Source organism: Bacillus sp. ZY-1-1, assembly GCF_003047165.1.
GTDB classification, from domain to species: Bacteria; Bacillota; Bacilli; order Bacillales; family Bacillaceae; genus Bacillus; species Bacillus velezensis.
The window spans coordinates 571,677-627,857 of record NZ_CP027061.1 but is presented as its reverse complement, the minus strand read 5'-3'; the positions used below and the strand labels follow the sequence as shown (position 1 = coordinate 627,857).

The 56,181-nt window shown below is 46.5% G+C and carries 62 protein-coding genes, 1 tRNA gene and 2 pseudogenes (2 of these 65 running past the window's edge); 19 read left to right on the top strand and 46 right to left on the bottom strand.

What is annotated here, in order from left to right:
* From C5I45_RS03255 to C5I45_RS03240, 4 genes are all read right to left on the bottom strand, one after another.
* On the bottom strand, window positions 1-326 hold the start of the coding sequence (locus tag C5I45_RS03255; protein WP_015387672.1) for a glycosyltransferase family 4 protein. 814 nt of this gene lie to the left of the window's left edge; only the first 326 of its 1,140 coding nucleotides appear in the window; the start codon lies at window positions 324-326; its stop codon lies beyond the left edge, outside the window.
* 15 nt (window positions 327-341) lie between these two features.
* A complete protein-coding gene (locus tag C5I45_RS03250; protein ID WP_169539199.1) occupies window positions 342-2,159 on the bottom strand; it encodes a polysaccharide biosynthesis protein in 1,818 nt (605 codons plus the stop codon).
* Between the two features lie 220 nt (window positions 2,160-2,379).
* The gene (locus C5I45_RS03245; RefSeq protein WP_003151543.1) at window positions 2,380-3,060 is read right to left on the bottom strand and encodes a protein tyrosine kinase EpsB; all 681 of its coding nucleotides are present in this window, start codon (window positions 3,058-3,060) and stop codon (window positions 2,380-2,382) included.
* Between the two features lie 5 nt (window positions 3,061-3,065).
* Entirely contained in the window at window positions 3,066-3,773 is a 708-nt protein-coding gene (locus tag C5I45_RS03240) for a YveK family protein (RefSeq protein ID WP_014305878.1), read from the bottom strand.
* Between the two features lie 244 nt (window positions 3,774-4,017).
* Between C5I45_RS03240 and slrR the strand changes: the two genes are divergently transcribed.
* The 3 genes from slrR (at window position 4,018) to C5I45_RS03225 (ending at window position 6,351) form a co-directional block, all read left to right on the top strand.
* On the top strand, window positions 4,018-4,473 hold the full coding sequence (slrR, locus tag C5I45_RS03235; protein ID WP_107994225.1) for an HTH-type transcriptional regulator SlrR: 456 nt from the start codon (window positions 4,018-4,020) through the stop codon (window positions 4,471-4,473).
* An 80-nt stretch (window positions 4,474-4,553) separates the two neighbouring features.
* A complete protein-coding gene (locus C5I45_RS03230) occupies window positions 4,554-6,002 on the top strand; it encodes a carboxylesterase/lipase family protein (RefSeq protein ID WP_107994224.1) in 1,449 nt (482 codons plus the stop codon).
* A 148-nt stretch (window positions 6,003-6,150) separates the two neighbouring features.
* Entirely contained in the window at window positions 6,151-6,351 is a 201-nt protein-coding gene (locus tag C5I45_RS03225; protein ID WP_057080235.1) for a hypothetical protein, read from the top strand.
* A 31-nt stretch (window positions 6,352-6,382) separates the two neighbouring features.
* On the opposite strand, the gene C5I45_RS03220 is transcribed toward C5I45_RS03225, so the two are convergent.
* Both C5I45_RS03220 and C5I45_RS03215 read right to left on the bottom strand, forming a co-directional pair.
* A complete protein-coding gene (locus tag C5I45_RS03220) occupies window positions 6,383-6,913 on the bottom strand; it encodes a dihydrofolate reductase family protein (protein WP_003151538.1) in 531 nt (176 codons plus the stop codon).
* A gap of 78 nt (window positions 6,914-6,991) precedes the next feature.
* Window positions 6,992-7,621: a YczE/YyaS/YitT family protein gene (locus C5I45_RS03215; RefSeq protein ID WP_063174514.1), complete on the bottom strand. Its 630-nt coding sequence runs from the start codon at window positions 7,619-7,621 to the stop codon at window positions 6,992-6,994.
* 132 nt (window positions 7,622-7,753) lie between these two features.
* Here C5I45_RS03215 and C5I45_RS03210 point away from each other — a divergent pair, with 132 nt between their 5' ends.
* Window positions 7,754-8,272 (top strand): spermidine/spermine N(1)-acetyltransferase, encoded by a 519-nt coding sequence (locus C5I45_RS03210; RefSeq protein ID WP_070082421.1) that lies wholly within the window; start codon window positions 7,754-7,756, stop codon window positions 8,270-8,272.
* A 41-nt stretch (window positions 8,273-8,313) separates the two neighbouring features.
* On the opposite strand, the gene C5I45_RS03205 is transcribed toward C5I45_RS03210, so the two are convergent.
* From C5I45_RS03205 to C5I45_RS03190, 4 genes and pseudogenes are all read right to left on the bottom strand, one after another.
* Entirely contained in the window at window positions 8,314-8,802 is a 489-nt protein-coding gene (locus C5I45_RS03205) for a phenolic acid decarboxylase (RefSeq protein ID WP_014305882.1), read from the bottom strand.
* A gap of 21 nt (window positions 8,803-8,823) precedes the next feature.
* Window positions 8,824-8,961, bottom strand: a pseudogene (locus C5I45_RS03200) (DUF3237 family protein); the annotation flags it as partial.
* A 256-nt stretch (window positions 8,962-9,217) separates the two neighbouring features.
* Window positions 9,218-9,502, bottom strand: a complete 285-nt coding sequence (locus tag C5I45_RS03195) for a DUF1433 domain-containing protein (RefSeq protein WP_046560080.1) — start codon at window positions 9,500-9,502, stop codon at window positions 9,218-9,220.
* Window positions 9,503-9,708: 206 nt separating this feature from the next.
* Window positions 9,709-9,951, bottom strand: coding sequence for a DUF1433 domain-containing protein (locus C5I45_RS03190; RefSeq protein ID WP_223203804.1), 243 nt, complete (start codon window positions 9,949-9,951; stop codon window positions 9,709-9,711).
* Window positions 9,952-10,198: 247 nt separating this feature from the next.
* On the opposite strand from C5I45_RS03190, the gene C5I45_RS19860 reads away from it, so the two are divergent.
* Window positions 10,199-10,324, top strand: a complete 126-nt coding sequence (locus C5I45_RS19860; RefSeq protein WP_015387666.1) for a hypothetical protein — start codon at window positions 10,199-10,201, stop codon at window positions 10,322-10,324.
* A gap of 95 nt (window positions 10,325-10,419) precedes the next feature.
* On the opposite strand, the gene C5I45_RS03180 is transcribed toward C5I45_RS19860, so the two are convergent.
* The gene (locus C5I45_RS03180) at window positions 10,420-10,764 is read right to left on the bottom strand and encodes a DUF1433 domain-containing protein (protein ID WP_079004909.1); all 345 of its coding nucleotides are present in this window, start codon (window positions 10,762-10,764) and stop codon (window positions 10,420-10,422) included.
* Window positions 10,765-10,830: 66 nt separating this feature from the next.
* Between C5I45_RS03180 and C5I45_RS19720 the strand changes: the two are divergent.
* Window positions 10,831-10,941, top strand: a pseudogene (locus C5I45_RS19720) (sporulation transcription factor Spo0A); the annotation flags it as partial.
* A gap of 187 nt (window positions 10,942-11,128) precedes the next feature.
* On the opposite strand, the gene C5I45_RS03175 reads toward C5I45_RS19720, so the two are convergent.
* Window positions 11,129-11,443: a DUF1433 domain-containing protein gene (locus C5I45_RS03175; RefSeq protein ID WP_014305887.1), complete on the bottom strand. Its 315-nt coding sequence runs from the start codon at window positions 11,441-11,443 to the stop codon at window positions 11,129-11,131.
* Window positions 11,444-11,494: 51 nt separating this feature from the next.
* Here C5I45_RS03175 and C5I45_RS03170 point away from each other — a divergent pair, with 51 nt between their 5' ends.
* Together C5I45_RS03170 and C5I45_RS03165 are read left to right on the top strand one after the other, a co-directional pair.
* A complete protein-coding gene (locus tag C5I45_RS03170) occupies window positions 11,495-12,922 on the top strand; it encodes a lipase (protein WP_107994222.1) in 1,428 nt (475 codons plus the stop codon).
* A gap of 19 nt (window positions 12,923-12,941) precedes the next feature.
* Complete coding sequence (locus tag C5I45_RS03165; protein WP_003151521.1) at window positions 12,942-13,253, top strand: hypothetical protein; 312 nt, start codon at window positions 12,942-12,944, stop codon at window positions 13,251-13,253.
* 57 nt (window positions 13,254-13,310) lie between these two features.
* Here C5I45_RS03165 and C5I45_RS03160 read toward each other — a convergent pair.
* The 3 genes from C5I45_RS03160 to C5I45_RS03150 all read right to left on the bottom strand — a co-directional run bounded on the left by C5I45_RS03160 (window position 13,311) and on the right by C5I45_RS03150 (window position 16,317).
* A tRNA-Arg gene (locus C5I45_RS03160) sits at window positions 13,311-13,386 on the bottom strand.
* A 214-nt stretch (window positions 13,387-13,600) separates the two neighbouring features.
* Complete coding sequence (locus tag C5I45_RS03155) at window positions 13,601-15,070, bottom strand: glycoside hydrolase family 32 protein (RefSeq protein ID WP_107994221.1); 1,470 nt, start codon at window positions 15,068-15,070, stop codon at window positions 13,601-13,603.
* Between the two features lie 14 nt (window positions 15,071-15,084).
* Window positions 15,085-16,317 carry an MFS transporter gene (locus C5I45_RS03150; RefSeq protein WP_107994220.1) on the bottom strand — a complete coding sequence of 411 codons (1,233 nt, stop codon included), beginning with the start codon at window positions 16,315-16,317 and terminating at the stop codon, window positions 15,085-15,087.
* A gap of 389 nt (window positions 16,318-16,706) precedes the next feature.
* Between C5I45_RS03150 and C5I45_RS03145 the strand changes: the two genes are divergently transcribed.
* Both C5I45_RS03145 and clpP read left to right on the top strand, forming a co-directional pair.
* The gene (locus C5I45_RS03145) at window positions 16,707-17,681 is read left to right on the top strand and encodes a LacI family DNA-binding transcriptional regulator (RefSeq protein ID WP_107994219.1); all 975 of its coding nucleotides are present in this window, start codon (window positions 16,707-16,709) and stop codon (window positions 17,679-17,681) included.
* Window positions 17,682-17,928: 247 nt separating this feature from the next.
* A complete protein-coding gene (gene clpP, locus C5I45_RS03140; protein ID WP_003151513.1) occupies window positions 17,929-18,525 on the top strand; it encodes an ATP-dependent Clp endopeptidase proteolytic subunit ClpP in 597 nt (198 codons plus the stop codon).
* Between the two features lie 43 nt (window positions 18,526-18,568).
* Here the strand turns inward: clpP and C5I45_RS03135 are convergent, their stop codons facing one another.
* Window positions 18,569-19,429: a LysR family transcriptional regulator gene (locus C5I45_RS03135; RefSeq protein WP_024085839.1), complete on the bottom strand. Its 861-nt coding sequence runs from the start codon at window positions 19,427-19,429 to the stop codon at window positions 18,569-18,571.
* 173 nt (window positions 19,430-19,602) lie between these two features.
* Between C5I45_RS03135 and C5I45_RS03130 the strand changes: the two genes are divergently transcribed.
* Window positions 19,603-20,733 (top strand): 2-methylaconitate cis-trans isomerase PrpF family protein, encoded by a 1,131-nt coding sequence (locus C5I45_RS03130; protein WP_014305893.1) that lies wholly within the window; start codon window positions 19,603-19,605, stop codon window positions 20,731-20,733.
* 42 nt (window positions 20,734-20,775) lie between these two features.
* A complete protein-coding gene (locus C5I45_RS03125) occupies window positions 20,776-22,152 on the top strand; it encodes an MFS transporter (protein ID WP_015387659.1) in 1,377 nt (458 codons plus the stop codon).
* A 208-nt stretch (window positions 22,153-22,360) separates the two neighbouring features.
* On the opposite strand, the gene C5I45_RS03120 is transcribed toward C5I45_RS03125, so the two are convergent.
* A complete protein-coding gene (locus C5I45_RS03120) occupies window positions 22,361-22,936 on the bottom strand; it encodes an LOG family protein (RefSeq protein ID WP_015387658.1) in 576 nt (191 codons plus the stop codon).
* Between the two features lie 115 nt (window positions 22,937-23,051).
* On the opposite strand from C5I45_RS03120, the gene C5I45_RS03115 reads away from it, so the two are divergent.
* Window positions 23,052-23,372, top strand: coding sequence for a MazG nucleotide pyrophosphohydrolase domain-containing protein (locus C5I45_RS03115; protein WP_003151506.1), 321 nt, complete (start codon window positions 23,052-23,054; stop codon window positions 23,370-23,372).
* Between the two features lie 44 nt (window positions 23,373-23,416).
* Here C5I45_RS03115 and C5I45_RS03110 read toward each other — a convergent pair whose 3' ends face one another.
* Both C5I45_RS03110 and C5I45_RS03105 read right to left on the bottom strand, forming a co-directional pair.
* Window positions 23,417-25,006: a SulP family inorganic anion transporter gene (locus tag C5I45_RS03110; RefSeq protein ID WP_057080378.1), complete on the bottom strand. Its 1,590-nt coding sequence runs from the start codon at window positions 25,004-25,006 to the stop codon at window positions 23,417-23,419.
* Between the two features lie 2 nt (window positions 25,007-25,008).
* On the bottom strand, window positions 25,009-25,590 hold the full coding sequence (locus C5I45_RS03105) for a beta-class carbonic anhydrase (RefSeq protein ID WP_044052869.1): 582 nt from the start codon (window positions 25,588-25,590) through the stop codon (window positions 25,009-25,011).
* A 400-nt stretch (window positions 25,591-25,990) separates the two neighbouring features.
* Between C5I45_RS03105 and C5I45_RS03095 the strand changes: the two genes are divergently transcribed.
* Both C5I45_RS03095 and C5I45_RS03090 read left to right on the top strand, forming a co-directional pair.
* A complete protein-coding gene (locus tag C5I45_RS03095) occupies window positions 25,991-26,956 on the top strand; it encodes a 2-hydroxyacid dehydrogenase (RefSeq protein ID WP_015387656.1) in 966 nt (321 codons plus the stop codon).
* A gap of 204 nt (window positions 26,957-27,160) precedes the next feature.
* On the top strand, window positions 27,161-27,550 hold the full coding sequence (locus tag C5I45_RS03090; protein WP_223151841.1) for a ribonuclease: 390 nt from the start codon (window positions 27,161-27,163) through the stop codon (window positions 27,548-27,550).
* 59 nt (window positions 27,551-27,609) lie between these two features.
* Here C5I45_RS03090 and C5I45_RS03085 read toward each other — a convergent pair whose 3' ends face one another.
* From C5I45_RS03085 to C5I45_RS02985, 21 genes are all read right to left on the bottom strand, one after another.
* The gene (locus C5I45_RS03085) at window positions 27,610-28,356 is read right to left on the bottom strand and encodes an arylamine N-acetyltransferase family protein (RefSeq protein WP_014305898.1); all 747 of its coding nucleotides are present in this window, start codon (window positions 28,354-28,356) and stop codon (window positions 27,610-27,612) included.
* 24 nt (window positions 28,357-28,380) lie between these two features.
* Complete coding sequence (locus C5I45_RS03080; protein ID WP_003151495.1) at window positions 28,381-28,638, bottom strand: HPr family phosphocarrier protein; 258 nt, start codon at window positions 28,636-28,638, stop codon at window positions 28,381-28,383.
* Between the two features lie 23 nt (window positions 28,639-28,661).
* Entirely contained in the window at window positions 28,662-29,612 is a 951-nt protein-coding gene (whiA, locus tag C5I45_RS03075) for a DNA-binding protein WhiA (protein WP_003151494.1), read from the bottom strand.
* Window positions 29,613-29,638: 26 nt separating this feature from the next.
* Window positions 29,639-30,592: a gluconeogenesis factor YvcK family protein gene (locus tag C5I45_RS03070; RefSeq protein ID WP_007407422.1), complete on the bottom strand. Its 954-nt coding sequence runs from the start codon at window positions 30,590-30,592 to the stop codon at window positions 29,639-29,641.
* On the bottom strand, window positions 30,589-31,476 hold the full coding sequence (gene rapZ, locus C5I45_RS03065) for an RNase adapter RapZ (RefSeq protein ID WP_012118535.1): 888 nt from the start codon (window positions 31,474-31,476) through the stop codon (window positions 30,589-30,591). Before rapZ ends, C5I45_RS03070 begins: the two co-directional genes overlap by 4 nt.
* A 25-nt stretch (window positions 31,477-31,501) precedes the next feature.
* Complete coding sequence (locus C5I45_RS03060) at window positions 31,502-31,969, bottom strand: 8-oxo-dGTP diphosphatase (RefSeq protein WP_003151491.1); 468 nt, start codon at window positions 31,967-31,969, stop codon at window positions 31,502-31,504.
* A 273-nt stretch (window positions 31,970-32,242) separates the two neighbouring features.
* Window positions 32,243-33,193, bottom strand: coding sequence for a thioredoxin-disulfide reductase (trxB, locus tag C5I45_RS03055; RefSeq protein ID WP_007407423.1), 951 nt, complete (start codon window positions 33,191-33,193; stop codon window positions 32,243-32,245).
* Between the two features lie 206 nt (window positions 33,194-33,399).
* The gene (locus C5I45_RS03050; RefSeq protein WP_003151485.1) at window positions 33,400-34,812 is read right to left on the bottom strand and encodes a peptidoglycan DL-endopeptidase CwlO; all 1,413 of its coding nucleotides are present in this window, start codon (window positions 34,810-34,812) and stop codon (window positions 33,400-33,402) included.
* A 397-nt stretch (window positions 34,813-35,209) separates the two neighbouring features.
* Window positions 35,210-36,664, bottom strand: coding sequence for a tetratricopeptide repeat protein (locus C5I45_RS03045; protein WP_003151482.1), 1,455 nt, complete (start codon window positions 36,662-36,664; stop codon window positions 35,210-35,212).
* A 115-nt stretch (window positions 36,665-36,779) separates the two neighbouring features.
* Window positions 36,780-37,841 (bottom strand): sensor histidine kinase, encoded by a 1,062-nt coding sequence (locus tag C5I45_RS03040; RefSeq protein WP_003151480.1) that lies wholly within the window; start codon window positions 37,839-37,841, stop codon window positions 36,780-36,782.
* Entirely contained in the window at window positions 37,838-38,515 is a 678-nt protein-coding gene (locus C5I45_RS03035) for a response regulator transcription factor (RefSeq protein WP_003151478.1), read from the bottom strand. The genes C5I45_RS03040 and C5I45_RS03035 overlap by 4 nt, the downstream gene beginning before the upstream one ends.
* Window positions 38,516-38,551: 36 nt before the next feature.
* Window positions 38,552-39,157 carry a hypothetical protein gene (locus tag C5I45_RS03030; RefSeq protein ID WP_003151476.1) on the bottom strand — a complete coding sequence of 202 codons (606 nt, stop codon included), beginning with the start codon at window positions 39,155-39,157 and terminating at the stop codon, window positions 38,552-38,554.
* 88 nt (window positions 39,158-39,245) lie between these two features.
* Window positions 39,246-41,015 carry an ABC transporter ATP-binding protein gene (locus tag C5I45_RS03025; protein ID WP_003151474.1) on the bottom strand — a complete coding sequence of 590 codons (1,770 nt, stop codon included), beginning with the start codon at window positions 41,013-41,015 and terminating at the stop codon, window positions 39,246-39,248.
* Window positions 41,016-41,227: 212 nt separating this feature from the next.
* Complete coding sequence (gene hisIE / locus C5I45_RS03020; protein WP_014305903.1) at window positions 41,228-41,848, bottom strand: bifunctional phosphoribosyl-AMP cyclohydrolase/phosphoribosyl-ATP diphosphatase HisIE; 621 nt, start codon at window positions 41,846-41,848, stop codon at window positions 41,228-41,230.
* Window positions 41,845-42,603 carry an imidazole glycerol phosphate synthase subunit HisF gene (gene hisF, locus C5I45_RS03015; RefSeq protein ID WP_014305904.1) on the bottom strand — a complete coding sequence of 253 codons (759 nt, stop codon included), beginning with the start codon at window positions 42,601-42,603 and terminating at the stop codon, window positions 41,845-41,847. The genes hisIE and hisF overlap by 4 nt, the downstream gene beginning before the upstream one ends.
* Entirely contained in the window at window positions 42,600-43,337 is a 738-nt protein-coding gene (gene hisA, locus C5I45_RS03010) for a 1-(5-phosphoribosyl)-5-[(5-phosphoribosylamino)methylideneamino]imidazole-4-carboxamide isomerase (RefSeq protein WP_025853525.1), read from the bottom strand. Before hisA ends, hisF begins: the two co-directional genes overlap by 4 nt.
* Window positions 43,334-43,972, bottom strand: coding sequence for an imidazole glycerol phosphate synthase subunit HisH (gene hisH, locus C5I45_RS03005; protein WP_107994217.1), 639 nt, complete (start codon window positions 43,970-43,972; stop codon window positions 43,334-43,336). The genes hisA and hisH overlap by 4 nt, the downstream gene beginning before the upstream one ends.
* On the bottom strand, window positions 43,973-44,557 hold the full coding sequence (gene hisB / locus C5I45_RS03000) for an imidazoleglycerol-phosphate dehydratase HisB (protein WP_003151464.1): 585 nt from the start codon (window positions 44,555-44,557) through the stop codon (window positions 43,973-43,975).
* Window positions 44,523-45,836, bottom strand: coding sequence for a histidinol dehydrogenase (gene hisD, locus C5I45_RS02995; RefSeq protein ID WP_014305906.1), 1,314 nt, complete (start codon window positions 45,834-45,836; stop codon window positions 44,523-44,525). Before hisD ends, hisB begins: the two co-directional genes overlap by 35 nt.
* Window positions 45,833-46,474: an ATP phosphoribosyltransferase gene (gene hisG, locus C5I45_RS02990; protein ID WP_024085848.1), complete on the bottom strand. Its 642-nt coding sequence runs from the start codon at window positions 46,472-46,474 to the stop codon at window positions 45,833-45,835. The genes hisD and hisG overlap by 4 nt, the downstream gene beginning before the upstream one ends.
* Complete coding sequence (locus C5I45_RS02985) at window positions 46,467-47,639, bottom strand: ATP phosphoribosyltransferase regulatory subunit (protein WP_003151461.1); 1,173 nt, start codon at window positions 47,637-47,639, stop codon at window positions 46,467-46,469. The genes hisG and C5I45_RS02985 overlap by 8 nt, the downstream gene beginning before the upstream one ends.
* A gap of 241 nt (window positions 47,640-47,880) precedes the next feature.
* Here C5I45_RS02985 and C5I45_RS02980 point away from each other — a divergent pair, with 241 nt between their 5' ends.
* Window positions 47,881-48,606, top strand: a complete 726-nt coding sequence (locus C5I45_RS02980; protein ID WP_003151460.1) for a C39 family peptidase — start codon at window positions 47,881-47,883, stop codon at window positions 48,604-48,606.
* A gap of 16 nt (window positions 48,607-48,622) precedes the next feature.
* Here the strand turns inward: C5I45_RS02980 and C5I45_RS02975 are convergent, their stop codons facing one another.
* The 4 genes from C5I45_RS02975 to hprK are packed head-to-tail and all read right to left on the bottom strand — an operon-like array spanning window position 48,623 to window position 51,583.
* A complete protein-coding gene (locus tag C5I45_RS02975) occupies window positions 48,623-49,141 on the bottom strand; it encodes an acyltransferase (RefSeq protein WP_003151459.1) in 519 nt (172 codons plus the stop codon).
* Between the two features lie 3 nt (window positions 49,142-49,144).
* Complete coding sequence (gene ppaX / locus C5I45_RS02970) at window positions 49,145-49,795, bottom strand: pyrophosphatase PpaX (protein WP_003151458.1); 651 nt, start codon at window positions 49,793-49,795, stop codon at window positions 49,145-49,147.
* Between the two features lie 25 nt (window positions 49,796-49,820).
* On the bottom strand, window positions 49,821-50,636 hold the full coding sequence (gene lgt / locus C5I45_RS02965; RefSeq protein WP_003151457.1) for a prolipoprotein diacylglyceryl transferase: 816 nt from the start codon (window positions 50,634-50,636) through the stop codon (window positions 49,821-49,823).
* Window positions 50,637-50,650: 14 nt separating this feature from the next.
* The gene (gene hprK / locus C5I45_RS02960; RefSeq protein WP_003151456.1) at window positions 50,651-51,583 is read right to left on the bottom strand and encodes an HPr(Ser) kinase/phosphatase; all 933 of its coding nucleotides are present in this window, start codon (window positions 51,581-51,583) and stop codon (window positions 50,651-50,653) included.
* Window positions 51,584-51,752: 169 nt separating this feature from the next.
* Between hprK and nagA the strand changes: the two genes are divergently transcribed.
* Genes nagA through C5I45_RS02945 form a run of 3 tightly spaced genes read left to right on the top strand, consistent with a single transcriptional unit; the run spans window position 51,753 to window position 54,410 of the window.
* Window positions 51,753-52,943, top strand: coding sequence for an N-acetylglucosamine-6-phosphate deacetylase (nagA, locus tag C5I45_RS02955; RefSeq protein WP_025853527.1), 1,191 nt, complete (start codon window positions 51,753-51,755; stop codon window positions 52,941-52,943).
* Window positions 52,940-53,665, top strand: coding sequence for a glucosamine-6-phosphate deaminase (gene nagB / locus C5I45_RS02950; RefSeq protein ID WP_003151453.1), 726 nt, complete (start codon window positions 52,940-52,942; stop codon window positions 53,663-53,665). Before nagA ends, nagB begins: the two co-directional genes overlap by 4 nt.
* A gap of 13 nt (window positions 53,666-53,678) precedes the next feature.
* Window positions 53,679-54,410 (top strand): GntR family transcriptional regulator, encoded by a 732-nt coding sequence (locus tag C5I45_RS02945; protein ID WP_003151452.1) that lies wholly within the window; start codon window positions 53,679-53,681, stop codon window positions 54,408-54,410.
* A gap of 144 nt (window positions 54,411-54,554) precedes the next feature.
* Here the strand turns inward: C5I45_RS02945 and C5I45_RS02940 are convergent, their stop codons facing one another.
* Both C5I45_RS02940 and C5I45_RS02935 read right to left on the bottom strand, forming a co-directional pair.
* Complete coding sequence (locus tag C5I45_RS02940; RefSeq protein ID WP_014305913.1) at window positions 54,555-55,130, bottom strand: TetR/AcrR family transcriptional regulator; 576 nt, start codon at window positions 55,128-55,130, stop codon at window positions 54,555-54,557.
* Between the two features lie 157 nt (window positions 55,131-55,287).
* Window positions 55,288-56,181, bottom strand: the final stretch of a protein-coding gene (locus tag C5I45_RS02935; protein WP_107994216.1) for a metallophosphoesterase. 2,976 nt of this gene lie beyond the right edge of the window; 894 of the gene's 3,870 nt are visible here — the last part of the coding sequence; the start codon falls outside the window, past its right edge — the gene reads right to left on this strand; the stop codon is at window positions 55,288-55,290.

Sequence of the window (56,181 nt, the reverse complement as noted above, 5' to 3'; positions counted from 1 at the left end):
TACAGCACCTTTGTCCCTTTTTGGCGCGCTTGTCTCGCCGCAAGGCGTGCAAGCACGCCGCCGACCGGCGTATGACAGTGAATCATGTCGTAGCCGTTGTCCTGAATGAGCCGTTTCAGCCGCCTGTAAACAGAAAGATTTTCGGGATGAAACGGCGAGCGCCGGATCGGAATGGAAAACTTTTCATCAACGAACGGAAGATTCATATTGCCGCCTGCCGCGACGTGCACCTCCCAGCCCATATCCTGAAACCATTGAAAATACGGAAGATGAAAGGCTTTAAAATGATAATCGACAGTGGCGCAGAATAATACTTTTTTCGTCATCTTTCTGTCCTCCCATCACACACCTGCGGCCGCTTCTTCATGTACTGATTCGATCGCCTCAAACAGACGTTTTCTCAGCTCATCTTCAGGCAGACGGCTGAATTCCTCCATAAAACGGATGAGCACGGCCCAATCCCCGTCGATCGCTTTCCCGATATGGATTTTCGGAAAAATCTGTTCCGTATGTACTTCATTATGATTCAGCAGTTCTTCATACATCTTTTCTCCCGGGCGAATGCCGGAGAATTCAATGGGAATCTGTTCTGTCGTATAGCCTGATAAATGAATCAGGTTTTTTGCCAAGTCGACGATTTTGACGGGTTCTCCCATATCCAGAACGAAAATCTGCCGCCCTTTTGCAAGCGCCCCCGCCTGAATGACGAGTCTTGACGCTTCGGGGATCGTCATAAAATATCTTGTCATCGCCGGATGCGTGACGGTGACGGGTCCGCCTTTTTCAATCTGCTTTTTGAAAATCGGAATGACGCTGCCGCGGCTTCCGAGCACATTCCCGAAACGGACGGCGGCGAATTTGGTGTTGCTGACCTTTCCGAGGTTCATGATGACCATTTCCGCAAACCGCTTCGTCGCGCCCATGACATTGGCCGGATTGACCGCTTTGTCAGAAGAAATCAGCACGAATGTTTCCGTTCCGCACATATCGGCGGCTTCGGCGACATTTTTCGTGCCGATAATATTGTTTTTGACGGCTTCTTCCGGATTATGTTCCATTAACGGCACATGTTTATGGGCGGCCGCATGATAGACGACGTGCGGCTCGTATTTTTTCATCAACGTAAAGATTTTATCTCTGTCCTGAATATCGGCGATCTCCGCGTGAAAAAGCACCTCTTTGCCGAAGCGTGCGGACAGTTCGTTATGCACCGAATAAATGCTGTTCTCCCCGTGGCCGAGAAGGACGATTTCATGCGGAAGAAACGAGCTGATCTGGCGGCAGATTTCAGAACCGATAGAGCCGCCGGCGCCCGTGACCAGAATCGTTTTCCCTTTGATGCTGTCAGAAATTTTGCTCGTATCAAGGGTGACCGGCTTTCTGCCGAGGAGATCTTCGGCTTTCACATCCCTGATGTGTCCGGCAGCCTGCGTTCCGAGCAGGATCTCATCAAATTGCGGCATGATTTTAATATGGGCGCCCGTCTGTACACATTCTTTGTACAGCGTCTGGAGCTCATGGGTGCAAAGAGACGGAATGGCAATGATGATGTGGTGAATTCTCAGCCTCTGCACCGCCGGCATAATGCTTTCTTTTCCGCCGATGACGGGCAGGCCCATGATTTTGAGCTTATGCTTCGTCTGATCATCATCAATAAAAGCCACAGGCATGATTCCGAGATCATTTTTCTGGGTAAGCTGACGGACGAGCAGCGTTCCTCCCGCGCCTGCGCCGATGATCAGCGCCCGGGAAGAGTCATTTTGCTTCCTTCCGATCGTTTCTTTCAGCACGCGCGAAATCATCCGGCTCCCTCCGATGAACAATAGCTGAACCATCCAGCTGACGGCTAACAGCCGGAACAAAATCGTGTGGAACACCCCGTATTGGACGGCGGCTGTGACAGCTGCGGACAGCGTGATCCCCTTCAGCAGATCAAGCAGCTCGCCAATTCCCGTATACGTCCATACCTGCTTATACTGGTGAAACATAAAAGCGCATACATGATGGCTGATCAGCATGGTCACGGCGGTCAGCAGCAACGCTCCGGAGTCATAAAAGTGATAAGAATCCTCAAAAAATTGATATCCTATAACAACGGAAAGTAAAACGAGATACGTATCCAATGCAAAAATCATTGAAAGTCTTCTCCGGTAAGTCAATCTTTCCCCTCCTCATTTATCGGTTTAGCTGATACGGTTTTCGTAAAAACAGACATAACAGCTAAGCCGATAACAATGCATCATCTTAAGATAAATTGGGCATTTAACCCGTCCTCACACCCCGCCACCGACGACCAGCATCTAAGGCGGCGGAAAACGCCGCCCACAGCAGAGCCGAGTGCCTCCGTTGATAAAGGTAAGGAGACATCACCTGCACCGCTCAATACGAGTAGTGCTCTGTTTTTTTGATTTTCTTTTTATTCAGCAGCGCCCCCAAAAGCTTTGCCTTTGACTGCTGGAGCGCGTCTTTCGCCTTTTGGACGGTATCCATTTTCGTTTTTCCGCTCAAGACGACGAGAACGCTTCCATCTGTCTGGTTCGCTAAAATCTGGCCGTCCGCCACCGCCAAAAGCGGAGGTGAATCGAAAATAACCAGACTGTACCGGCTGTACATCTCCTGAATCAGCTCTCCCATCGCCTTTGAAGATAAAAGCTCGGCCGGATTCGGCGGCGTCGGCCCGCTCGTTAAGACGTAAAGGTTATCAATCAGCGTTTTTTGCACCGTTTCGCCGAGGGAAGCGTTTCCGACTAACACATTCGTAAGGCCTTGTACATTTTCAAGCTGATAGGTCTCGTGTATCGTCGGTTTTCGTAAATCGGCATCGACAAGCAGCACCTTTTTTTCCTGCTGCGCAAATACCGCGGCAAGGTTGGCGGCGCTGAATGACTTTCCTTCTCCCGGAACGGAGGAAGTGACGAGAATAGAGCGCAAATGGGTCTGAACAGAGGAGAACTCAATATTTGTCCGAATGGTGCGGTATTGTTCAGCCACCAATGATTTGTGATGTAAAACGGATATTTGAGCCAGTCCCCTTCTTGATTTCTTTTTTCTGAATCCCAAACGCCTCACTCCCCGAAATGTTTTTCATCAGACCGTGTCTGCTGATTTTTGATGTCATACACAACCCCTAAAACAGGCAAGTCTGTTTTTTCGCTGAGCTGCCGCTCGCTTTTAACGGTTTCATCAAGAAAGTGGAGAAAAAACGCAAGCGTCACACCCGCCATGAGAGCCGCACCGAACGCCATCATGATATTCCTGATGCGCGAAGGCTTGACCATCGGGCTTTCCGATGCTTTTGCCTCGGACAAAACAATGACGCCTTTTATATTCATCCTGTCACGGACTTCTTTTTTAAATGTCTTCATCAGCGTGTTCGCTATAGCGGCGGCCTGTTTCGGGTTCTCGTCCTGCACCGCTGCGTTAATGATCTCTGAATCGGTTTCGCTGCTTGTCGTGATCTTTGCTTTTAAAGCGGATGCCGTCTCAGAAAGATGCAGCTTCTGTTTCACTTTCTCAAGCACAACCGGGCTTTTCATTATCGTTTGAAACGTATTGTTGTAATGAAGATTCAGCTGAACGTCGCTGAGATTCGAATTTTTTTCACCGCTTGTTTCATGAATGAGCACTTGGGTCGATGCCTGATAAACGGGCGAAATCACCCGGAATTGGATGTATCCCGTCACCAGCGTTACAACTGCTGTCATGATAAAAATCAGTAAAAATCTGTGTTTAATAATGTCAAATAACTCTTTAAAACTCATATTCTCATTCATGTAATTACAGCCTCATCCTTATTGCATCAGGCTTAAACGCCCCCTTCTGTTAATGATTGGATTATAAAAGAAAAGGTCGAAATTTGAAAATTTCAAATTAAGCCATTTAGTTCTTTTTAGAGAACATTATCATGATTTTCCTCTTATTTACTGCACTTCCCTTATAATTTTAAATTTTATAAAGAACGAAAAATTTCTTATAATGAACAAAAAAATGCCAGTATACAGGGGAGAATTCAGCACAATGATTGGAAGAATAATTCGTTTATACCGCAGAAGAAAAGGCTACTCTATTAATCAGCTAGCAGTTGAAGCAGGTGTCTCTAAATCTTATTTAAGCAAGATAGAACGGGGGGTTCACTCAAATCCGTCCATCCAATTTCTGAAAAAAGTATCCGCCACCCTGCAGGTCGATCTGACGGAGCTTTTTGATGCCGAAACGATGCTGCATCACATGGGAGGCACGGAAGATGAGTGGCGCATCCACCTTGTGCAGGCCGTGCAGTCGGGCATGGCGAAAGAAGAACTGTTCACCTTTACGAACAAACTGACTGAAAAGCGCCCGGAGCCCGCACCCTACCGCAACAGAAAACTGACTGAATCCAACATTGAAGAATGGAAAGCGCTGATGCAGGAAGCAAAAGAACTCGGCTTGTCCGTTCAGGAAGTCAGATCATTTTTAGAACGGAAGCGTTACTGATGATATGCTGATGAAAGGGCTTTTATTCGCTTCATGCCTTCATCTCTGTTTATAATGAAGAGAAAAAAGGGGATGAAATCATGACAAAACTTACCGTTCAAACCCGCTGCGGCGCACTGAAAGGAACTGCCGGCCGCGGTGCCCGCACATGGAAGGGCATACCGTACGCGAAGTCGCCCGTCGGAGAGCTGAGATTTAAAGCGCCGGAGCCGCCCGCACCTTGGGACGGCATAAAACATGCCGATTCGTTCGGGCCGATTTGTCCGCAGCCGGATGATATGCTGTCCATATCGTTTTCCGGGGATATACCGCCTCAATCTGAAGATTGCCTTTACCTCAACGTTTTCGCCCCCGATTCAGAGGGCGAAAAAAAGCCTGTCATGGTATGGATACACGGCGGGGCATTTTATTTAGGTGCCGGAAGCGAACCGCTTTACGACGGATCTGCCCTTGCCGCTGACGGAGATGTCATTGTCGTGACACTCAATTACAGGCTCGGACCGTTAGGCTTTTTACATTTGTCTTCTATTCATGACGCGTATTCCGCCAATATCGGGCTGCTCGATCAGATCGCCGCGCTGCGCTGGGTGAGGGACAATATCTCCGAATTTGGAGGAGACCCGGATAACGTCACGATATTTGGTGAATCGGCAGGCGGCATGAGCATCGCTGCGCTTATGGCAATGCCTGACGCAAAAGGCCTGTTTCATAAAGCCATTTTAGAAAGCGGCGCCTCTCATACGATGCCGGCGGATATGGCAAAAGACATCGCGGCGGCATTTATTCATGAAGCCGGCACTGATCAATTGCAGGAGCTTTCCGTTAATGACCTGCTTAAGACTGCGGATAAAGTGCGGCGCTCACTGGATCAAAACATTTTTCAGCTTTTGTTTCAGCCCGCCATCGATCCGGCCACATTGCCTGCGGAACCGGTGAAAGCCATAGCAGACGGAGCCGCAGAAGGCATACCTATGATCATCGGAACCAATCGTGATGAAGCATATTTGTTTTTCACCCCTGATACAGACATTCACTCCGAGAAAAAACAGCAAGATTATTTGCATTATCACCTCGGAGAAAACTGCACCGAACAAGCGGCAGATTTATATCCGCATTCATTAAAGGGACAAATCGATATGATGACGGATCTGATTTTCTGGCGGCCGGCTGTCGCTTTCGCACAAGGACAGTCGCAACACGCACCGGTCTGGATGTACCGCTTTGATTGGCATGGCGAAACACCGCCGTTTCATAAAGCCGTTCACGCTCTGGAATTGCCGTTTGTGTTCGGAAACTTTGATTCTTTGAGAAAGACGCTGCAAGAGCCGCTCGGTGATGACGCAGAACAGCTTTCCAAACAAATTCAATCCGCATGGCTCGCTTTTGCAAAAACCGGAAACCCGAACACCTCTCACTTCAATTGGCCTGAATATGAAACCGATTCACGCGAAACTTTGCTTTTCAACACGGATACCGCTGTCGAAAGTGATCCCGATTCAGCAAAACGCCGCATCCTGTTTCAAGCATAAAAAACGCCAAGGGAGCCGGCTCCCTTGGCGTTTCATTTTCATCTTACAGACATCAGTCAGCTTCGCAGCATATCCATTTCCGCATTACCCCTGATATGTTATATTCCAACCCAATACGTTAACCAAACATTCATAAAGGAGTTTCTATATGGAGAAATCAAGTATTATCGGCACAGCTGCCGTTATAATCGGGGCGCTTATTATCTTAGTTTCATTTATCTTCCTGCGCGACACTGATTTCTATGCCGTGAGGTGGATAGGGGTTGTTATCATGGTTGCAGGATTTTCATGCGGTCCGGCCCACACCATTTCAAAACATAAAAACAAACATGAAAAAGAAACCCGGTAACCTTTACTGGGTTTCGTTCATACATTTCATTTTATCTCACTTCATAATGCAACTCCGCAAATTGTTTGTAACGCCTGACATCAGTCAGCTTCAGTCCTGTCTCCCGGTCTCCGGGTTTAAACAAAGAAATTCCGCGGCCGAGCAGAACGGGGGCGATCTGAATGATAAACTCATCGACAAGTTTTTCCTCCAAAACCGGGTGCAGCAGATCACTCCCGCCGACAATCCAAATCCGCTTGCCTTCTTGGCGTTTCAATGCATTTATAAAATCGGCAGGCTCTTCATGAATAAACCGCACATGTTCAGTACGCCCGGTCAATGTCCGCGAAAACACATAGCATTCTTTACCTTTGTACGGAAATTCCTCAGGCAATAAAACCAATATTTCCTCGTATGTTTTTCTGCCCATAATGATCGTATCGACAGATTCATAGAAAGCTTCATAATCGGTGCTGTCTTCACCTTCAGTTCCGATTAACCAATCTAAAGAATGATTTTCCCGCGCAAGATAGCCATCTGCGCTGACAGCTCCGTAAAAAACGAGCTTTCTTTGACCGCTCATAAAAATCCCTCCCCTTTTTTATTATACCTTAAACATGCGGGTGAAATGAAAAATGATAGAATCGGGTAAAAACCGCCGTTACCGGGTTTTCGTTTTTTCCTGCTTTGGAGATGCTGTTAATATGCCGTCTATCCATCTTCCGGTAATCGGCATAAAGAAATGAAGGAAGATCCCGCCTAAACAAACGGTTAATAACGTTCCGATGCCTACCGGACCTTTTAGCATCAAGGCCAGTATGAAAAATATGAAGTAAATGACCGTTCTTGAAAAAAAGATGCTTCTCCCGGTTAAATCACGGACAATTAGCGTTAACCGATCAACCGGGATCGGTGCGAAATTTGTGTGCAGATAGGTTGCGGTTCCTATCCCTATCACAACTAAACCGATTGCAAAACAGCCCGCCTTTCCGTACCATAGTTCAGGCGTTATGACTCGATGCAGAAAAAAAAGCCACATATCAATCCCGATTCCCGTTATGAACGCCGTAATCATCCCTGAAAATTCCGGTCTTTGCCTTTTTAACATTGAATTACAGCAAATTAACAGGAAAGCGATGATGATTTCCCAGCTTCCCACGGTAAGCCCTGCATGGACGGACAATCCCACAATAAGCGCATCAAAAGGCGATGTTCCAAGATCTGATTGAATCGTGACAGAAATACCAAAGGTCAAGATCATGATTCCTAAAACATAAAAAACATATTTCACTTTATCGTCCTCATTTTCTTATTTTATGTTGCAAATACAACAAAATTACGGTATGTTTACTATACGGTATTTTCATTGCAAATACAACAAAATTCAGCTGGTATGATAAATGAAGAAAGGAGCTGTATGACCATGAGTATTAAATTAAAAAAGTGCAGCCTTAACGATATAACAGAGCTCCGGGAGATAAGCATTGAAACATTCAATGATACATTTAAAGATCAAAATTCACCTGAAAATATGAAAGCTTATTTGGAAAATGCATTCCGCTCTGAACAGCTGAAAAAGGAATTATCCAATCCGTCTTCTCAATTCTATTTTGTTTATTATCATCATGACCTTGCGGGGTATGTAAAAGTCAACATGAACGAAGCACAGTCAGAAAAAATGGGGGAAGATTCTCTTGAGATTGAGAGAATTTATATAAGAAAAAGCCATCAGAAACACGGGCTTGGCAAATATCTGCTGAATGAAGCTGTGAAAATCGCAACAGCACACAATAAAAAGAACATCTGGCTGGGCGTATGGGAAAAAAACGAAAATGCAATCGCCTTTTATCAAAAAATGGGGTTTGTCCAAACCGGAGAACACTCTTTTTATATGGGGGATGATAAACAAGTCGACTTTATCATGACCAAAACCCTCTCGTAAAAGGATACAAAAAACCCGGCCAAGCTGCCGGGTTTTTTCTCTTATTTTAATTTTCCCGCACGGATATCATCGGTCATTCCTTCGTATGGCGCTTCTGAAATCAATGTTTCGTTATTGATTCCCGCATTGTTAAGATACGTAATATCCGCAAACTCGGGAACGACATATTTCGGGTACGTTTCATATTTCTCACGTGACTCTTTCATCACGTCAATGTAATCATTTTGGTAGCACACCGTGATTTCCGGATGCTCATGCACCCATTTCGGGAAGAAAATAATTCCGTGCATCCGTTTTTCATTCGGCATAAAGTTTAAGGAAACGTCTGTGCCTGTCGGTTCAGTCCATGACACTTTGTATACGCCTTCTGTCAGCTTGACGATATTCACTTCCTGGTCGCGCACCCAACGGCCGCCTACCATTCCGCTATGAATCCGATAGTCGATCGTATGATCATTTTTAATATAGATTTCATACTCCCAGCCGTTTTCATACGTGTAAATCATATGGCTTCCGATAAAGTTTTCCATGTTGACTCACTCTCCATCTTATTATTGAATTTCATAAATATCTAACCGAATGTCATCCGGCAATCTGACCGCAGCCCCGATAAACAGCCGGTCCTGCAGATGCTGATATGCCTCATTGCTTGTTTCAAACAGGAAATACACGTGCTCGGGATCAATGATGCGTTTCACTGACTCATAAATGACTTTTTTAAAGAAGGTTCATTCAAGGACGTATCACCTCCCGAGACAATATGTTTGTTTAAACATGTAACTATTTACATGATTAATTGTAACGCTGTTAAAATGGACTGTCAAATAATGAGCTGTTTCCGGTTATGTTTTACAGTGTTCAATAAAAAAGACAAGGGCGGCACATGCCGAAACCCTTGTCTTTTTCATTAAGCTCATCTATAAAAAAACGCAGACGAGCGTCTTCTTAGTAATCACAATCTTTATCTCTGCATTCTTTCTTTCTCACAGCATCTATAGTGTGTCCCATAATCTTGTCATTTGCTTTATCATAAATACCGTCAAATTTATTTGATGTATCATCGTTGTAATAGCCAAATACCTCTATCCCGCCCATTGGATCTGTTTCATATTTATCTTTAAATGTAACGTTATGTATGCCTTCATAATTCGCTTTGATAAATTTCTCCATTCGTTCTTGAGCAATCTTTATCTCTTCAGCCTGAACATTTTTATCATTCATACTCTTCATTATAAAACCTCCGGCTGCTATTAAGATAATGAAGATAATAATATATTTTTTCACAGAATCATCCGTCCCATCAGTTATGATGAAGCTCGCGGAATGGAAAAATGGTGGTGACATCCGATGCATTTAGGGTCTTAAGATTTTTCTTTAATGTCCGCAGAGGATCATATAAGCGGCAATCCAGAGTACTTCTTTATTCCAGCGTCTTTTTAGTATTCACATTCTTTTTCCTGACATTCGGGTTTCTCTTCTGCATCGACTGACGAAACTCCTATTTCATCATTCGTTTTGTCATAAAGTCCGAAAAATTCTTTTTCCTTATTACCATTCAAGTACCCCTTCAAGGAAATACCACCCATAGGATTTATTTTATAATTGTTAATGTATGTAATCCGCTTTATATTTTTGTAATTAGCTTTTATATAACTTTCCATTTTATTTTTCGCTTGGATAAAAAGTTCTTGTTCTGCTTCTTTTTAATCATGGTGGTACTTCATGTAGATACTTCCTGACGCTATAGTTATCACAAATATTAGGGCAATTTTGCATCTCTTCACAAACTCATCCTTTCTTAGATTAAATTTATATCAACCTCGGGGTGTTGTACATGTCTAAAAAACATCAACGTATCAAGTATCAGTGATCGAGAATACTTTTTTATAAGCGTTAGTTATAGTTAGATCTAGGTTAAATGAAGTGATGAAGGAGAAAGGAATTCAAATCCAGAAGGAATTGGCTGATTTAGTTGGTTCTACTGAGGCTGCGATAAGCAGATTTAAAACAAATACAAGATATGATATCACAACACTATTCATTATTAACTGAGGATTAAATGTACCTATGGAAGATTTGTTTTATGTCGAGGAGATAGAGTAAGAGCAATAAAACAAAATTAGCTCTGCTCGATTGAGCTGGCTAATTTATCTTGTACAAAGCTTATCTTTACATTCTTCTTTGGGTTCGGCATCAACCGTATATGATAATATTTCTTTATTGCCTGGATCATATAGACCTTCAAACTCTTTTTTTCCATTCGTATAACCCTTAATACTAATACCACCCATTGGATTAATATGGTAATCATCGGAAAAATGGATATTATCCACATTTTTATAGTTCATTGTTAAAAACTTTTCCATATGATTCTGGGCTTCTTCGAATAACGCAATCTCTTTTTCCTTCTGATCATACTGATGCTTCATAAAAAGTCCCCCAACTGCTATAATTATTAAAATAAGGATAATTATGTACTTTTTCTTTTTCATTTGGAAATCAAACCCTTCCTATAAATAACTGTCGTTCTTAAGTAAACGAAATGAGCGAAAACTTGATATGAATATACTTTCAGCATGTCAAAAGCAAAGCTAACCAATTCAGAATTCATCGCGATTGTTGCTGACAAGTTAAGATTGGAACTTAAAGCGAGTAAAATGCTGATCTGACGTTTTCCTGTCGTTGAGTTGTCATGATATTTGTACGCGTTTACCGTTAATATCGGGGATACCTCGACAAATGAGACGGTAGAGGCGATTGATCTCAGGAATAGGTTTGAACTGTATGAGAAACATATCACGAATTTTGTAAGATAATTAAACAAAATAAATACCCACTCATCCTGAGGTGGGTATTTTACCTTTCTTCGGCATTGACCACTGAAATACCTATCTCCTTGTTCGTTGGATCATATATACCGGAAAATTCTTTTTCTTTATTATTATTTATGTAGCCTGAAACTTCAACTCCGCCTGTCGGATCGATATTGTAGTCTTTTGAAAAGTGAACTTCCTGTACATTTTTATAGTCTTTTTTTAAGTAATTCCTCATATGATCTTGCGCCTCAATCACAAGTTTTTCTTCGTTTTTATGTTTATCATATTGATGCTTCACGAAAAAACCTCCCACTGCTATAATTATAACAATTAGGATAATAATGTATTTTCTCATGCGTATCATCCTTTCGGAACTATTTTACAATATAAGAAAGGTGATGTATATATGCCAAAAGGAAAAGAAATAACCGTCTCTGATGTCACAGATAAAGAATATTACCGTTTGAGTCAAGCAGCTTACAATTATAAAATGTTAGCCCTGCATATGAAATATAAAACTCCTTATAAAATAAGTAAGACGTCATATTGGTACGTTGAGAAAGTGAAGCAGGATTCTGATACGGGTCTTGATGCCTTTGTATTCTCAAAAGGCATCAAGTCCAAAAACGGAAAATGGATAAAATCAAAAAATCCCGAAAACGTGGTCGTCGCTTTTGCGGGAACCGATATCGGAAAAGACCCGATCAATGACGGCGTAAAAGCGGACGGCGGGAATATTGTTTTCGGAAATGATCCGCAAAAAGAAGTGTATTATATTGTAAAAAAAGGCGCGGAGGATACCTCGAAAACACTCGGAAAATATAATGGAACGCCCTCTCAAGACGCCATGCTCACAACCGGAAAGTATAAGCTGATAACGAAAACATCGCAAATCGATCAAGCCGATCAGCTGGTACGCAGCGTAAAGAAAAAGTATGCCGGAACATCAACGATTATTTCAACAACCGGCCATTCACTCGGCGGCGCTGAGGCCGAATACAGCGCGGTGAATAATGATGTGTACGCCGTCGCGTTTAACAGCCCTTCCGTCGTGAAACTGCACGATGAGGAAACACAGAAAGACATCAACAGCGGCATATACGATCCATACATCCGGTCAATTATCAATCCGGACGACATGGTCGGGGCGGGTTATTGGAACGAATATGACCGCCACAACGGGACAACGATTTATACGAAAAACCCCTCGCTCTCACAGTTCAGCCGGAAGCAGCGGCTTGATGGGAACTTGAACGAGCAGATCGGCAAAAATCTCGCTTATTTCTTTACTACCGTCATTCTGAGAAATCCGGATACACACGGCTTAAACGAAGCGAATTTCATATTTGACCGAAACGGAAACATCACAAATCCGAACGGAAATGAGTTAGTCTTCAATAAAAATCTCGGCGCTCTTCTGCCGGCCGGTGCGATCGGAAGCGGAGACGCGATAAAAGTAACGCCGAAAAACGCAAAGAAGCTGGCTGAAAAGGTGCAGGCCATGACTGAGGATTTGCGGACGATGAAAAAAGAAGCGCAGAACGCCTATCAGGAGCACGATGAAAAAATCGCCGAGCTGAAAACGGAATTTTACGGCCAAGTCGGACACGGCTTGTTTGATCAGCTTCAAGCACAGGACGTGACCAATACAATTGAAGATATTGCGCAATCCTACGATAAAGGACCGATTTTTTACGACACACAGGCTGAACAGGCGTTTATTGATTCTTTGCAGGCGGCGATCACGGACCTTGAAGAGATCGGCGGATTCTTACATAAAATAGCGGACGAATTTCAGGAAAAAGACCAGATGCTCGCAAACTGGTTAAGATGATGATAGAGGTGGATACATAATGCCGACATTAGACGAACTTTTAGAACACAAGGACGACCCGATGAAGAAAAGGCTGCAGCGGCAGATGCTGAAAACCGCCATGACGCAGGCAGCGGGGACAAAACTGGAAACAGTGCGCCAAACGCTGAAACCGACATTCGAAATGGACACATTGAAAGATGAATTATATGAAGTGTATTCAGCACTATTGAACAGCTTTGAAGGCAAGGCGCAAAAAGCTCTTGCGCAGCGGATCAGTGAAAGTGCGCGGCTGATTGCCGGCACCGAACATAACAGAGACACATTCATTAACAGTTTCAAAACAAGATAAAATAAAAACCTCGCAGATTTATCATCTGCGAGGTTTTTCCTATCGTCTTAACTGAGACGCGCTCGGAGGGATTCGAACCCCCGACAGACGTGGTACCGGAAACCACCGCTCTATCCAACTGAGCTACGAGCGCACGTTTTTTCAATCAGATACCTTTATATTATAATAAAGAAACGCACAGAAAGCAACTCTTTTTTGATTATACACAACAGGATTATGCTGCACGAGGACGCTGCATAATCCTGCATCTTTTAACGGCATTGATTTTCACAAAAACTTATTTCAGGCGGACTGCCCCCGGCTCGGTCCATTTCCAGCCGCGTCAGAAAAAGCGATAATCACCCGTTTCAGCTTTTTTTCCAAATGTCCTTTAACGTCCAATAGGTGAATTCCTCAACCTTTACGGCGCCTTTCTCAGAAAACAGCTCAATCCCCAATCTGCCTTCATTCGGATAGATACGGCTTGTCATCGTTGTTTCTCCATGATTGGCGAATACTTCAATCGAGGATCTGTCAATAAAGATACGCAGCGCCAGCTTGCCGTTTGCATCCAGCCGCACCCTTCTCACACCGTCTTTCTCTTTCCCCATCTTGGTGCAATCAAGTGTCAGCTTTTTATCCGTTAGATTGTATGTCAGCACAAGTTCTTCTTCGTCAAGGCCGCGAATCTTAAAACCTGCCGTTTCGGCATCAGAATTGTTTACATCAAACACGGCTTGGACTTCAAGCAGGTCTTCGGACGTCTTTGCCAAGTAACTCCCTGAAACCGATCGTCCGGCACATTCCCGATATTCCATTTTCCGCAGCTGCTTGGTTTCTTCCACGGGATTCATCAAAAGTTTATGATCATCACGCAAGGTCAGTTCCCGCGGCAAAGTCAATGCACCGCACCATCCGTCCGCTTTTGTCGGCATCTCAGATTCCCACATATCCATCCAGCCGATGGCAATTCTGCGTCCTTTATCATCTAATAATGTTTGCACGGCGTAAAAGTCATGGCCGTGATCCAGTTCTTTAAAAGCGCCGTGTGTAAATTTGTTTGTTTCATTATTATAGTCACCGATTAAATAGCCGGTTTGATGTAAATTGTTATATGAATCGCCGTCCGCCTCGATACCCTGGGGCGAAATCAGCAGGACATGTTTGCCGCCTAATTCAAAGAAATCTGGACATTCCCACATATAGCCGAGATTACCGTCACTTTGGGCGAGAACCCCCGCGTATTCCCAATCACGCAAATCAGGTGAACGGTATAAAACGACCCGTCCGACGTTTTCTTTTGAAGAGTTGCCGATGACCATATACCAAACATCGAGATGCTTCCATACTTTCGGATCGCGGAAATGACGGGCGCTGTCTTCCGGCGGTTCCGCAATAACAGGGTTTTCCTGAAGCTTTTCAAACACGGTTCCATCTTGGCTGACAGCGATATTTTGAGTTTGATAGAATAGGTCTTTCTCTTGATCAATTATATTATGTCCTGTATAGATAAGGGCTAATCTTCCATGATCATCGACCGCGCTTCCCGAAAAACAGCCGCTTTGATCGAATTCGTCCCCCGGAGCTAAAGCAACCGGCAGGTGCTCCCAATGAATGAGATCTTTACTTTTTACATGTCCCCAATGCATCGGCCCCCAATGCTCATCATACGGATGATGCTGAAAAAAGACGTGGTATTCTCCTTTAAACTGAATAAGCCCGTTCGGATCATTGATCCAATTCGCCCGCGGCATAATATGATACCCCAATCGATATCTTTGTTTCACTTTACCCTCGGCTTCCTTCAAAGCTTCTTCCGCCTGCTGAATTCTGTCCATTTGCAACATCCTCTCTATCCGATTTTTTGCAGACGCTGGACACGCCTGCTGTTTTGTTTCGGGCCCAATAAAGTAAATATGGAAATGACGGTAAAACCAAAGACGACGAATCCCATGATGAGATAGGTTTGACGGAACCCCGCACTGTCATATAATCCTCCCGCAAGCGGCGACAGAATCGACGCGCCTGCCTGAGATGCGAATTGAAAACCGACGAGATAAAGGACGGACGACAGACGCGTATCAAAATTGGCGGCCAAATATTTAAAAACGGCGATCAGCATAATCGGCAATTCCAGTGCGTGGATGAGTTTCATTGATGAAATGCCTACAGGCTCAACTGCAATTCCGGACCCGACGATGCGGAAAGCCATTAAAAACCCCGCTAAAATCAAACTGTTTTTCGCTCCGAACTTATTGACGATAAAAGGCGCAAGAAACATCATGCCGGCCTCCAAAAACACCTGGAATGAATTCAGATAGCCGAATACTTGGTTCCCCATCGACACTGAAGGAAACAAAGATGCATAGTAGATCGGGAACTGCTGATCATAAACGCCGTAAATGCAAGTCACCCCGATAATGTACATCATAAAAAACCAGAAATCTTTTAATAAAAAGAGCCGCCCCACATCTTTTAACCGGACCGATTCCGCTCTGTTTTTCTCATGATCGGTCATTTCTATTTTCACGGACATGATAATGGCCGTTAATATGACGGCTGAAACAGACGCGATCCAGAAGTTGATATTGGGATTGATATTGAAAAGCTGCCCTGCAAAAAATGCAGCCGCCGCCCAGCCCAGCGAGCCCCACATTCTTGATTTTCCATACTCGAAATCATACTTACGGCTGACCTTTTCAATGTACGTTTCAATCGCGCCTATTCCCGCCAAAAAAGCGGCTCCCAAATATAAGCCTCCGACAACGGCGCCAAGAAAGACGTTGTATTGTAAAAGCGGCCCATAGACGTAGATATAAAACGAACCCGTGAATATGAGAAGACAGCTGATCATAAACAATATCTTTTTCTTCAGCCCCAATTTGTCAGAGATAAAACCGTAAAGAGGCTGCATGCACAGGGCAAATACGGCGTTTACAGAAAAGATAATGCCTGTCGCTGATCCGTTTAAATTGATTTCCTGCCCTAACCAAATCGCAAATAAAGAATAGCTGGAAGACCAAGTAAAAAAGAAAAAGAAGAAATAAGCACTCAGTTTCCAATACAGACTTTTTGAGCTTTTCATTTGCACCGCTCCTTTAATAGGACCTTTTAATAGTCATTTTGAGCCGCATACTTCCTTCTTCATATTCATCACATACATGCGAGCTCCGAGTAAGCGCTTACTTTCCGCCGCTGCTTGATTCTTTCACTTTATTGCCGCCAGCCATCTCTCCATACCCGTCACTTCCCTTCACTCCGTAAATAAAGCGCTTTCAAAAAGAATTGTATGTCAACCGGTTTCATATGTCAATCGGTTGACATGTGATTTTCTGATTATTCCAATCAAACAAAACGCACCCTCTTTATATGAAAACAGAAACATGGAATGTCCTTGCACATGTCAGCCTGATTCTCTAAAATAAGTGCGTGACGGAAATTGTAAGCCATTTCAGTAAGCAGGAGGGCACGGGAATGAAGCCTAACATTCATGATGTTGCGAAAATAGCGGGAGTTTCATCTACAACCGTTTCGCGGGTATTAAATAACCGCGGCTATATCAGCGAAAAAACAAAAGAAAAAGTGTACAAGGCGATGGAAGAAATCAATTACTTTCCAAACGATCTGGCCCGCTCTTTATTCCGAAAACGAACCAATTTAATAGGACTTATCATCCCAAACTCCAGCAACCCGTTTTTCGGCGAACTCGCCTTTCATATTGAAAGCATTTGTACGTCCATGGGCTACAAACTGCTGCTTTGCAACAGTTTACATCGAAAGGATAAGGAAGAAAAATATTTGGAGATGCTGATAAGAAACCAAGTGGACGGCGTGATCGCCGTGACTTATAACCGGGGAATTCTCAATTATCACAAGCAGAATCTGCCGATTGTCGCCATTGATCATTACTTATCGGACACGATTCCCGTCGTCGGCTCAGACAACTATGACGGCGGAAAAAAGGCGGCTGAACTGCTGATTGAAAAAGGGTGCCGGCACATCGTCCATCTCAACGGCCCGATTGAACTCGAAACACCGGCAAACCTCAGAAGAAAAGCATACGAAGACGTCATGCATGAACACGGACGGAAGCCTATTACATATGAAGTACCCTTTTATCAGCATTACCATGATATTATTTCAACATTATTCGATGAACAGCCTGACACCGACGGAATTTTTGCCAGCGATGATATCATGGCGGCTGCCGTGATGAGCGAGGCCAAAAAACGGGGGAAAGACATCCCGAATCAATTAAAAGTGATCGGTTATGACGGCACTGAAACCGTTCAATCGGTTCTGCCGGACTTGACAACCATCCAGCAGCCGATCGAATTGATTTCCAAAACAGCCATCGAGATTTTAGCAAAAGAAATTGAAGGCGAATTTGATGATTTGCCGCTGGAAACGTATTTGCCGGTACGGCTTTTGGAAGGACGGACAACGTAGTCAGATCGTTCAGCCGTATGTACCGACGCGACTGCGGTCTATTTTGAGCGCTCCGGCCATCTCATTTTCTCAAGGCTCCGGCGCTGATCATCATCATTTTCACTTTGCTGTTTGAACTTTTTGTTTTATGGGAAAAATGGTGTTAGAAGAAAAGGTTGGCATTTTGGTCAGCGTTTTGTTTGACCTTTATTGACCAAAAATGTATCATGTAAATACATACTTACCTAAAAGGTGAAGGAGGAGCATTATGAATTTAATACCTACAGTCATTGAACAAACGAACCGCGGAGAAAGAGCTTATGACATTTACTCCCGTCTTTTGAAGGACCGTATTATCATGCTTGGATCTGCGATTGATGACAACGTTGCGAACTCCATCGTGTCACAGCTTTTATTCCTTGAAGCGGAAGACCCTGAAAAAGATATTTCCATTTACATTAACAGCCCTGGCGGATCAATCACTGCCGGTATGGCAATCTATGATACAATGCAGTTCATTAAACCGAAAGTATCCACGATCTGCATCGGTATGGCCGCTTCTATGGGAGCATTTTTACTTGCAGCCGGAGAAAAAGGCAAACGTTACGCGCTTCCTAACAGTGAAGTTATGATTCACCAGCCGCTTGGCGGAGCGCAAGGACAGGCGACAGAAATTGAAATCGCCGCAAAACGCATTCTCTTGCTTCGCGACAAATTAAACAAAGTGCTTGCTGAACGTACCGGCCAGCCGCTTGAAGTCATTGAGCGCGATACAGACCGCGACAACTTCAAATCAGCTGATGAAGCTTTAGAATACGGCTTAATCGATAAAGTGCTGACACGCAATACGGAAGACCAGAAGTAATGCCCAAAAAACCTGCAAGAGATGATGTCTCTTGCAGGTTTTTTTATGCTTTATTCCCATTCAAAAAAGTAATGAATGCTTTGACGACAGATAATTCTAACGCTGAAGAATCATACATGAGCCAAGTATCGCGTATCACAGGCTCATTATTTTTATAGGATAGCGCCAATGTGTATAATTCATCAGAAGGCTGAAGACAGATTTCCGGCACAACAGAATAACCGAGGCCGTTTTTCACCATCTCTTTACAGGTTTCCTGCCTGTCTACCTCCATTGCAATGAAAGGCGGTTCAGTAAATTGGTTATTCCACCATTTTTGAATCAAACTTTTCAAAGAAGCATCAGTTTGATAATAAATCATCGGCAATTTGGGAAGGTCCTCACTGTTGATTTCAGTTTTTGAAATAAGGTACAGCCTCTCTTCATTCAGCAGTTGTTTTTCCCCTTGCCAATCATAATTTCCCCTCATAATCCCAAGGTGTACCGCCGAATGATGAAGCAGATCCATCACCTTCGCACTCCATCCCGTATTGACGTGGAATTGTACAGACGGATACTGATCAGAAAACCGTTTTAGAATCGCCGGGAGCTTATACTGAGCAAAATTGCTTGAGACTCCTAATCTGAGAACCCCGCTGACTTCATGGCTCATATTGAGCATATCATCCTTCACTCTTCTGAACTCCTGCAGCATCTCTTTCGAATAATCAACCAGATGTTCACCTTCTGAAGTGAACTCCATCCCTTTTTTTCTTTTATAAAAAAGGCGCACTCCGAATTGTGCTTCCAGGTTTTTGAGCCGATAACTTAACGCCGGCTGTGTCATATATAATCGCTCTGCCGCCTTCGTCATATTTTTTTCTTCGAATAATGTAATGAGCACAATCCAATCCTTTTCATCCATATGAAATCCCCCAAAATATTTTTCTGCTATAAAATTTTCTCCTATTATAAAAATTTTTTATTCAACTTTATAAAAATTATATGTTTTACTTATAATCCTTATTTATCATACGATATCTTCCAAAGGGACCGGTACCTTTTTATCCACACAAAATGATGTAAGGATGAGACAGCATGGAAAAAGTTCCTGTAACCGTTATGAGAGGCGGCACCAGCAAAGGCGTTTTTATTCTTCAAAAAGACATGCCAGACGATACAAACCTATGGAGCGATTTTCTTTTAGACATTATGGGGAGCCCTGACGAGAGACAAATTGACGGTCTCGGCGGCGGCCATTCTCTCACAAGCAAGGCAGCCATTATTAAGAAATCCGCCAGAAAGGATGCAGATGTTGAGTATACGTTTGCTCAGGTCAGTTTGACTGACAAATTTACCGACTTCAAAGGCAATTGCGGAAATATCTCTTCTGCCGTAGGCCCTTATGCTATTGAGAAAGGGCTCGTTCAAGCTGAAGAGCCGGTTACAAAAGTCAGAATTTTAAATACAAACACTCAAAAAGTGATCGCAGCAGAAGTCGAAGTCAGAAATGGAACATTTCATTACCAGGGGGACTGCTCTATTCCGGGGGTTCCAGGTACAGCTTCTCCTATTTATCTTTCATTTCACCAGGCTGAAGGAGCGGTGACCGGTAAGCTGTTTCCCACCGGTCAGCCTATTGATGTTCTCGATACCCCGTATGGAAATATCTCGGTATCGATTATTGATTACGCCAATCCGCTTGTCTTTGTAAAAGCAGAGGACACGGGGCTTACCGGCTTAGAACTTCCGGATGAATATACCCCGGATATATTGGAAAAGCTCGAAATGATCCGATCGATTGCAGCCGAGAAATGCAGATTCGCTCCGAGACATGAGGCTGCTGCAAAATCACCGGCCGTACCAAAACTGACATTAATCTCATCTCCAGCGGATTATATCGATACAAAAGGGATAAAGAGACACGCAGAAGAGATGGATCTTGTCATTCGTATGATGTCCATGCAAAAACCGCATCAAGCTTTAGCCATTACAGGGGCGGTATGTACGACTGCCGGCATGCTATTGCAAGATACAATATTATCTGAATTTTCATTCTCCGGGAGAACGATCCGATTGGGGCATCCAAGCGGTATTTTAAAAACCGAGGCAGATGTTGATCCGGACGGAACAACGATTAAAGTAGTACGCACAGCAAGAAAAATCTCTGAAGGCTATGTGTTTACTAAACAAAGTTACAGCATGAATACGCTCAATCACATTGGTTAATACCGTCTTCAGACAAGTCAAAGATAAACGGAGGAATACGAGATGATCAATGTAAATGCGTCTAATCGATTAAACAGACTGCCTTTTTCAAGGGCCCATCAAGCAGTGCTCGTTATCCTTTCATTCGCTTACTTTTTTGATTTTATCGATTTAAATACGTTTTCATATGCGGCGCCTTCACTTTTAAAGGAATGGAACATATCCACTCATACTATCGCTTTTATTACATCTGTCTCCTATTTCGGAATGTTTATCGGCGCCTCTGCCGGAGGATGGTTTTCAGACCGTTTCGGAAGGAAAAAAGGTTTAATTCTGGTTGTCACCTTTTTCTCTTCCTTCTCCCTCCTCTCTTCTCTGGCTTGGAACCCAGAAATACTCGGTGTTTTTAGATTTTTTACGAGTTTAGGTATCGGCGCCACAACGATTGTGGCGAGTACGTATATCAGCGAATTTTTCCCATCCGCAACTAAAGGCAAATACCAGGCAATCTGTATTACAATCGGCATATGCGGAATTCCTGCGGCCGGCTGGGTGGCTAAATTGGTCGTGCCGTCCGCCTCTTACGGCTGGCGGTTTGTCTTTCTATTCGGCGCGGTCGGTATTTTTTTTCCGCTGATCGCCAGAAAACTGGAAGAATCACCGAAATGGCTGGACACGAAAGGAAAAAGCGAACAAGCACACCGCATTCTGCTTGAACTGGAGGCAAAAGCAGAAAATGAAAAGGGTGAACTGCCTGAACCAGCTCCGGCTCTGCAAAGCAGACAAACCGCTGTAAAATCCGTTCCATATCGGACGCTGTTTCAAAAGCCTTTAGCAGGAAGAACTTTTGTTTTAATGACGATGTGGGCAGCTTCCACCATTGCAATTCAAGGCTTTGGCACGTGGGTTCCCACCCTTCTGGTGAAAGAAGGCGTATCAATGGATGAGTCTATCGTATACGTCACTCTGGGAACGATCGGTGCCCCGCTGGGCGCTCTCATTGCGGCGCAAATCTCTGACCGTGTGGATCGAAAGTGGGCCATTTCTGTTTTATCGTTAATTATTATGGCGCTTGGATTCTTTTACGGCATCAATCCTTTGCCGATGGTCATTATCGTATGCGGATTTCTCATGCATATGTTTGAGCGTACTTTCAGTTCGATCGCATATGCTTATACGCCGGAATTATATCCGGTTGAAGCCAGGGCATCTGGAAATGGCCTCACTTACGGCGTAGGACGCCTTGCAAATGTAGCCGGTCCCTTTGTCGTCAGTTTCCTGTATTCAGGCTACGGATTTTTAAGTGTTTTCTTATTCTTTACAGGCTGCTGGTTTCTTTGTGCACTGACAGTCGGTATATTTGGAATCGGTTCAAAAAAACAAAAGATGGAGCAGGATGATTTCATATCGGAAGAAACTTTCGTGCAACAAAAGTTGTAAACGCATACAGTCTGGAAACCGCAAAACATCCATCTCCTTTGAGGAAATGGATGTTCTTCTTTCAACCCCAACAGCATTCTCATTCGCCTCTTATTCTCAGACATATCTCTTATTACGAAGAAAGGCGTGGTACGCATGAGAAGGAGAAAAGAACTTTCCGTCAGAATGAATTAGATGCAGCCGCCGAAACATATTTCAGACCGCTGCCTTACAATTCACGCCATTTCTTATCTAAAATCGGGTATGTATACCGATTCATCTGCTCAATCAGCTCATCCGGCCGGGAGGAACTATGTATCAGCTTTAAATGAGACTCATTCGAAAATCCTTCCTGGATGCTGTACTTGACCATCTTCATCATCGGCTCAAAATACCCGTTCACATTGTACAGCCCGATCGGTTTTTGATGAATGCCGATTTGCGCCCAGCACAGCACTTCAAATAACTCTTCATATGTTCCGAAACCGCCGGGCATGGCAATGTACCCGTCGGCAAGTTCACTCATTTTCGCTTTCCGCTCATGCATGCCGCTGACTTCAATCAGCTCCGTCAGATTCTGATGAACAATCTCTCCGCTGAAAAGCCCGCTCGGCATGACGCCGACAGCTTTTCCGCCGCCTGCCATTAACGCATCAGCGACGGTTCCCATCAGACCGACCCGTGAACCGCCGTAAACAAGGCCGATTCCCTGCTCCGCCATATATTCACCCAGTTCGGCCGCTTTGCGTTTGTACTCTTCATTTACCCCCGGGTTTGACCCCGCAAATACACAAATGGTTTTCATTTTTTCATCTCCGTATCTATATATGTACATCAATAAATCAAAATACACTATATATTGTCCCATCTCTATATGATAATATCAATAAGAATCATACAGGACATAAGGAGTGTTTCACATGCAGATGGCTGAAGCAGAACAATGGACGAAAGATTTTTACGAAAAACGAGGATGGACGGCGTACGGGCCATTTATCAGAATCGGCTTTTTAATGGAAGAGGCGGGTGAGCTCGCCCGGGCGGTAAGAGCATATGAAATCGGCAGAGACCGGCCGGATGAAAAGGACGCGACCCAGGCTGAACGCAGGCAGGAGCTGATTGAAGAAATGGGTGACGTCCTCGGAAATCTGGCTATCCTTGCCGATAAGTACGGAATCACGTTAGAAGATGCGATGAAAGCCCATCAGGAAAAACTGATCAAGCGCTTTGAAACCGAATAAAAACACGGCCCGTCCGCTTTTTCATGGACAGGCCGTATCTGAATTTATCCCGTTATCTCGTCCTGATGCTCAAAGAAATGCTGTTTCCCGATTTTATGAAACAGCCCCGTCTTCCGGATCAGCTCTCTCGGCTGTGATTGCAATCCGACGATCATCAATCTCCCGTTATGCCGTTTGATCCGGTTCATCACATTCCCCAGCACCGCTTCTGCGGAGGTATCCATGTAATGCACATTATTCATCAGCAGAATAAGCGTCTTCGGCTTTTCCTGAAGCCTCTCCAGCAGCGATGATTCCAGTGAATCAATTGAACCGAAAAACAGCGGCCCTTCAATGGAATATGTGCTGACGGACGAATCATTTTTAACCGATTTGACCGCGGCATGCGGTGTTTTAATGCTTGTTGATTCGCTCATTTTTCTGATAAAGAAAACAAAAGCGAGCACAAGACCGGCAGAAACGCCGATAATTAAATCAAACAGAACCGTCAGCAAAAAGGTTGCCGCCAGTACGAATGAATCAGTGTTTTTCAGCCGCATCATATTGGCGACTTCCCTCCGCTCACTCATGTTCCAAGCCACAACCATCAATACCGGCGCCATGCTTGCCAGCGGTACGTGAACGGCAAGCGGGGCGAAGACGAGCAGGACGAGGAGGACGGTGACTCCGTGGACAACACCGGAAATCGGAGAAACTGCGCCGTTTTTAATATTTGTTGCGGTCCGCGCAATCGCTCCCGTTGCCGGTATGCCGCCGAAAAGCGGCGCTGCCATATTGGCGATGCCCTGCCCGACAAGCTCCCTATTGCTGTCATGCCGTGATCCTTTCATATTGTCCGCGACCATCGCCGATAATATGGATTCAAGTCCGCCGAGAAGCGCAATGATCAGAGCCGACGGAAACATCATCACCATGTTATCAATTGAGAAATTCGGAAGCTGGAAAGCCGGAAGCTGCCGCGGAATTTCTCCGTAAGCAGAACCGATTGTCGCCATTTTGTCAGGAAAAAACACGACCGCCGCGGCTGTAGAGACAAGCAGCGCCACAAGCGCGCCCGGGATCTTCGGCATCAGCCTGGCTGATAACAGCAAAATGGCCAAAGCAATTCCCGCGATGAGGATGCTGTACAAATTAAAGGTTCCGATCTTCTTGCCTATTTCCGCAATGTTGAGGATAAAGCTTTCATGCTTTTGGATATCGCGCAGACCGAGAAAATGGGCAATCTGCTCCGAGAAAATCAGCACCGCGATCCCCGCCGTAAATCCGACGATCACCGGCTTCGGCACGAATTTCATAATCTTTCCGAGCTTAAATACGCCAAACAGGACGAGCATGACGCCTGCCATAAAACCGGCTACAAGTAAATTCTCAAAACCATACTGCATCACAATGGCAAATAAAATGGGAACAAACGCCCCTGTAGGCCCGCCGATCTGATATTTAGAGCCGCCCAACAGCGAAATCAGAATTCCGGCCACAATAACGGTGTAAAGCCCGTATTCCGGACCGACCCCCGAGGCGATGGCAAAGGCCATCCCCAGTGGAATCGCTACAATTCCGACCACAATTCCCGCGATTAGGTCTTTCTGAAATTTCTGCAAATTGTATCCCTGATATCTGCCGGTAAATTGCATCGTCAGCTGCATCCTCCTTTGACTGTTTCATAACCGTCAACGACTACATCCAGCGTCCCCGTTCCCGGATCGATCACCAGCCCGTGCACCGGCACCTCTTCAGGCAAGAGCGGATGATGCCTGACCATATTCACGCTGTGGGCCACGCTTTCTTCGACGCTGTGAAAACCGGTCAGCCATGTTTCCAAATCGACTCCCGCATGCTGCAGAAGGCTGAGACATTTGTCCTCCACCCCGCGCTCTTTTGCTTTATTTAATATGGAAGCCGCATTTAATCCCGACATTCCGCACTCGCGGTGGCCTATGATGCAGACTTCCTCTGCCTGCAGTTCATAAACGGCAACCAAAATGCTCCGCATGACACTTCCAAATGGGTGAGAAACAATGGCTCCCGCGTTTTTTATGATTTTGGCATCGCCGTTTCTGAGTCCCATCGCCTGCGGCAGAAGCTCCGTCAGCCTTGTATCCATACAGGATACGATGACAAGCTTTTTTTTCGGGAATTTTGTCGTTTGGTAAGGTTCATATTTCCTTTCTTGAACAAACTGCTGGTTGTGCTCCAAAATGCTTGTTAAAGAAACCATTTTTCTATTCATCTCCCATCCGATTGTATTGCAAGCCTTCTTACCCAGCTTACAGTAAGGAATTATAGCACAGAAAAAGGCCTCAAAAGCGCTTTCAAAAAAAGACACGATAATTTGACTGTAAATTCAGATTATATTCATTTATATCTTTCAAAAATAATAAAATTTATCTTTACACCAACCTATAAAGCTTTTGAAAACAGCGGTTCCGCTCATTTTGCCTTCAGAAATATAGGCGGATTCTGTTATTGTTTGGAGAAATCAAGCATGTACATTCCTTTTTCTTTCATTTTAAGTTCAAAAGAACCAGAAATTTATCGTAATGCGTTTGATTATTTCTCACGTTACCGCTTCTCTTATATAATAAAATAGAGAAGAAAGACAAAGGAGGAGAAGCCCGTTGAAACCCTATGTATTCATCGCGAAACCGATACCGCCCGAAGTCGAACAAATGATAGGCGAGCATTGCCGCTATGACATCTGGAAAGAAGATACCATTCCAAAAGAGAAACTGTACGAAAAAATGAAAGATGCTGAAGGGCTGCTGACATCCGGAACGGCAATTGACAGTGATTTGCTGGATCACGCGCCGAAGCTGAAAGTCGTCAGCAATAATTCAGTCGGCTATGATAATTTTAATATTGAAGAAATGAAAAGACGCGGGGTTGTCGGCACGCATACACCGTACACCTTAGATGACACTGTCGCTGATCTGGCTTTTTCATTAATTCTGTCTTCCGCCAGACGGGTTGCCGAATTGGATCGATTCGTCCGCGCCGGCAAATGGGGAACCGTTGAGGAGGAATCTCTTTTCGGTATGGATGTCCACCATCAGACATTAGGAATTATCGGCATGGGCAGAATCGGTGAACAAGCTGCCAAACGGGCAAAATTCGGCTTCGATATGGACGTGCTGTATTATAACCGCAGCAGAAAACCGGATGCCGAGAAGGAACTCGGGGTTACATATGCCGACTTAGATACACTGCTGAAAACATCAGACTTTGTGCTTTTAATTACCCCGCTTACTGACGAAACGTATCATATGATGGGAGAGAGGGAATTTAAATTGATGAAAGATACGGCATGTTTCGTCAATATTTCCCGGGGAAAGACAGTTGATGAGAAAGCGCTCATCCGCGCATTGCAAGAGGGCTGGATAAAAGGCGCCGGTTTAGATGTGTTTGAAAAAGAGCCGATCGCCGAAGACAATCCGCTCCTGCAGCTGGAAAACGTCACATTGCTTCCGCATATCGGGTCAGCAACCGCAAAAATCCGTTTGAATATGTTCAAGCAAGCCGCACAGAACATGATTGACGCCGTATACGGAAAAACACCGAAAAACCTCACGAAGGAATTTCAATGAGATGAAAAATCCCGGCCGTTTCAGCCGGGGTTTATTTTTCACTAGATCAAAAGTACTATTTTAAAATTCTTTCTATTCCTTTCTCTTGATGCTGATACAATGAAAAGGAATCAGCTTCACATGATAAAAATGGGAGGTATTGCTTTGAAAAAACGATTATCGTGGATTTCCGTTTGTTTGCTGGTGCTGTTCTCCGCGGCGGGGATGCTGTTTTCAACGGCTGCCAAGACGGATACATCTTCTCACAAGGCGCACACTGAAGCACAGGTTATCAACACGTTTGACGGGGTTGCGGATTATCTTCAGACCTATCATAAGCTTCCTGATAATTACATTACAAAATCAGAAGCACAGGCCCTCGGCTGGGTGGCATCAAAGGGGAATCTGGCGGACGTCGCCCCGGGGAAAAGCATCGGCGGAGACATCTTCTCAAACAGGGAAGGCAAACTCCCTGCAAAAAGCGGACGGACGTGGCGTGAAGCGGATATTAACTATACATCAGGCTTCAGAAATTCAGACCGGATTCTTTACTCAAGCGACTGGCTGATTTATAAGACGACAGACCACTATCAAACCTTTACAAAAATGAGATAAACACATACAAAAAACGGCTTCCCTGCGGAGGCCGTTTTTTTGCAGAGAATCTGCAAGCTTCATATAAAATGAGCAGTAAATTTTTCTTCAAACTCTGAGCGGTCTATTCTGCTGTTTTCCGCCGTGCCATCGTGTTTTTTTATTGTTATATTGCGTTCAGACAGAACCATGTGCCCTTCCGGTGTCCGCTTAGAAGCAAGCAGGCGTTTGTTGAAAGGAGAACGTTCATGTTCAAAGATTGTTTGTTTCATAGACTTGAGGTCCTTTTCATCGATTTCTTCAAGCGAAAATGCGTAGCCTGTCTGCCAGCCGTCCCCTTTGTTCATTTCAAGCACGTATGTCCCGAATTCCGTCTCTTCTATCCTCACGCGGAACGCTCCGGCCGCTGATACCGTCTCGTCTCCCGACATCGGCACAGGCTGCATGGCGAGATTGAGGCCGAAGCCTGCATCAGCGATGTACTCATTTCCCCCGGCGGAAAGAAGTACGGCCGCATGTGTGCCGGGCAGCGCCCAGCCGTTTTTCCAGACCGTTCCGCGGATCAATTTGACATCAAATCCGGCATCTTTCAGGATGAAATAAAGCAGTCCGTTCAAGTCATAACAAAGACCGCCGTGAGGTTCCTTCACCATGTGCCGCCACAGTCCTTCTTTCGTGACGTCATATTCTTTTTTGGACAAAACGGCGCGGTTTTCAAACGGAAACCGATACGCGAGCGCCTTTAAAAACTCCGGCAGGTTGCTGAAATCGAGGGAATCCTTTTCCCAGCCTATCGTTTGATAACAATCTTTCAGAAACTCATTCATCGTTCCGTCCCCCTTACAAAGTGTTTACACTTCTTCCTGCACATAAGCGGACAACTTTTCCAGCGCTTCCTTTTCATCGTCGCCTTCAGCGATCAGAGTGACTTCCGTCCCCGTACTGACCGCCAGACTCATTAATCCCATAATGCTTTTGGCATTCACTTTCTTGCCGTTTTTCTCAAGAAACACATCTGATGCAAAACGATTTGCCTCCTGTACAAACAATGCAGCGGGGCGCGCCTGCAATCCCGTCTTTAAACGCACTTCCACTTTCCCCTGAACCATAAGATCTCCCCTTTTCTGTACGGTTATTTCAAAGTGATGCTTTGTCCTGTACGCAGCTGTTCTGCGATTTCATCGAGCTTTCTCAGCCTGTGATTGATGCCGGATTTGCTGATTTTCCCGCTTGCAACCATTTCCCCCAGTTCTTTCAGCGTGACCTCCTGATAATCAATCCGCAGCTGCGCAATTTCGCGAAGCTTTTCCGGCAGCGCTTCAAGACCGATCCGTTCATCAATGTATTTAATATTTTCCACCTGTCTGAGAGAAGCCCCGATGGTTTTGTTTAAGTTTGCTGTTTCACAATTGACGAGGCGGTTCACTGAGTTTCTCATATCTCTGACAATCCGCACATCTTCAAAGCGCAGCAGTGAATTGTGAGCGCCGATGACATTCAGAAATTCAGTGATTTTTTCCGCCTCTTTTAAATACGTAATATAGCCTTTTTTCCGTTCAAGCGTTTTGCTGTTCAGATGAAAATCATTCAGCAGGGCGCATAATGAATCGTTATGTTCCTTATAAAGCGAGAAGATTTCCAAGTGGTACGACGATGTTTCGGGATTATTCACAGATCCTCCCGCCAAAAACGCCCCTCTCATATAAGAACGTTTGCAGCACCGTTTCGCCACCAGTTCCTCAGAAATATTCCGTTCAAATACAAAGTTCTCCCCGAGGATTTTCAATTCCTCTAAAATCAGCTTTGCATTTTCAGAAAAGCGCACAATATAAACATTATTTTTTTTCAGCCGCATTTTTTTTCTGACTAACAGTTCGACCGATACATCATATTGTTTCTTCAGCAATGTATAAATGCGGCGGGCAATCGCCGCATTTTCGGTTTGAACGTCAAGCACGAGATGGCGGTTTGAAAATGACAGGGAACCGTTCATCCGAATCAGCGCGGACAGCTCCGCCTTGGCGCAGCAGTCCTTCACTTCCAGATTCGTCAGTTCTTTTTTTGTTTCCGATGCAAATGACATATTAGCCACCTCATTTCAAAAGGCCTCTAGTCCCTTAATAAATCGACAAGAAGAGAAGCCACTTTATGTGTATCGTGACGGATTACGCCATTTTTATACGTGATAATCTGATCCCTGATGACCTCAAGCCCCATGGATTTCAGCTTTTCAACATTGAAGTCGACGGGCCGGGCCAGCTCTTTCGCATATTTGCTTTTGATTTCGTCAGGGATCTCCTCATTGTTGATTAAGATCGTGTCGATAAACGGCTGCTCCATATGATCGTTCAGCGCCTTGACATGGTCGGCCGCGCTGTATTGAAGCGTCTCGCCGGGCTGTGTCATGACGTTGCATATATATACTTTTTTGGCCGCGGCCTTGACGACTTCCTCTCCGATTTTCGGCACGAGCAGATTCGGAAGAATGCTTGTGTACAGGCTTCCCGGACCGATAATGATTAAATCGGCCTGACGGATGACGTCAATCGTTTCCGGGAGCGGATCAATTTTCTCAGGCGTAAGAAATACCCGTTTAATCCGCTGGCCGTAAGAAGGGATTGTCGATTCTCCGGAGACGACCTGCCCGTCCTCCATTTCAGCGTGAAGAACGACACTGGTGTTGGCAGCAGGCAGCACTCTGCCGCGGACATTCAGCACCTTGCTCATTTCGGTGACAGCGTGAAAGAAATCACCGGTTATATTTGTCATCGCTGCCAAAATCAAATTGCCGAGCGAATGTCCGGTTAAGTCGCTTCCTTTGTTGAAACGGTGCTGAAACAGATTTTCAACGAGCGGCTCAACATCTGACAAAGCAGCCAGTACGTTACGAATGTCACCCGGCGGCGGAATTTGAAGTTCATCCCGCAGACGGCCTGAACTTCCACCGTCATCAGCAACTGTCACAATCGCCGTAATATCAACGGGCTTATGCTTTAACCCCCGAAGCAGCACGGACAGACCCGTTCCGCCGCCGAAGATTGCGATTTTCGGCTTCTTATTCATTTCCGGCTTCTCTTTTCAATGTCCCGGTGAGTGACATGAGTATAGAAATCTTTTTTAAAATAGTCAGCCAAATACTCAGCGAGCGTGACGGAGCGGTGCTGGCCGCCCGTACAGCCGATCGCGATGACAAGCTGGCTTTTACCTTCCCGCTTATAAGACGGAAGCATAAAGCCGAGCAGATCAACAAGCTTTTCAATAAACTTTTGTGTTTCGTTCCACTTCATCACATAGGATGACACTTCCTCATCTTTCCCCGTAAGCGGCCTCATGCTTTCAATGTAGAACGGATTCGGCAGAAACCTTACATCAAACACGAGGTCGGCATCTATCGGAAGCCCGTATTTGAAACCGAATGACATCACGTTCACTGTAAATGTTTCACCTTGGTTCGTGGCAAAATGCGCCACGATTTTTTCACGCAGATCACGCGGTTTCATATCCGATGTGTCATAGATCAGCTGAGAGCGCCCTTTCAATTCTTCAAGCAGCTGGCGTTCCAGCGCGATTCCTTCAAGAGGAAGCCCGGTAGCGGCCAGCGGGTGAGAACGCCTCGTTTCTTTGTATCTCGTCACAAGGATGGAATCCTTAGCGTCTAAAAAGAGAATGCGCGGTGTAATCCACGGATTTTCCGCCATTTCATCCAGCGCCTCAATCAGCCTGTCAAAAAATTCACGTCCCCGCAGATCCATGACAAGCGCGACCTTGCTCATTTTTGAACTTGATTCTTTCATCAGCTCCAAAAATTTCGGCAGCAAGGAAGGCGGCAGATTGTCGACGCAAAAATAGCCGAGATCCTCAAAGCTTTGAATGGCGACGGTTTTCCCCGCTCCAGACATTCCCGTAATGATGACGAGCTGAATATCATGGTTTTCATTCATACTCATCTTTCTCCCCCCTGCGGTCTTTCTTTTATTTGATAAGCTGCGGATCTAAACGATAGCTGAGCAGCTCGAAGTCCGGCGTATACGTAAAGGTGCCGTGCAAAAGCCCTTGGCCCTTGATCATAAAATCAAGGATATGCCCGTCTCCGGGGGCCATCGGAAGGCTGTGGATATCTTTTACGTCATGCCACTTCAGAACGCCTTCCTCTGATTCAGCGACATTCCGCCCCGTGTAGGAGTCGGCGACGAAAGTAAACATCATCCACTCTGACACGATTTGTTCCTGTTCCTTAATAATAAAGGTAAACACGCCTTTTAACTGCGGATTTAGTATATAAATGCCCGTCTCTTCTCTGTACTCTCTGATGACGGAATCTCTGACGGATTCGCCGCTTTCCATCTTCCCGCCGGGCGCGACCCACCAGCCCCGTCTCGGCTTTTGGAGAAGGAGAACCTGATCATCTGTCTGCAGCACACAATTTGTCACTCTTTGCACAAGTACGTCACCTAACCTTCTCAACAAATCATCGTCTCTTCATTATACCGTTTCGGCATGTCTCTCACAATGCAGAGACACCGACATCCTTTTCTTTTATTTGACAGAAAACAAAAAATCGCAAAAAAAGGGCACGGATACTGGAATCCGTGCCAAAGTGTATTCATTAAAAAGGGGGTCAATTACTACATTCATCTTAAAACATCAGTATTTCACCCGTGTTACAGCGTAATTAAAACACAGTAACGATTCAAAAACTGAACATTACAGTGATTATTTAACGGTTTTGAGCGTTTCCTCAAGCTCTTCCACATAATGCTGAACGCTTTGAGCCGCAATACTTCCGTCGCCTGTCGCCGTTACGATCTGGCGGAGCGTTTTTTCACGGATGTCTCCCGCAGCGAAAATGCCTGGGACTTTTGTCTCCATTTGGGCATTTGTTTCAATGTAGCCTTCTTCATTTGTGATGCCCAAGTTTTCGAACGGTTTAGAAAGCGGAAGCATACCGATATAAATAAAGACGCCGTCAGCTTTGAATTCTTCCTCTTCTCCCGTCACGGTATCCACAAGAGTAAGTCTGCCGACTTTTCCGTTTTCCTCATGGATTTCTTTTACGGTTTTGTTCCATTTGAAGTCAATTTTCTCATTGTCAAAGGCACGCGCCTGAAGAATGCTTTGCGCACGCAATTTGTCACGTCTGTGAACGATGGTGACTTTTGAAGCGAAGCGTGTCAGATAGACGCCTTCTTCAACGGCGGAGTCTCCGCCGCCGACAACGACAAGCTCTTTATTTTTAAAGAACGCGCCGTCACAAACCGCGCAGTACGATACGCCGCGGCCGCCCAGTTCTTTTTCGCCGGGAACGCCGATCTTTTTGTATTCCGCTCCGGCAGAAATGACGATGGCGCGCGCTTTATATTCTTTTGAACCGGCTTTGACCGTTTTATATTCTTTACCGTCAACGATTTCTTTAATATCGCCGTACGCATATTCCGCACCGAATTTTTTCGCATGTTCAAACATTTTATTAGAAAGTTCAGGGCCGAGAATGCTTTCAAAACCCGGATAGTTTTCAACATCCTCCGTGTTGGCCATCTGGCCGCCCGGAATTCCTCTTTCGATCATTAATGTGGATAAGTTCGCTCGTGATGTGTAAACAGCAGCGGTCATCCCCGCCGGACCCGCGCCGATAATGATCACATCATAAATTTTTTCTTCTGACACCATGATTCACTCCTTTTCGAAATGGGGCGCACCCTATATGACTAAGAATCCCCATCAATCGTATTCCTTACCCATATCCTATTAAATCTGAGGGCAATTCGCTATTTTTTTGCTCATTTTTCTGAGAAACCGTGATTAGGGAGCTCCTGAGCGGGTATACAAATAAAGAAAGAGCCTTCCGGGATAGAAGGCCCTTGTCTTATTCATTATTGCACGACACGTCTTACATTGCCGTTGAATGCTTTCTTCCAGTAAGGGTTGCTCATAGAATCAATGGATACACCGTGTGATGTATTATCGTTCAGGAACGTTCCGTTACCTAAGTAGATGCCGACGTGGCCGTTTGTTTTATACGTGTTGAAGAATACTAAGTCTCCGCGTTTCATGTCAGACGCGCTTACTGCTTTACCTCTTCCGATTAATGTATCTGTGTTTGTGCCGCTTGCAGGTCCGAGATTAACGCCTGCGTTAGCATAAGCCCAGCGTACGAATGAAGAGCAGTCAAAGATACGGTTGTCAATATCGGATTGAGTGCGTCCGCCGCCGAATTTATACGGAGATTGACCCACAAGGCTTGATCCTACGCTGATCGCGCCTTCAATACCGCCTGAATTTGAAATAACAGATCCGCCGTCAGAATCATCTGAACCGCCGCTGTTATGAGATGATCCGCCTGAAGTGCTCTTCGGTTTGCTTGAGCTGTCAGATGAATCAGATGATGTTGAAACAGCCGCTTTTTTCACAGTTTTAACCGCCGGTGCCGGCTGGCTGTCATCTTTTTGGTTTTGGTCTTCAGAAGCTTTTTGCGCTTCTTCCTGTTTTTTGATCAGGGCAGCCGCAGCAGCCTGCTCAGCTTTAATGCGCTTCTGCTCTTTTTCAGTGTCAGCTTTTTGGTTTGCAAGCTGTGATGCTTCTTTTTTCAGATCAGAGATAGCGGAAGCCGCTTTTTTCTGACCGTTTTTCGCTTCGTCGAAAAGCTTGTCTTTCTGATCAAGCTGTTTGTTCAGGTCTTTTTGCATAGACTCGAGTTTCGCAAGATCATCTTGAACTTTTTTCAGCTTCACGTTAAGTTCAGCCTCTGCGTCTTCGAGTTTCGCTTTATCCTGCTCCTGCTGTTTGATCAGGTCTTTATCCGCATCAACGATAGAAGATACTGCAGTCGCACGGGAAATGAAGTCTCCGAAGCTTGTCGCCCCTAAAAGTACATCTATGTATCCTTGAGAACCGCCGTTTTCCTGTAAAGAACGAACGCGTTTTTTCAGGATTTCATTGCGTTTTTCAATACGCGCTTCTGTTTCTTTGATTTCTTTTTTCAAATCAGCGATCTGCTTTTTCGTTTTTTCGTTTTCAGCTTTTTTATCTTCGATTTTATTGCTTGTATCCAACGCTTTAGCGTTAATGTCTTTCAGTTCTTTTTCAATCTTAGCCTGCTTGTCCTGAAGCTTGGACAATTCTCTTTCTTTTGCTTCAAGGCTTGAAGCCACCTCAGATTGCTTGCTTTCAATTTTCGCTTTTTTGCTGTCTAATGTTTCCGCCGATGCAGTTTTTGTAAACGGGATCAAAAAACTGCTTGTCCCGATGACGGAAGCCAAACCAAGTGTTAATAAACTCTTTTTCACTTTTTCTTTCCTCCCTTTTACTTTAAACCTGTTCTCATTTGGAATTCTATTATGAACATCAAAGTTACGCTCCCTCACATGCCCGTGAGGCTGATGATTTTTATGTACGATTCTTTGAAACTGGTTAATTGGTATAGATTATACAGCACATGTAAAATAAACTAATCTCTTATGTACGAGACTCATTATACCATCATGTTTCGACAATTTTTATTACAGTTATATTTCAATGTGATTGCAAATCTCATATTTTGCAAAATAAACGGTGATTACGGCCTGATTTCGATTCAAAAAGCAAAAAAATACGTATGAATACCTCTTTTTTCGGCGGTAAAGTTCTGTTTTGCCCCTTTATGATAAAAAAAAGAACCGACTCTTTATATAGAAAGAATCGGTTTTATTCTAATATATCATCTATTTGTCTGATGTATTTCGAAAGGGTTGCCGGGGTTATACCGTAAACGGCGGCCGTTTCTTTTTTCGTCGTTTTTTCGCCGTTTGCTTCTTTCCATACGTATGCGATGGCTGCGGCCCATGCCCGCTCATTCTGTACGGCAGCGGCGGCGCGGATGTGCTGAATGACGTGAAAAACCCAGCAGCTCATGACGTCAGTTTTTAAACTGTCGGCTTCCGCTTTCTCCAGAAGCTTGACCGTCCGATACGTGAACAGCGCGTCACCGGAGACGCCTGAAGCGCCTTTTTCACCGGAAAGCAGCAGTCTGACGAAATCTTGTTCAAACGGTGAAACGGCGCGTTTTGCCGTCAGAACTTTTTCAAGCTGGTTCCGCTCTCCTTCAGCGCTGCTGATATAATAGGCGGCAAGCCGCTGTTCAAGTGAAGCAGGCAGCGGTTCCTGCCGCTCCGCCCAAGGCGCGGGCCGGTCTGATTCGGGAAATTCGGCTTCGGCCTTCTTCCAAATGGTTTCTGCAAATTCTGTGCGGCCTGTCCCGTAGGCTGAGGCGGCAAGCCAGTAATAAAACGTTTCGTCGCCTTCGAACCCGCTTTTGTAAAGAGAACGGAGCCATTTATAACCGAGATCATGTCTGCCGACAAGCGCAAGCGTCGCCCCCAGCTTATAGCGCTGTTCGAATAAAATCGGATACACGTTGGCGAGTTTTCCGCTCAATTCTCCGACTTTTTCATCTTCCCTCTCGTAATAGCAGAATACAAGGAGGTTGCACAGGGCATGGAGATTGCCTTCATTTTTCTCAAGCACTTCGAATACCGTCTGTTTCGCTTTTGTAACATTGCCTGAGTAAAAGTAAGCGAGCGCCAGGTTGTTGTATGCAGACCAAAGCTCGGGGTAATCGGCCGTAATCTCTTCAAGCATGACAACCGCTTCATGAAGCTGGCCGCTCTCAAGAAGCGTTTTTGCCCGGTCCTGCCTGATCAGCAGCTCATCCTGGTCATAGAGTGATTCGTTTTCACCCGCTTCGCCGAAATCCAAAAGCTCCATCAGATTTTCAATCTCTTCGCTGAATTCCCCGTCCGGATCGGCATCTGAATAAGCCGCCGCTTCTTTGTATGCTTCCTGAAAGAGCCCCAAATGCGCGAAATTATTCGCTTTAAAATAATGACACTCGGGCATTTCTTCTTTCAGGTTCACCAAAATAAAGTCGAACAGCTCATTTGACTGCTGGTAGTGGCCCATTTCAGAATAAATGACGGCCAGCCGTGACAGCATTTTGGAATCATTCGGTTCGAGATGGACGGCCCGCTGAATCAGTTTGCTGGCCCGTTTTAAATTCCGCTCTTTATATGCTTTTAAGCCTTTATGAAAAAAATATTGTCCATCCTGAAGCAGCTGGACAATTTGCGCGTGCTTTTTCTGTTCAGAAGTGTGTTTTCCCACAAATATCCTCCGTTTTATACGTATTACCGTCAGTAGTATACCATAAAACGGTTTCGCCTCAATAGTTCAAAAGACAGGATCGGCTTCGTTTTTTACTGGCTGGTTCGACCAGATTTTAGCTGTTTTTTTCACGAGGCTCGGCTGGAAGAATGACGCGGAAAAGGGTTCCTTCGCCGCGCTTGCTCTCAACCTCTATCGAACCGCCGTGCAGCTCTGCGATTTTTTGGGCGATGGACAGGCCGAGCCCGCTTCCCCCTGCGTTTCTCGCCTTATCCGCTTTATAAAACCGTTCAAATACCCGCTCCGCCTGTTCAGGCTCCATTCCGATTCCGTCGTCGGCGATTTCGACAGCCGCCGCTCCCGGCAGATCAACAATTTTAACGGAAATGCTGCCGCCTTCACCGGTAAATTTTACGGCATTGTGAATCAGATTCATCCATACTTGGCTGAGCAGCGCTTCATCTCCGTACACATACGACTCCTGTAAATCAATGAGAAACTCAATCTGTTTGGCGGACCATTCAGGCTCACAGGTCAATATGGTGCGCCGCAGCTGTTTGTCAATGCGGAACGGTTTTTTTTGTATCGGTTCGGTTTGGCGTTCAAGCGCAGTGAGCTTCAGCAGATTTTCACTGATTTTTGATAATCGTTCTGTTTCTGTCTCGATGATGTGTAAATAGCGCCCCCGCTCCTCATATGATAAATCCGGTTTTTTCAGGAGGTGCGCGTAGCCCTTTAATGAAGTAAGCGGGGTTTGGATTTCATGGGAAACGTTCGAAATAAATTCTTGTTTCAGCTTTTCCATTTCACTCAGTTCCGCGGCGAGTGTCGACAGTTCATCAGCCAATTTCGTCACGGGGTGGTCCCGTTCAATCTTCTCCATTTTCCTGGAGGCGGCCGCTGTGAAGTTGCCGCTCGACATTTGCTTGATCGTGGCGGTCAGTGAATCCCAGATCGCATGATGTCTTTCACGTGCTGACTTTGAAAAGATAAACATCGTTATAAACAGCAGACCGAAAACAAGCCAGAGCGTCAGAATCTGCTCGGCGTACGGCACAAGCAAAATCGGCCATATGAGACCGAATCCCTGAACGATCAGATGAGCCGCCAGCCATAAGAATGCGGTAACGGTGAGAAGGATGATGATTTTTCCAGCCGTTCTGAAGATCCGTTTCATTCTGTCACCACAAACCGATACCCGAGCCCCCGCACCGTATGGATGGCAAACGGATAGTCCTTTTCCGGAAACCGTTCCCTCAGCCTTTTAACATGCACATCAACCGTCCGCTCGTCACCTTCATAATCAAAGCCCCAAATATCTTCTATTAATTGTTCTCTTGAAAACGTCTTATTCGGATAACCGGCGAGCTTAAATAAAAGCTCAAATTCACGCCGGGGCAGCGTCAATCCCGCTCCGCCGCCGCGCGTTACGGTGCGGGATTGCTTATCTAATGTGATATTTCCGATGGTCAGCAGTTTTTCAGCGGTGATCCGGTACCGTTTCAGCAATGCTTTGACCCTTGCTTCCAGTTCAAGCGGCTCAAACGGTTTGACGAGATAATCATCCGCTCCGGAAGTAAAACCTTGCACTTTGTCCAGCGTTTCGCCTTTTGCCGTCAGCATCAAAATCGGAATGTCCGTAAAGCTGCGGACGGCTTCACTGACTTCAAACCCGTCCATTTTCGGCATCATCACATCCAGTATGATGAGATCAATAGGTGCTGATTCGATCAGCCGCACCGCCGCTTCCCCGTCTTCCGCTTCTGCGACGTCAAAGCCGCTCTGCTCCATCATGAGTCGGACAAGCTCACGGATATGGCGGTCGTCATCCGCAACCAATATGACAGCCATAAAAATCCCTCCTTCTGCTTTTTTGCCTGTCTTCTTTTAATGAATCGACATGATGTCTATTAACCGTCTTATTTTTTCATTGTCTCCTGTATCGACAGACACTTTTTTTGTATGGCGGATCATTTCCTCCGTCACTTCTTTCATTACGCCTTGATCAGTATCTTCACGAGACTCCCAGCGCAAAGGAACATTGTATACCTGAATGGTACCGTCACCATTGCTGCTGTAAGTGACTGACCCATCGACTAACCGGGAGCCTGCTAACTGCGTAACATCTTCGGGATAGCGGGCGCTCGTATGATCGTCAGGGTTGACGTATGCCCCGGCCGGAATGCGGCGAACGTTCAATTCATCTATCTGCTGATTTTCCCCAAGCTGCAGCCAGATGCGGGCATATTCAATTTGCAGAGGAGAATAATCTGCCGACAGGCTTTTGTCCGCAGAGATGTGATGTGAATCTTTGTTTACTGGTTCTTTTTTTTCTGCCGCTGATGCTGTTTCAGCCTTGTTGATGCCGCTGCTTTCTCCGGCCGGACTTGAAGAATGGCTCGGCTCTTCATCGTTACCGTCCGTACACCCGGCAGTCATGAATACGAGCAGTAAGGCCGCGTGCCAATAAAAAATCTTTGTGCGTTTTTTCATAATTTAACCCCCGCTTTCTATGAAGAGAACTCCGGCTGCAAAATAAAAAGCAGCTTTTTCAGCTGCTTTCTATTCATAAAGTCTTGCTTTACACAGCTTTGTTTTCTAAGTCGGCATTCAGCTTCAGCTGCTGCTCCGCAAAATCGCGGTACAGCGAATGGGATGCCATTAATTCATGGTGTGTGCCCCGTCCGGTGATTTCACCCTGTTCGACAAAGAGAAGCTGATCTGCATCCACAACCGTGGATAAACGATGGGCGATTACAATCGTGGTGCGGCCTTCCATTAGAACTTCCAGCGCCTGCTGCACCCATTTTTCAGATTGGCTGTCCAGACTTGATGTCGCTTCATCAAGCATCAGAATGCTCGGGTTGCGAAGGAGCGCTCTGGCAATGGCGATGCGCTGGCGCTGTCCGCCTGACAGCATAATTCCCCGCTCACCGACCTCTGTTTCAAATTTCTTCGGTAAGTCTTCAATAAATTGCAGGGCGTAGGCCATGTCAGCCGCTTGCCTCAGTTCCTCATCAGTCACCTCGCGTTTTAATCCGTAGCAGATATTGTCGCGGATGGTGCCTGACATTAACGGGCTTTCTTGCGACACGTAGCCGATATGCTCCCGCCATGACTCAAGGGAATACGCATCAATCGGTTCATTTCCGAGCAGGATGCTGCCCGCAGTCGGGTTGTAGAATCGTTCAAGCAGCTTAAATAACGTTGTTTTCCCGCCGCCGCTCGGTCCGACGATCGCGGTGACTTTGCCGGCCTCAATCGTAGCCGTAATGTCTTTTAAGATGGTTTGATCTGTTTTGTAGCCGAATGAGACTTGTTCGAGCTTAATCGGCTGATCTGCGTTTTCAATGGCTTTTCCGGTTTGGATATCTTCTTCTTTTTCTGCAAGAATATGAATCATCCGTTCCGTTGCGCCGACGGATTTTTGAAGCTGTGTGAAAAATGAAGTGATCTGGCCCATCGGCATAATGATCTGAAACAAATACAGGATAAAGGCAACGAGTGCGCCGGCTGTCAATTCACCGGATGACACCTGCATCCCGCCGTACCCGATGACAGCGACCAGCGCCGCCATTAATACAAGTGTAATAAGCGGGCCTACGAGCGACTGCACCTTCGCTTCACGCAGCCCGAGTTTAAAGAGCGCCATGATGCCTGCTTTTCCGCGTCCGTATTCCGCTTCTTCAGCGTTTGACGCTTTTACAAGCCTGATTTCCGGGAGGATGTGGTTTAATAATCCGGTGAATCTCGCCGTTTCATCCTGTGTTTCCCGAGAAATTTTAAACATTTTCCGGCCGATCGGCACTAAAATCACCGCAGCCAGCGGCACGACGATCAGCACGAGCAATGTGAGCTTCCAGTTCATGAAAAATAAGATCGTCAGTGACCCGATAACGGAAATGATTCCGGTAATAAATCCGCTGATATTGTTTGTGATCAGCTCTTTTACCACCATTGTGTCATTGGTGACACGGCTGATCGTTTCTCCCGTGGCGTTTTTGTCAAAATAAGAGACGGGCAGTTTAATTAATTTCTGCCACAACAAATCACGCAGTCCCGAGATGATTTTCTGGCCGCTGTAGTTCAGGGCGTAGGTGGCGTAGGCGCTTAATGCGGCCTGTACGATAAACACGGCTGCGATGATTCCGATTTGCACGCCTGACAGCGACGACACGGAAAAGCCGTCAACGAGCTGCTTTGTCAACAGCGGAATCAGCAGGCTGACGAGCGTTGTCACAATACTGAGAGACAGCGCGAAGGCCAGCATACCGTATGATGGTTTTGTTTTTTTGACTAATGAAAAGAATGAGCTGAATTTCCCTTTTGGTTTTGGTTGTTTATTCGGCATATGTTTTCCTCCTATATCACTGTTTATACTATAACGGATGTGCATGAACGGAATATGAACAAAACGTATATTTTTGATAAAAACCAAAATAAACTCTATTAGTCAATATTATCAAATTCATCTGCCTTCGGTTGCGGAAATAAGGAATATTTTATTGAATGTTTAAGTTTGACAGAATAAAAACCTCACGGATCTCTCCGTGAGGTTTGTTTTTACTCAGATGCTGAATGGCGTTTCGCAAGGACGTCAAGCACGTCATCCAAAGGAAGCGACTGCTCACGCAGAAGAACGAGCAAATGATACAGCAAATCCGCCGCTTCCCATTTTAATTCTTCATGGTCGCGGTTTTTTGCGGCGATAATAACCTCTGCGGCTTCCTCGCCGACTTTTTTGAGGATTTTATCGACGCCTTCCCGAAACAGGTACGTTGTGTAGGCTCCGTCAGGCATCTCCGCCTGCCGTTTGGCGATCACGCTTTCCAGTTCATTTAAGATGCCGAAACGATCCTGCGCGTCTGCTTTTTCCGTGGAAAAACAGCTGTAGCTTCCCTTATGGCATGCGGGTCCTGAGGGCTCCGCAAGCACGACAAGGGCATCTTGATCGCAATCATAGCGGATGGCTTTCACCTTTTGGGTATTCCCCGATGTCGCTCCTTTATGCCACAGCTCCCCGCGTGAACGGCTGTAAAACCAGGTTTCTTTCGTTTCTATCGTTTTTTCATAGGATTCTCGGTTCATATAAGCCAGTGTCAGCACTTCTTTGCTTGCCGCATCCTGTATGATGGCGGGTATCAGTCCGGCCTCGTCAAACCGCAGTTCATCTGCCTGTTTCATCTCACATTCACCCCGTGTTTCTTCATATAATCTTTCACTTCTTTTATAGATGTCTCTTTGTAATGGAAAATAGAAGCTGCAAGCGCGGCGTCCGCTTCACCGACTGTGAAGGCTTCAAGCATATGGCGCGCGCTGCCGGCTCCCCCTGACGCAATGACGGGCACCGGGACGGCACGTGAGACAAGCTGTGTGAGCGTATGATTAAAGCCTGTTTTTTCACCGTCTGCGTCCATGCTTGTCAGCAGGATTTCACCCGCTCCCCGGCTGACGGCTTCTTTTGCCCAGGCCGTGACTTCCCGCTCGGTTTTCTGTCTGCCGCCGTGCGTGTACACTTTATAGCAATCCGAATCTTCGTCATACTTTGCATCAATCGCCGCTACGATGCATTGCGAGCCGAAAAACTCAGCTCCTTCCGTAATCAGCTCGGGACGGAGAACGGCCGCTGTATTAACGGATACCTTGTCAGCGCCGGCGCGAAGCATTCGTTTCATATCGCTTAATTGATTGATTCCGCCGCCGACCGTAAACGGAATCGCCAGTTTTGCCGCAACTTGCTCTACGACGTCTGTCATCGTCTTGCGGCCTTCGTGAGAGGCGGAAATGTCGAGAAAAACAAGTTCGTCAGCGCCCTCCCTGTCGTAGGCTTCGGCCAGCTCGACAGGATCGCCCGCATCTTTCAGCCCGAGAAATTGAATGCCCTTGACGACGCGTCCTTCTTTCACATCGAGACACGGAATGATTCGTTTCGTGATCATGCGTCCTTCACCCCGCTGAGCGCTTCAGCCAATGAAAATTGTTTTGTATACAGCGCTTTTCCGATAATCGCTCCCGATACGCCGGCGTCTTTGAAGCGGGCCAGTGCTTTGAGATCGGCGACTGAGCTGACTCCGCCTGAAGCAATGACGTCTTTTCCCGTTGCTTTTGCGAGCTGAACGGTACTTTCGATGTTCGGTCCTGACAGCATGCCGTCAGTTGCAATATCCGTGAAAATGAAGGTTTCCGCTCCTTCGGCCGCCAATTCACGGCCCAGATCGGCCGCCCTTACCGAGGATGTTTCCAGCCAGCCTTCCGTCGAGACATAACCGTTTCTTGCATCAAGGCCGATCGCGATTTTGCCGCCGTATTGTTTCAGCATGCTCTTCACAAATGCCGGATCGGAAACGGCCGAGCTGCCGAGAATGACGCGATCAACGCCTTGTGATAAATAACCGTACACATCCGCTTCAGAACGGATACCGCCGCCGATCTCGACTTTGACATCAAGCTGCCGCGCAATGTCAAGAACATGCCTGTCGTTTACTTTCCTGCCTGCTTTCGCGCCGTCAAGGTCCACGAGATGAATCCATTCGGCGCCTTCTTGTGCAAATTGCGCCGCCATGTCTAAAGGAGAGTCACCGTATATCGTTTCCTTGCCGTAATCGCCTTGGATGAGGCGGACGCATTTGCCGTTTCTCATATCGATTGCCGGATATAATGTAAAAGCGTTCATTTCTTCACCTTCTGTTCCGCTGCCATTTTTGTAAATTGTGTTAAGATCGCCATTCCGGCTGTACCGCTTTTTTCCGGATGAAACTGTGCACCGAAAACATTGCGTTTCCCGACGACAGCCGGAACACGAACGCCGTACTCAGCGCTTGCCAGAAGATCGCCGTCTTCCATCCCGTCTATATAATAGGAATGGACAAAGTAAACGAAGCCTTCTTCCGCTTCCGAAAGCAAAGGAGACGTTTGGTGAAACGTCAGCCGGTTCCAGCCCATATGCGGCACCTTCAGCTTGTTTCCTTCGGCATCTCTGTCTTTGAGTCTCACAGCTTTTCCGGCTAATAAACCAAGTCCTTTTGCAGAGCCGTTTTCGGCGCTCTCTTCGAAAATGAGCTGCATGCCGAGGCAGATGCCGAGGAGCAGCTTACCCTCGTCAACCATACGGTGTATGAATTGATCAAGCTTCGTGCTGCGTAAATTGTCCATGGCGTCACTGAATGATCCGACACCTGGAAGAATAAAAGCATCCGCTTTTTCAAGCTCTTCCGGCCGGTCTGATACGATATACGGGACGCCGACGCGTTCCAGCGCTTTCGACACGCTGAATAAATTGCCCATACCGTAATCAATTACACCGATCATTTACAGCATTCCTTTCGTAGACGGCACACCCTTGACGCGCGGATCAATGGATGACGCTTCATCAAGCGCTCTGCCAAGCGCCTTAAATACAGCTTCTATCATATGATGGGTATTCGTGCCGTAATGAACGATGACGTGCAGATTCATTCTCGCTTCGAGCGCCAGTTTCCATAGGAATTCATGTACCAGCTCGGTATCAAACGTTCCGACTTTCGCTTGCGGAAATGCAGCGCGCATCTCAAGGTGCGGCCGGTTGCTCAGGTCTACGGCGACTTGGGCGAGCGCTTCGTCCATGGGCACAAGCGCTGATCCGTACCGTTTGATCCCTTTTTTATCACCGAGCGCCTCCAAAAAAGCCTGCCCTAAACAGATGCCGATATCTTCAGTCGTATGGTGATCATCTATCTCCGTATCGCCTTTTGCGTCAACCGTTAAATTGAATTGCCCGTGCTTTGTGAACAAATCAAGCATATGAGTCATAAACGGCACATCCGTGCTGATGTCGGCTTTTCCTTCTCCGTCTATTTCGAAAGCCAGCCTTATATCCGTCTCATTTGTTGTTCTGGCGCGTTCCGCTTTTCTCATCGGTCATTCCTCCGTTTCTCGCTTCAATCGATCTTGCGTGCGCTTCAAGCCCTTCCAGTCTCGCGAAGGCGGAAATGCTGTCCGCGTGCGTTTCAAATGCCTTCCGGCTGTAAGAGATGATGCTCGATTTCTTTTGAAAATCTGTTACATTCAGCGGGCTTGAAAACCGCGCCGTTCCGTTTGTCGGCAAAACGTGATTCGGTCCGGCAAAATAATCGCCGACCGGTTCAGCGCTGTATCGTCCTAAGAAAATCGCCCCCGCGTGTCTGATGCTTCCAAGCAAAGCCTCCGGCGAATGCGTCATGATTTCTAAATGCTCGGGCGCCAGCTCATTCACCGTGTCCACCGCATCTTCCATCGATTCCGTAATATAAATGCGGCCGTGATCCCTGATCGACGCTTCGGCTATTTCTTTGCGCGGCAGGGTCTGAAGCTGTTTATTCACCTCATCTGATACCGCTTCGGCAAGCTTCTGTGAATCGGTGACAAGCACGCTTGAACTGAGCATATCGTGTTCGGCCTGTGAAAGCAGGTCAGCGGCGACTTCTTTGGGCACCGCCGTATCGTCTGCCAGGACCACGATTTCACTTGGCCCGGCAATCATGTCAATATCCACAACGCCGAAGACTTCGCGCTTCGCGAGTGCTACAAATATATTTCCGGGGCCCGTGATCTTATCAACAGGCTGTATCGTTTCCGTTCCGTAAGCGAGCGCGGCAATCGCCTGCGCGCCTCCCGCTTTGTAAATTTCTTTTATGCCGAGCTCAGAGGCCGCCGCCAGAACGCCCGGCGAAAGGCGGCCGTCTTTTCCCGGAGGACTGACGAGAACGATCCGTTCCACTCCCGCAGCGAGCGCGGGGATGACATTCATTAAAACGGAAGACGGATAAGCGGCCGTCCCGCCCGGCACGTATACGCCCGCGGAATCGAGCGCCGTTATTTTCTGTCCGAGCATCGAGCCGTCTTTGCGATGGTAAAACCAAGAGGATTGCAGCTGGCGCTCGTGATATTCTTTAATATTGGCAATCGCCTGTCTGATCACTTCCAGCAGCTGATCATCAAGCAGACGGTATGCCTCGGTGATTTCCTCTGCGCTCACGGCCATTTGGTTCAGGCTGATGCCGTCAAATGTTTTTGTATAGGCCAAAACGGCTTTGTCACCGTTTTGTCTGACGTCTTCAATAATCCCCCTGACGGTTTTCCGCTGCTCTTCGGTTCCGCTGTCGATGGAACGCTTCAGTGAAAACCGCTCGCTTCTTTTTACTGCGGTTATGTTCATTTTGCCGTTTCTCCTTCCACAACCCGTGCCAGCCTGGCCGCCATTTCGTCGATTACATCATCCTTCATGCGGTAGCTGACCGGATTGACGATAAAACGCGATGTGATGTCACAAATATGTTCTGATTCAACGAGACCGTTTTCCTTTAATGTCTGCCCGGTTGATACGATATCTACGATTCTGTCAGCAAGCCCGATTAAAGGGGCCAATTCAATGGAACCGTTCAGCTTAATGATTTCCACCTGCTCGCCCTGCTCTCTGAAATAACTCGACGCAACATTCGGATATTTCGTCGCAATCCTCGGTGCGACTCCGTTCCAATCCGCCCCGGGAAGCCCCGCAACGGCGAGATAGCATTTGCTGATTTTCAGATCGAGCACCTCATACACGTCACGCTCTTCCTCAAGCATGACATCCTTTCCGGCAATACCGGCATCAGCGACGCCATGCTCGACATAAGTCGTAACATCCATCGGCTTTGCCAGAATAAAGCGGAGATTTTCTTCTGGAACGTCAATGATCAGTTTTCTCGATTCTTCAAACTCCTCGGGCAGCCTGTATCCGGCCTGCCGCAGCAACCCGGCCGCTTCTTCGAATATCCGTCCTTTTGGCATTGCCATTGTGAGTACCTTACCCATTCCTCTCTTCCTTTCTGGCACCGATAAAGTATGTGACGTTTGCGAATGATTTTGTCATATGATCGATATTTTCAATGCCCGCCAGATCCTGCAGGACGACTTTTCTGCCTCTCGCCCTTTCTTCCTCCGCGAATAAAATGGCCTGGGCCCGCTGCTCCTTGCTGAAAATCACGGCGTCCGCTTCACTTGTTTCTTCCTGAATGCCGAGCGCTTCAATCAGCCTGTCGATACGGAGCCCGAAGCCCGTGGCGGGAGCGGGACTGCCGAAATGGCCGAGGAGATTGTTATAGCGTCCGCCGCTTCCGATGACGAAACCGACATTTGCCGCGTACACTTCGAATAAAATTCCCGTGTAATAACTCATATGGCTTACCATATTCAGATCAAGGCGAATATGCTCGGCACATCCGTAATCCTCAAGAATGTCCCACAGGTCTTCCAGCTCCTGAATTAAGCTTTGTCCGGAGATTCCGATGATCTCCTCCGCCTTCGCGCAAATCTCTTTCCCGCCTCGCAATTCCAAAAGTGCGAGCAGCCGGCTTTTGTCTATTGAAGAAAGCGGAAGCGATTTGACATGTTCCCTGTATCCCACGTAATTCTTTTCAAAGAGAAAGCGCCGCAGAACATCCGCCCGCTCGGCATTGCCCAAAACCTCGACAAACAGCTCATCAGCGAGTCCGGCATGGCCGATCGCGATTTTAAACCGGTGCAATCCCGCGTTTTTCAAAGCGCCGGCCGCCAGCGCAATCACCTCGGCGTCCGCGCTTGTTGATCCGTCGCCGATCAGCTCCGCGCCGACCTGTTCGAATTCGGCCGGACGTCCGCCTTCCCGCTCCTGAGCGCGATAGACGCTTGCCGCGTACCCCGCTCTGAGCGGATGATTGTGTTTGTGCAGCTTAGATGCCGCCACCCTGGCAATCGGTCCGGTCATGTCGGGCCGAAGCACAAGCGTTTTTCCGTCCTGATCGAGAAGCTTAAACAGCTGCTGTTCTTCAATGGCTGACTGGACGCCTACTGTTTCATAGAATTCAAGGGTCGGCGTCTCCATAAACTGATAACCCCATTTATCAATTAAATCCGTCAGTGTGGAACGGACTTTTTTCTTTGCTTCGTATAAACCGGGCAGCGTATCTCTCATGCCATGCGGTTTCTCAAACATAAACATTTGCCTTTTACACCTCCGCTTTATCTGAAGGAAAATTCCGAATCCTTTAGTTCGCTAATATGATAATATGTTAGCAGATAAAAGAATGGATTGCAACGCCCAATGTCCGCCTATTCTTTTCCATAAACATGGCTAAAGAATGAACAAACCTGTAAACATATCGGAACGATCGAATCATATTGAGCAGAAGTGCTATAATACATAGAACAGCTTCATCAGAAACAAGGGAGAATAATTGATAATGAAGACGCTTGGAACATTATGTGTGCTGATCCTGACAGCCATCCTTGTCTATCTGGGATATAACATCTATACAAACGATATTCATTTAAATTTTTTCAATCAGCAGTCCGACGAGCCTGATGAGAAAACACCGTTAAAAGGGAGCGCGTCACCGCTGAATGTCGTTCTGTACAGACAGATGGATTCTCCCAGACTGTACAATGGCTGTGAGGTGACCAGCCTTGCCATGATTTTGAACAATGCCGGATATCATGTGTCAAAAAATACATTGGCGGATAAAATCAATAAAGTTCCGCTCACATACAGCAGCGGGCTGAAGGGAGATCCGAATGAAGGATTTGCCGGAGATATGGAAAACGGCCCGGGTTTAGGCGTTTATCATGAGCCGATTGATAAACTTGCCAAAGAATATGCGGGAAACAAAGTATACGATCTTACGGGAAAAGACATTTCTTCAGTGTACCGCCAGCTTGAAAAAGGGCGGCCGGTCTGGGTGATTACCACCACATCCTTTAAGCCGGTTGATCATATGCAGACTTGGGATACGCCGAACGGAAAGATCGACATTACGTTCAGCATGCATAGCGTAGCCGTAACCGGTTATGATCACGATTATGTATACGTTAATGATCCTTACGGCTATAAAAACAGAAAAACAGACCGGTCTGACTTTGAAAAAGCCTGGAAGCAGATGGGCAGCCAGGCCATTGTGATCAAGTCATAAAAAAACCCCGCTGACGTTAATCTGCGGGGTTTTCCATTTGTTTTTTCATTTCTTCGTCCGTATAAATCACCTGCATCGGATTTCCTCCGACAAACGCCCCGGCCGGGACATCTTTGTGCACCAGCGTGCCGGCTGATACAACGGCTCCGCTCCCGATGGTGACGCCGGGCAGAATGGTTGTGTTTGCCCCGATCATCACCTCGTCACCGATTGTGACAAAACCGGTCCGGTACTCATGTATTAAATATTCATGAGCCAAAATCGTCGTATTGTAGCCGATAATGCTGTTTTTTCCGACAGTGATTTTTTCGGGAAACATGATATCCGGCATCACCATCAGCGCGAATGACGTCTGTTTTCCGACATTCATTTTCAAAAAGGTTCGGTACAGCCAGTTTTTCACGCTTAAAAACGGCGTATACCTTGCAATCTGAATGATGATGAAATTTTTCATCACCTTCAGGAAGGGAACCGTCTGATAAACATGCCACAATGAATTTGCACCTGCAACCGGATGGCGGTCTGTTTTTCTCACGGATTACTTCACTCCGGTGATGTGCAATAAATCACTCATTTTCTCGAGCATATAATCGGGTTCATAGGCGGAAAGCGTCTGTGCGCCTTTAATCGTCCACGCGACGCCGGCTGTTTTCGTGCCGGCGTTTTTTCCCGCCATGACATCGTGATAATTGTCACCGACCATGATGGCTTCCGACGGATCGCACCCAAGCCGGCTGAGCGCAAGCCGCACAGGCTCGGGGTCAGGCTTCGGGTGCTTTACATCATCAAGCGTGACGACAGTATCGAAAAACGCCCCGATGCCTGTCAGCTTCAATCCCATATTGACTGTATCCCTCAGCTTAGTAGTGACAATACCAAGCTGATAGCCCGCTTTTTTCAATTCATCCAGCGTTTCATAAACCGTTTCGTACTCCGTGACGAGCTCATCGTGCTTTTCATGGTTGAATGCTCTGTACATGCTGATCATGTCATCGCACTTTTCGGCATTAATGCCTGAAAACGTTTCGTACAGAGGCGGGCCGATAAACGGAAGCACATCTTCCCTTTTAAACTGCCCCGGGCAATAATGATCAAGCGTATGAAGGTAAGAAGCGATAATCAGTTCATTCGTGTCAATCAGCGTGCCGTCGAGATCGAATAAAATGGCGGTTACATGTTTATCAGTCATCTTATGTCCTTTCCGATTTCAGTCGTCAGTCCGTGTCAGCATACCGCTTATCGGCATACCCCTTCATGCGTCTGAAAATCATTAAAATAATCGCAAGTACAATCAGCACAATGGAAATGACCTGCGCGATCCGAAGCTGGCTCGTAAGCATCAGGCTGTCCGTCCGCATTCCCTCAATAAAGTATCTGCCGATTGAATACCAGATCACATACGTCAAAAACAGATTGCCCCTGCGCAGGTTCACGCGGCGGAGCAGAAGCAGAATCACGACGCCCGCAAAACTCCACAGCGATTCATACAAAAACGTCGGGTGATAATATTGTCCGTCTATGTACATCTGATTAATGATGAAATCCGGAAGATGCAGACTTTCCAAAAATGACCGGCTGACCGCTCCACCGTGAGCCTCCTGGTTGATAAAGTTCCCCCAGCGTCCGATGGCCTGTCCGAGCAGAATACTCGGCGCGGCAATATCCGCCAGCTTCCAGAATGAGATGCCTCTTACTTTTGAAAAGACAATTCCCGTTGCGATCGCGCCGATTAATCCGCCGTGAATCGCAATGCCGCCTTTCCAAGTTTTAATGATTTCCCCGGGGTGTTCCGAGTAATAGCTCCACTCGAAAAGCACATAATATGCCCTTGCGCAAATGATTGCGATCGGGATGGCGAAAAGAACAAGATCAATAAAAATGTCCTTTTTCAGCCCCCGCTTTTCACTCTCCCTCATGGCCATCCAAAGCCCTAATAACGCGCCCGCGCCGATAATGATGCCGTACCAGTGCACGGATAAAGGCCCGAGCTGCAAGGCAATCGGATTGATCGGTGTTCCAGCTTCATTCATATTATTGCCAACTCCTATTCGTCTTGTTCGCCGTCCTCAATGACATCCGCCAGCTTATTCGTGAATTGTTCGGCAGCATTTAAGCCCATCCGCTTCAATCTGAAGTTCATCGCCGCAACTTCGATAATAACGGCGAGATTCCGCCCCGGGCGGACGGGAATGGTCAGTTTTGTAATTTCCGTATCAATGATTTTCATTTTTTCTTCTTCAAGTCCGAGACGGTCGTATTGCTTTCCTTGCTCCCAAAGCTCAAGGTCCATGACGATTGTAATTCTTTTATTGCTTCTGACGGCGCCCGCCCCGAACAGCGTCATGACATTTATAATGCCGAGCCCCCTGATTTCGAGCAGATGCTCAATCAGATCAGGCGCGTTCCCGACAAGGGTATCCTGATCCTCCTGCCGGATTTCAACGCAGTCATCCGCGACAAGACGATGGCCTCGTTTGACAAGCTCCAGCGCCGTTTCACTTTTACCGACGCCGCTTTTTCCCGTAATGAGCACGCCGACGCCGTATATATCCACAAGCACGCCGTGAATGGCCGTTGTCGGCGCGAGACGGCTTTCAAGAAAATTCGTCAGCCTGCTTGACAGCCTGGTTGTTTTCAGAGGGGATCTGAGCACAGGCACGCCGTTTTGCTCGGAAGCTTCTACAAGCTCCGGCGGGATCGGCATATCTCTGGAAAGTATGATAGCCGGCGTCACATCGGTGCACAGCGATTTCATCCGCTGTTTCTTATCTTCCTCGGGAAGCTGATCGAAAAATGACAGCTCCGTTTTTCCTAAAAGCTGCACCCGTTCTCTCGGGTAATATGTAAAATAACCGGCGATTTCAATACCGGGCCGTGATAAATCACTCATCGTAATCGGGCGGTTAATCCCTTCTTCTCCGCTGATTAATTCTAAATGGAACTGTTCCATTACGTCTTTGGTCCGAACCTTTGCCAAGATATGTTCCTCCTGTTCTGGGATGTTCCGAGCTTTGAACAGTTATATTTTATCACTTTACCGTCTGAACCAAAACAGATTTATACAATTCCGGCATAACTGGTCTAGATAACTAGTCTGAAAAGGAGTAAAATAAAACTAACAACTAACCAGAAAGGCGTGTTTTAAAGTGGCTGAAAGCTTGTTAATCAGCGGTGCGGACATCGTAACAGAAAAAGAAATCATCCGAAACGGTTTTCTCGGTATAAAGGACGGCATCATTTCTTACGCGGGAAAAACAAGGCCGCAAGAAACGTATGAGAAGGAATGGAAGGCGCCCGAGGGCTCGTATGCGCTTCCCGGAATGATTGATATCCATATTCACGGCGGATACGGCGCGGATACGATGGATGCCGATGTTGCGGCTCTTGATACACTGTCCGCCCGGCTGCCCGAAGAAGGAACAACCGCTTTTTTAGCGACAACGATCACACAGCAGCACGAAAACATTGAAAAAGCGCTCATCAACGCCAAAAAATGGGCGTATTCCTCACCGGAGACCCAAAAAGGCGCTGAGTTGATCGGCATTCATTTAGAAGGACCGTTTGTCTCTCCGAAAAAGGCGGGAGCACAGCCGAAACAATGGATTACTCCTGCTGATGCCGGGCTCTTTCAGAAATGGGAGCGGCTCTCGGGAGGGCTGATCAAAATCGTGACGCTTGCGCCGGAAGAAGATCCTGATTTCAGCCTGATCCGTTATTTAAAAAACCAAAACATCATCCCCTCAATGGGACACACAGACGCAGGAGCCGAGCTTTTACAAAAAGCGGCGGATGCCGGGGCGGTGCATATGACGCACCTCTTTAACGCCATGAGCTCCTTTCATCACCGTGAGCCGGGGGGCATCGGTACGGCTCTCGCCTGCGGCCGCATCACGGCGGAGCTGATCACTGACGGCATTCATTCTCATCCTCTGGCTGTTAAGCTTGCCTATTTGGCGAAAGGAAGCCAAAACCTGATCATGATTACAGACTCCATGCGGGCAAAAGGGCTTAAGGACGGAGAATACGAATTCGGCGGACAAAAAGTCACCGTTCGCGGGGACACGGCGCTTCTCTCTGACGGGACGCTGGCCGGTTCCATTTTAAAAATGAATGAAGGCGCGGCGCTCATGCGCAGGTTTACAAACTGCTCATGGCTGGATATAGCAAATATGACATCGGCAAATGCGGCCCGCCGCCTCGGCATATTCGACCGTAAAGGAAGCATCGCCGAAGGAAAAGACGCCGACGTTGTTCTGACGGACGGACAGTGCGGCGTGCTGGCCACGATTTGCCGCGGAAACACCGCATATATCTCAAGGGAGGCTGATTGGACATGAACGTTATCACATGCAGACATTATGAAGAATTAAGTGAAAAAGCCGCAGCGATTATCGCTGAAACAGTGAAACAAAAGCCGGATGCCGTTCTCGGCCTTGCGACGGGAGGCACTCCTGAAGGCGTATACAAAGAACTTGTGCGGATGCACCGCTCAGAAGGCTTGTCGTTCCGGAATGTCACGACGATCAACCTTGATGAATACGCCGGGCTTTCTCCCGAGGACAAAAACAGCTATCATTATTATATGAATACACATTTTTTTGCACATATCGACAGCCGAAAGGACCGCCACTTTCTCCCTGACGGACGGGCAGACGATCTTGATGCCGAATGCGGGCGCTATGACCGATTGATTCAAACACTCGGCGGAGCGGATATACAGCTTTTAGGCATCGGACACAACGGCCATATCGGCTTTAATGAACCCGGGACGCCATTTGAATCCCGAACCCATGTTGTTGAGCTGAATGAAGAGACAAGACAGGCGAATGCGCGGTACTTTCCGTCAATCGATCAAGTCCCTGAAAAAGCCCTGACAATGGGGATCGGGACGATTTTGTCCGGCAAACGGATTCTGATCATGGCATCCGGAAAAAGCAAGGCCCAAGCGGTGAAGCAGCTTCTGGACGGGCGCGTCAGCGAAGCATTCCCCGCCTCCGCCCTGCACGCGCATCCGGATGTGACGGTCTTGATTGATGAAAAGGCTGCGGGCGGCGATTGAAAGGATTTGACCTATGCAGATTGATAAACAATCTCCGATTCCGATTTACTTTCAGATTATGGAACAATTAAAAACACAAATCAAAAACGGCGAGCTGAAAGCGGATGCGCTGCTTCCGTCGGAGCGGGAATACGCCGAACAATTCGGCATCAGCCGCATGACGGTGCGCCAGGCGCTTTCCAATTTGGTGAATGAAGGATTTTTATACAGACAGAAAGGCCGGGGAACGTTCGTCAGCAAACTGAAGATGGAACAGCCGCTTCAAGGGCTGACAAGCTTCACCGAAGATATGAGAAGCCGGGGCATGAAGCCGGGGAGCAGACTTGCCGAATACCAGCTGATTCAGGCGACGGAAGAATTATCTTCTATCCTGGGATGCGGCTATCCGGCAACGCTTCATAAAATCATCCGCGTCCGGCTGGCAAATGATATCCCGATGGCGATTGAGGCGTCGTATATCCCGTTTGACAAGGCGGGAAAATTGGATGCCTCCCATTTTCAATCATCCATGTATGAGCATATTGAAGCGTACAATCAGATGCCGATCTCACGGGCAAAACAAGAGCTTGAACCGGGAACCGCTTCCGAGGAAGAAGCTGAGCTGCTCGGTATCCAGCCCGGCGCCCCCGTCCTCTATATCAAGCGGACCACTTATCTGCAGGACGGCACTGCCTTTGAGCACGTCAAATCCGCCTACAGAGGAGACCGCTACACATTCGTGCATTATATGGACAGGGTGAAATGAAACATCTCCAACCGTTACGGGTTGGAGATGTTTTTTTGATCTGCCATTTTCAAATCAAGCCGGTGAATGTTCTCTATGACTCTGTCAAAAAGAAGAGGCTGGGGTCCCGGTATCTATTTTTATAAAGAAAAGAGTAATAAAATGCTATCCTCTGTTTTGGACAATATACGGAACCTGCTTTGAAATCAGCAGCAGCGGTTCTTTGTTTTTATGAGCCAATGAAAACATGATTGCGCCTTCAATCATCGAGTTGATTGTCATCCCAAGCTTCTCCGCTTCCTCTTGTTCAAACCCATGCTCAAGAAATTTTGCCGCAAACACATCCGTCCACTTCTTGAACACCTCAACACATGTGCATCTTAACGTTTCATTGATCAGAGCGGTCTCACCCGCCAGCAATCCAACCGGCACGCCCTCAATATTCTGCGGATCATTAAACTGTTCAGCCGTTACATGAATAAAGTGCTGAATCGCTTCTACAGGGTCCGCGGATTGAGACATACTATTCTGTATCTGCTTTTCAACGCATCTTCCCGTATATTTGATCGCCGCAATGGCGAGTTCTTCTTTTCCGTTTGGAAAGTGATGATACACTGACCCTCTGGGTGCTCCGCTCTCTTTTATAATTTGATTCAAACCAGTCGCATGGTATCCCTGAATCTGAAAAAGATATGCAGAGGTTTGAATAATTCTTTCTTTTGTCCCGGTTTTACTGTTCATTATGTTTCCTCCTGCATATTACGAAAACCAATCGATTTTAGTATAGAAAAGGGACATAAAAAAGTCAAAAACACTTAGTATCGCCATGCATGTTACAGAAAAAAACCTGCTGACCGTCAGATTTTCTTCTGACCGATCGGCAGGCTGTATGTTTTTGCTATGGGTTTGAGGCATGCCTGAAATCAAACTGATCCGGAGCCGGGTGATACGGCGTATTTCCCGTTTTGAACATCCACAGCGGTGATATTGTTTTGCCGTTGTACGGGTCCTTCACGACGGTGTACCAGTAATAAACGGAATCAGGCTGCAGGCCGTCCCAGACCCAATTTGCGGTTTTTCCGCTTTTTACGTGTTTTTTATGACCGAGCAGTTCGTTCGTATAAACGTTGCATTCAAAATAATCAGTCGCTACCCGTTTCCTCTTCGGCTGTAAATCCATTTCTGCTGAGAATTCGTCTTTATCAGCGAACAGATCGGTGTCATAGTAATTGATGTCATCCGTGTACGGCGAGTAGGAGAACATGTGAACCTGATTGGCGGCCTGATCAAATTGCATTATGCGCATAAAGCCCTGTCCCCCTTCCGGACCGTCCTGGTAGTCGGTCAGAATTTGGTGGACGAGGCGGTCCGGTTTTCCGTCTCCGTCATCGTCAAGCGCATCGGTTTTTTTCATGGCGTTATGGTAATGGCCGCTTAATACCATCGCCACATTGCGATTCGGCTTGACGATTTTTCGATAGATCGTCTCCCCGATCGGGCTTCGATTTCCGCTCACAAGCAAGTACTCATGAAAGCATAAGATGGCGGTTCGGTCCGGATACCTCTTCAGCACTTGATTGATCCAGTCAATCTCTTGTTCCGTAATGCCCCAGCCCATATAAATCATAATAAAATCGTTCCCGCTTGCCGACAGCAGATCATAATGCCCGCGGTTATTTTTGTATGATCCGCCGTAATGCATGTTCTGTTCAAACCGGCGGCTCCCGAAGAAATCCCCGAAGGTTCGGTATGTACCGTCTTTATGGCCGACGTCGTGATTGCCGGCAAGCAC

Excerpts from the sequence above, each read along its gene's own strand:
- C5I45_RS03085 (WP_014305898.1), bottom strand. The coding sequence starts at position 28,356 with ATGAATGAGTTTCTGAAAGATTGTTATCAAACGATAGGCTGGGAAAAG.
- C5I45_RS03110 (WP_057080378.1), bottom strand. The coding sequence starts at position 25,006 with ATGCAATTTACCGGCAGATATCAGGGATACAATTTGCAGAAATTTCAG.
- C5I45_RS03175 (WP_014305887.1), bottom strand. The coding sequence starts at position 11,443 with ATGAGAAAATACATTATTATCCTAATTGTTATAATTATAGCAGTGGGA.
- nagB (WP_003151453.1), top strand. The coding sequence starts at position 52,940 with ATGAACGTTATCACATGCAGACATTATGAAGAATTAAGTGAAAAAGCC.
- C5I45_RS03170 (WP_107994222.1), top strand. The coding sequence starts at position 11,495 with ATGCCAAAAGGAAAAGAAATAACCGTCTCTGATGTCACAGATAAAGAA.
- C5I45_RS03105 (WP_044052869.1), bottom strand. The coding sequence starts at position 25,590 with ATGGTTTCTTTAACAAGCATTTTGGAGCACAACCAGCAGTTTGTTCAA.
- C5I45_RS03155 (WP_107994221.1), bottom strand. The coding sequence starts at position 15,070 with ATGGACAGAATTCAGCAGGCGGAAGAAGCTTTGAAGGAAGCCGAGGGT.
- whiA (WP_003151494.1), bottom strand. The coding sequence starts at position 29,612 with ATGTCATTTGCATCGGAAACAAAAAAAGAACTGACGAATCTGGAAGTG.
- C5I45_RS03240 (WP_014305878.1), bottom strand. The coding sequence starts at position 3,773 with ATGAATGAGAATATGAGTTTTAAAGAGTTATTTGACATTATTAAACAC.
- C5I45_RS03210 (WP_070082421.1), top strand. The coding sequence starts at position 7,754 with ATGAGTATTAAATTAAAAAAGTGCAGCCTTAACGATATAACAGAGCTC.
- hisA (WP_025853525.1), bottom strand. The coding sequence starts at position 43,337 with ATGAACGCTTTTACATTATATCCGGCAATCGATATGAGAAACGGCAAA.
- C5I45_RS03145 (WP_107994219.1), top strand. The coding sequence starts at position 16,707 with ATGAAGCCTAACATTCATGATGTTGCGAAAATAGCGGGAGTTTCATCT.
- C5I45_RS03090 (WP_223151841.1), top strand. The coding sequence starts at position 27,161 with ATGCTGTTTTCAACGGCTGCCAAGACGGATACATCTTCTCACAAGGCG.
- ppaX (WP_003151458.1), bottom strand. The coding sequence starts at position 49,795 with ATGACTGATAAACATGTAACCGCCATTTTATTCGATCTCGACGGCACG.
- C5I45_RS03025 (WP_003151474.1), bottom strand. The coding sequence starts at position 41,015 with ATGCCGAATAAACAACCAAAACCAAAAGGGAAATTCAGCTCATTCTTT.
- C5I45_RS03070 (WP_007407422.1), bottom strand. The coding sequence starts at position 30,592 with ATGAATAAGAAGCCGAAAATCGCAATCTTCGGCGGCGGAACGGGTCTG.
- C5I45_RS03150 (WP_107994220.1), bottom strand. The coding sequence starts at position 16,317 with ATGAAAAGCTCAAAAAGTCTGTATTGGAAACTGAGTGCTTATTTCTTC.
- C5I45_RS02980 (WP_003151460.1), top strand. The coding sequence starts at position 47,881 with ATGAAGACGCTTGGAACATTATGTGTGCTGATCCTGACAGCCATCCTT.
- C5I45_RS19860 (WP_015387666.1), top strand. The coding sequence starts at position 10,199 with ATGAAGGAGAAAGGAATTCAAATCCAGAAGGAATTGGCTGATTTAGTT.
- C5I45_RS03080 (WP_003151495.1), bottom strand. The coding sequence starts at position 28,638 with ATGGTTCAGGGGAAAGTGGAAGTGCGTTTAAAGACGGGATTGCAGGCG.
- lgt (WP_003151457.1), bottom strand. The coding sequence starts at position 50,636 with ATGAATGAAGCTGGAACACCGATCAATCCGATTGCCTTGCAGCTCGGG.
- slrR (WP_107994225.1), top strand. The coding sequence starts at position 4,018 with ATGATTGGAAGAATAATTCGTTTATACCGCAGAAGAAAAGGCTACTCT.
- hisF (WP_014305904.1), bottom strand. The coding sequence starts at position 42,603 with ATGATCACGAAACGAATCATTCCGTGTCTCGATGTGAAAGAAGGACGC.
- rapZ (WP_012118535.1), bottom strand. The coding sequence starts at position 31,476 with ATGAGTATGAATGAAAACCATGATATTCAGCTCGTCATCATTACGGGA.
- hisIE (WP_014305903.1), bottom strand. The coding sequence starts at position 41,848 with ATGAAACAGGCAGATGAACTGCGGTTTGACGAGGCCGGACTGATACCC.
- hisD (WP_014305906.1), bottom strand. The coding sequence starts at position 45,836 with ATGAACATAACCGCAGTAAAAAGAAGCGAGCGGTTTTCACTGAAGCGT.
- C5I45_RS02940 (WP_014305913.1), bottom strand. The coding sequence starts at position 55,130 with ATGAACAGTAAAACCGGGACAAAAGAAAGAATTATTCAAACCTCTGCA.
- hisB (WP_003151464.1), bottom strand. The coding sequence starts at position 44,557 with ATGAGAAAAGCGGAACGCGCCAGAACAACAAATGAGACGGATATAAGG.
- C5I45_RS03030 (WP_003151476.1), bottom strand. The coding sequence starts at position 39,157 with ATGAAAAAACGCACAAAGATTTTTTATTGGCACGCGGCCTTACTGCTC.
- C5I45_RS03120 (WP_015387658.1), bottom strand. The coding sequence starts at position 22,936 with ATGAAAACCATTTGTGTATTTGCGGGGTCAAACCCGGGGGTAAATGAA.
- clpP (WP_003151513.1), top strand. The coding sequence starts at position 17,929 with ATGAATTTAATACCTACAGTCATTGAACAAACGAACCGCGGAGAAAGA.
- C5I45_RS03230 (WP_107994224.1), top strand. The coding sequence starts at position 4,554 with ATGACAAAACTTACCGTTCAAACCCGCTGCGGCGCACTGAAAGGAACT.
- C5I45_RS03115 (WP_003151506.1), top strand. The coding sequence starts at position 23,052 with ATGCAGATGGCTGAAGCAGAACAATGGACGAAAGATTTTTACGAAAAA.
- C5I45_RS03220 (WP_003151538.1), bottom strand. The coding sequence starts at position 6,913 with ATGAGCGGTCAAAGAAAGCTCGTTTTTTACGGAGCTGTCAGCGCAGAT.
- C5I45_RS03165 (WP_003151521.1), top strand. The coding sequence starts at position 12,942 with ATGCCGACATTAGACGAACTTTTAGAACACAAGGACGACCCGATGAAG.
- C5I45_RS02985 (WP_003151461.1), bottom strand. The coding sequence starts at position 47,639 with ATGTTTATGTTTGAGAAACCGCATGGCATGAGAGATACGCTGCCCGGT.
- hisG (WP_024085848.1), bottom strand. The coding sequence starts at position 46,474 with ATGGGTAAGGTACTCACAATGGCAATGCCAAAAGGACGGATATTCGAA.
- C5I45_RS03035 (WP_003151478.1), bottom strand. The coding sequence starts at position 38,515 with ATGGCTGTCATATTGGTTGCGGATGACGACCGCCATATCCGTGAGCTT.
- C5I45_RS02945 (WP_003151452.1), top strand. The coding sequence starts at position 53,679 with ATGCAGATTGATAAACAATCTCCGATTCCGATTTACTTTCAGATTATG.
- C5I45_RS03130 (WP_014305893.1), top strand. The coding sequence starts at position 19,603 with ATGGAAAAAGTTCCTGTAACCGTTATGAGAGGCGGCACCAGCAAAGGC.
- C5I45_RS03195 (WP_046560080.1), bottom strand. The coding sequence starts at position 9,502 with ATGAAGAGTATGAATGATAAAAATGTTCAGGCTGAAGAGATAAAGATT.
- C5I45_RS03135 (WP_024085839.1), bottom strand. The coding sequence starts at position 19,429 with ATGGATGAAAAGGATTGGATTGTGCTCATTACATTATTCGAAGAAAAA.
- C5I45_RS03225 (WP_057080235.1), top strand. The coding sequence starts at position 6,151 with ATGGAGAAATCAAGTATTATCGGCACAGCTGCCGTTATAATCGGGGCG.
- C5I45_RS03125 (WP_015387659.1), top strand. The coding sequence starts at position 20,776 with ATGATCAATGTAAATGCGTCTAATCGATTAAACAGACTGCCTTTTTCA.
- hisH (WP_107994217.1), bottom strand. The coding sequence starts at position 43,972 with ATGATCGGTGTAATTGATTACGGTATGGGCAATTTATTCAGCGTGTCG.
- C5I45_RS03040 (WP_003151480.1), bottom strand. The coding sequence starts at position 37,841 with ATGAAACGGATCTTCAGAACGGCTGGAAAAATCATCATCCTTCTCACC.
- C5I45_RS03205 (WP_014305882.1), bottom strand. The coding sequence starts at position 8,802 with ATGGAAAACTTTATCGGAAGCCATATGATTTACACGTATGAAAACGGC.
- C5I45_RS03180 (WP_079004909.1), bottom strand. The coding sequence starts at position 10,764 with ATGAAAAAGAAAAAGTACATAATTATCCTTATTTTAATAATTATAGCA.